Origin of the sequence: Arthrobacter rhizosphaerae, from assembly GCF_023062595.1 — a bacterium.
GTDB lineage: Bacteria > Actinomycetota > Actinomycetes > Actinomycetales > Micrococcaceae > Arthrobacter > Arthrobacter rhizosphaerae.
Genome location: NZ_JALLAN010000014.1, coordinates 1 through 55,243 on the forward strand (window position 1 = coordinate 1; position 55,243 = coordinate 55,243).

Here is a 55,243-nt window from a genome sequence, read left to right on the forward strand (position 1 = left end):
CGCTCTTCCGATCTACCCTGGATCCAGGGTGCGGCCGTCCTTTTTGGTTCAGATATCTGTGAAGCCAAGGCCCTTAGCGGCTGCGGCGTTCGTTGGATGCCGGAGCCGAGGCGCGACGGGGGCCGCTGCGCGCGGGTCGGCCTGAGCCGCCGTTGCCGCCGGACTTCGAGCCTCCATTGCCCCCACCCGAGTAGGATCCGCCCGAGGTGCCACCGGTGTTCGAGGACCAGACAGCAGCGTTTCCGCCCGACTTGGCGCCGGCCGCAGCACGCTGTCCCGTTGCAGGCCGTCCGCCACGCTGGCCACCGGAGGTAGCCGGGCGTCCGGTGCCGCCGCGGGGAGCATCGCTGCGGGTAACGCGTGAGTCCGCGCGTCCGTCCGAACCGCGGCCAGCCGATGCACGGCCACCTGCTGCGGGGACGTCGTTGCGGTGCGTGGAAGCTGCGGTGCCGCGGCCACGGGCGTTGCGGCGTGCGGCCGCTGCGGCGATGGCGCGGTCCTCGTTCTGCTCGATGACACGGTCTGCGGCATTGCGGGCAGCAGCCTGGCCTTCATAGGCCACGGCGCGGCGCTCTGCACGGGGCAGGTCGGTGCGGGGCGCCTCTGATGAAATGCGTCCGCGTCCGCCACGTCCACCACGGCCACCCGCAGTGGGTGCCGCCTGGCGGCGGGCGCGCTTGCGTTCGGCGTTTGCACCGGTGGAGGTGCCGCCACCCTGCTGCTGCGCCTTGGCAGCAAGGAGAGCTGCGCGGGTGCGGGGATCGATCTTGTCGGCCATTTCGCCCACCAGTTCAGCAACCAGGGGTGAGTTGGCGGTGACGCGCTCAAAGTTAACCTCGACGCCGGCAGCCTTCATCAGCTTCTTGACGTCCGACTGCTGCTCCGGCAGGGTCAGCGTGACCACAGTTCCGTCCGAACCCGCACGGGCCGTACGGCCTGAGCGGTGCAGGTATGCCTTGTGTTCGGTGGGCGGGTCAACGTGGATGACCAGTTCGACGTCGTCCACGTGGACACCGCGGGCGGCGACGTCGGTGGCCACTAGGACGCGGACGTCACCGTTGGAGAACTCGGCGAGGTTACGGTCACGGGCGTTCTGCGAAAGGTTGCCGTGAAGATCGACGGCGGGGATACCGGCGTCGGTCAGGGTCTTCGCAAGCTTGCGGGCGTGGTGCTTGGTGCGCATGAAGAGCACTCGACGGCCGGATCCCGAGGCGAGCTCAACGATCAGCTGCTTCTTGACGGTCTGGTCGTTGACCACCAGCACGTGGTGCTCCATGGTGGTCACGGCGGCCTGGGGGTCGTCAACGGAGTGCGTCAGCGGGTTGGACAGGTAACGCTGGACGATCTTGTCCACACCGTTGTCCAGCGTGGCCGAGAACAGCAGTCGCTGGCCCTGGCTCGGGGTCATGTCCATGAGCTTCTTGACCACGGGCAGGAAGCCGAGGTCGGCCATGTGGTCGGCCTCGTCCAGCACGGTGATCTCGACGGCTTCGAGGGTGAGGATGCGCTGGCGGATCAGGTCCTCGAGGCGTCCCGGGCAGGCGATGACGATGTCGACGCCGGCGCGGAGTGCCTTCTCCTGGCGCGCCTGGGAGATGCCGCCGTAGATCACGGTGGTGTTCAGCCCGGCAGCCTTGGCAAGCGGCTCGATGGTTGCGTTGATCTGGGTGGCCAGCTCACGGGTAGGTGCAAGGACCAGGCCCATCGGGCGTCCGGGCTTGCGGAAGTGCTTGGCTTCCCGCTCAGCGAGTCTTGCTACAAGCGGGATGGCGAAAGCAATGGTCTTGCCGGAGCCGGTGCGGCCGCGGCCCAGGACGTCGCGTCCGGCCAGCGTGTCCGGAAGGGTTTTGACCTGGATGGGGAACGGTTCGACGATCCCCTGGGCTGTCAGGGTGTCGGCAAGGGCTTTGGGCGTGCCGAGGGCAGCGAAAGTAGTCATGTGTTTCAAAGGTCTTTCAGGCGGTATCCATGCGGATATCGGCCCCCGACGCCGGTTGGCTCAGGGGTTCGCCGAAGAAAAGTCAGGTGATCAACCAGGCTGCTGCCCATATTTAGAGGCGGCAGTCGGGACCAAATAGAACGCGTTCATCGACGCAGGATGTGCCTCTCACATGAAAAAACCCACTCCCTGCCGGACAAATCCTTCGGGGAACCGGTTGATGAACCGGTTCAAAAGTGGGCATCACTGCACATCAAGTTCCACCAGCTTAGCATCCGGTTGGACCTGTCACGGACAGTGCGACGCTGCCGCCGCTCAACAGTGGCCCTGTGCCTGGCCCTTCAGAGCGGCTAGTATCCGAGCTGAATGTCGTGAGAGAAGGCACTGACCGAAGCGAATGGGGGCGCGATGGCAACGGAAAGACCGGACGGGAAAATCGCCATTATCGAACAGCTCTCGTGGCTGGCACGCGAAGACCAGCGGCTGCAGCCTGCAAGCCGGGGCAGCTGGATGGCGTCGACCGATGAGCAGAATCGGGAAATGCTGGAAACTTCCTTGGCTTTCCTTTCCGAGCTGCGCCTTCAGACATTGGAAATGCTCAGGCAGGAAGCTCTCCGTACTGACAGCCTCCTCACCGAGGATCCCCTTGCCGGCAGGCTGCAGGCTGATCGCCACGTAGCTGCATTCCTGATTCGCTTTTGTTCCCCTCGGAAACCTGCCCCCTACAGGCCTGCCCCTACAGTCGCGATGATTGAGTCGTTCCTGATCGATCTGATTTACTACCGGGACATCCTGGCGAGTCATGGTGGCCCGATGTTCACCAGCGTTTTGGCACGCGTCAAGAAGGTTTTCGGCCTTACAGCTGCTGACAGTTTGGCTGAGGCCGGGGCAGCAAAGTTCGGCATCGGGAAGGTCCTTGCGGTTCTGGATGTTGCCGCCTGCATCTTTGCCCTGCAGTTCGAAAAGACCTCGGCGCACATCAACTCCAGAATGGGCTACGCAGGCTTGGATGCCTATGCCGATGCGAAGGATGACTGCCATTTTATGACCCCGAGGTTTGCTCGCTTCATCATGGATGATTCGCCAACTGCGGAGCAACTGGCGGACCTCATGAAAACGGACGGTCTGGCGCAGTACGACGTGTCGCCGACCAACATCGACCATGCCAGGTTCGCTGCAGAGCTTTCCAAGCTTTACGAGGGCTACAGGGAGCAGGCCAGGAATGAACCTCCCGCAGCGAGTCCTCCTGACCTGCCCGACGAGTGCAGCGCTGAAAACGGAAAATCCTGCTACCTCGTCGAGGGAATCCAAGCGCCCGCCACCTTCGTCACCGACACAGCCGAATACCACCTGACCCGCCGGCAACTCGACCAGAAGCTGCAACGCCGGAAGATTCTGCTGGCCAAGATTGTGCCAGCTGCAACGGTGACGCTTTTCCTCCTGATGTCAGTCCCCGTGATGACTGGTCTGGTGGCCGAACCGTCCATAAGAGGCTGGCTCGGAGTTGCCTGCCTGATGTTCTTTGAAGCCGCCTTGGGAGTACTTCTCGGGAACGGGATCGGAACCATGATGAACACCGCGGCCACCGGATTCTTTCGCACCTCCCGTGAGCTCAACCAATATACGGTCCTCCAGGGGAGGCGAAGTAGAGACTTTCTGGCGGGGCTCCGCACACTCAGGCCTGAATTGTTCCGTCATTCGAACGTGGCTGGCCTGCCCAGGCTCTTTACGCTCTTTATGGACCGGGAAGGACTGCTCCTCCTGGGCAAGGGGCGGGAGCCCCGTGTTGTTGCCGGTTTTCATTGGCGGCACTTGACCGGATCTTCAGGGGACGTTCCAGGTCACAGCGTCATACTGACCGTCCGACAAGAGGGCCAGGAAGTCCCCCTCACGTTCCGCCTCGAGCGGGCCAAGGCCGTATGGACGACTCGCTCCTATGCCTTCGAACACCCCCTTTCCGCAGTTCTAGCGTCAATCGACGGGGCCCGCCTTCTCCGGCGGATGGAAGCTGGAGAACCTGGAGAACCCAAAAATCAAGGAAACCAGGAGGAGCTGGCCCAGGATTACGAGCGCACGCCCCGCCCGCCACTTCGACTCCCGAGCATCATCGAAACCCGCCGATTGCTGTGGCAGCAGGGCAAAGTTCTTGCAGGCACGGTGCTGGCCTGCGCGCTTGGCCCGCTGGTATTGCAGCTGCTCGTAGGTTAGGCCCTGGATGCGAAACGCGCATGGTGAGAAAGGTGTTAACCGGAAATTACACAGCCCGCAGAAGGCTGTAACACGGCGAGCGCAGGATGGCCCTATGCCGGGATAAGTGCACCACTTGCCGAAAGGGTCCGCCCATGATTCTGAAGAACCTCTTCCTCCAAGGCATCTTCCCCTTTGTGGGAGCCGGGCTGGATAAACCCGTCCCCATCCACAGCCAGCTTTCCCACTTCGTTCCCGACGGCGTCATCAACCAGATTCTCTACTTCCGCGGCGGAAACTCCTCCCCCGAGCTGATCACGGTGGCACTCATGAGGGACGGCATCCCTCTGCGGTACTTCCCGATCGGAGCAAAAGGGGACGTCCATGTACCCCTGCGGGTGGTAGAGGACATCGACGGCGGTTCGCTGATCGAGTTGAGGCTGCTGGCGGACACGGGGGTAACCGGTTCAGTGGTGGTGGACCTGGGCATGGTGGAGCACTGATGACCGCCACGGCCAGGTCCGCCCGGTCCGTAACCAAGGACTCCCGCCGCCGGTTAGTGGTGATCGGCAATGGAATGGCCGGAGCCCGGGCGGTGGAGGAGATCCTGGCGCGCGGCGGGGGCGCCCAGCACAGGATCACCATGTTCGGCGACGAACCCTACGGCAACTACAACCGCATCATGCTCAGCCACGTCCTTTCCGGCGACGAGGATGCGGGCGATATTTTCCTCAACTCCCTGGCCTGGTACCAGGAAAACAACATCACCCTCCATGCAGGAATCCGGGTGGAGAGAATCGACCGCTTCGCCAAGCTGGTATTTTCCGACGACGGCAGGGCAACTCCCTACGATGTCCTGATCATTGCCACGGGGAGCCGCTCGTTCATGCCCGCAGTTGACGGGCTGTACACGGCTGGCGGACTCCTGCGTCCGGGAATCTTCGCTTTCCGCACCATCGAAGACACACAGAACATGGTGGCGTACGCCCAACAGGATCATCATCACCGTGCGGTGGTGATCGGCGGTGGTCTGCTGGGCTTGGAAGCCGCGCGCGGTCTGCAAAGCCACGGTATCGACGTCGAAGTGGTCCACTCGGGCGGGCACCTGCTGAATACCCAAATGGGACCGGACGGCGGCGCCGTCCTGCGGCGCAGCGTGGAGGCCCTGGGAATCAAAGTGCACACCAGCAGCCGGACAACGGCAATCCTCGGAACGGACAAGGTGGAGGGAGTCCAGCTCCGGGATAAACCGGACATCGAGTGCGACATGGTGGTGCTTGCCGCGGGGATCCGGCCGAATGTCGACGTCGCAGTCACCAGCGGGTTGCCGGTCGAGCGAGCGATTGTTGTTGATGACCAGATGCGGGTACCAGACGAGGATGAGATCTATGCTGTGGGCGAGTGTGTCCAGCACCGCGGGGAAGTCTATGGGCTGGTGGCACCCGTCTGGGAGCAGGCTGCGGTCCTGGCTGACCATGTAACTGGGGCTGACCCGTCGTCGGCCTATCTTGGTTCCCGGACCGCCACCAAACTCAAGGTGGCCGGCGTCGACGTCGCCTCCATGGGGCTGCAGGCCCCGGAACGTGACACTGACGAGCACGTTGTTTTCTCCGAGCCCAGCCGCGGCGTTTTCAAGTCGATAGTGATCCGGGACAGCAAGATTGTGGGCGCAACGCTGCTGGGTGACAGCCGCAAAGTGGCTTACCTGACCCAGGCGTTCGACCGCGGCCTGCCGCTGCCGGAGGAACGTGTCTCCCTGCTCTTCGACATCGGCGGACCCGGCGAGGAAGCGGGTGTGGCTGAGCTGGATCCTGACGCGCAGGTCTGCAATTGCAACGGCGTCAGCAAAAAAGCGATCGTGGAAACTGTCAAGGGCGGCTGCAACACCGTGGCAGGCGTAATGGATGCCACGCGGGCCGGAAAAGGCTGCGGCTCGTGCAAGCTGCTGGTGCGGCAGGTTGTGGAGTGGGCCGCCGACGGCGCCGTGGCGGAGGATCCTGCTGCCGGCTACTATGTGTCGGGCGTGCCGCTCGAGAAGGCCGCGCTGATGAAGGCCATTCGGCAGCAGGGGCTCCGCTCCGTCTCCGCGGTCTTTGCAGCACTGGCCCCGGGCGGTGCGGAGGACGCGAAGTCGAAGATGGGCCTCGCCTCGCTGCTGAAGATGATGTGGGCGGACGAGTACATCGACGAGCGTGATGCCCGGTTTATCAACGACCGCGTCCACGCCAACATCCAGCGCGACGGCACCTTCTCGGTGGTGCCCCAGATGAAAGGCGGGGTGACGACGCCGGATCAGCTCCGCCGTATTGCCGACGTCGCGGACAAGTACAGCGTGCCGATGGTGAAGCTGACCGGCGGGCAGCGGATCGACCTCCTGGGGATCCGGAAAGAGGACCTCCCGAAAGTCTGGGCTGACCTGGACATGCCCTCCGGTTACGCGTACGGCAAGAGCTTCAGGACGGTGAAGACATGTGTGGGGCAGGATTTCTGCCGCTATGGCACCGGCGATTCAACCACGCTTGGCATCCAGATCGAATCCCGGTTTCAGGGGATCGAATCCCCTGCGAAGTTGAAATTGGCAGTCTCCGGCTGTCCCCGGAACTGTGCCGAGTCCCTGGTCAAGGACGTGGGGGTGGTGGCGGTCGACGGCGGCCGCTGGGAAATCTATATCGGCGGCGCTGCGGGCGCCCACATTCGCAAGGGAGATCTGCTGGCCACAGTGGACAGTCCCGAGACCGTGAAGCTTTTGACCGGGCGCTTTATGCAGTACTACCGCGAGCGCGCCAACTGGCTCGAACGGACGTACTCATTTGTTCCCCGCGTGGGCATCGACCACCTTCGCTCCGTGATTGTTGATGACTCTGAAGGGCTTAGTGCTCAACTGGACGCGGCCATGCAGGCGTCAGTCGACAACTACGTTGACCCTTGGACTGAACGCGGCGACCCGTTCACTCCAGGACAGTTCCGTACCTCGCTTCCGCTTGAGGTCCTCCCCCAGGTGCCGGTCCGATGAGTGCCGGTGCGGCAACTTCCGGTGCGGCGAGCGGTGGCGATGAGGTGAGCGGGGCGCTGCACAGGCTCGGGCCGCTTGACCAGGTGCCGGTTGGGGAAGGCCGGTCCTTCGGCGTCGACAGCCAGCAAATTGCGGTGTTCAGGCTCCGGGACGGTTCCCTGCGGGCTGTCTCTGCCGTCTGCCCGCACCGGGGCGGCCCGATCGCTGACGGCACCATCGACCAGCGGGAGGTCCTCTGTCCCCTCCACCAGCATGCGTTTGAACTGGACACGGGATGTTCCACCACCGGAGCCCCGGCGCTGCAGACCTACCCGGTTTTTGTAGACGCTGACCAGAACATCGTGCTTCAACTGGACACGGATCGCCCCGCGCGCAGTGGGCGCTCTGCACTTGCGCCGGGAAGCGGCACTGGGCCCTAGTGCGGATGCGACGACTTGGCCGCGGAGTGGTTGGCCTTGGATTTAGCTTTTCGCTTTGACTTTGGGGCGGTGGCTGGAGTCCAAGGCATCGAACTCCTCCTGCCAGTGCGTCAAATCATCGTCCATATACCGCCGGTGGGAGGCGCTCCACTTGGGCCAAATGTCGGACGTGGCCTGCGCCGGAACCGGAGTTGGAACATGAGGGCGAAGCTGCGCGGGGGCCAAGACCCGGGCAGCCCGCTGAGCACGGGCCCGGGTACTGTACCGGGTTTCTGCTCTGGCCTGGGCTTCGGCCTCGGCACAAGCTCTGGCCTCCGGTGGGTGGAGAGCTTCGGTCCGGGCGCTGTACTGGTACGGGGGCCGGGCCGGGATCTCGGGGCCAGGGCGCCAGGGGATGGCACGACGTCGGGGGTTTCGCTCAATAAGCCAGACCACGGCTCCAACCAGGACCCAGATGACCCATATAGCCCCCAGCACAACCAAGGCAACGATGTACAGGGCAACAAGGATCAGCGTCCCGGCCGCACCTAAAAGCACCACCATGCTCCATTTTAGTCATTCAGTCCGTGACGGGGTTGTCTGGCCGGCTCATGATTTGATCAAGGTTCTGTGGCAGGGTGGTGGCCATGAAAGACGCCAAGGATCCGCACCACAGCCACCCTGGTCACTCTGAGCAGCCCGAGCACCAGCACGAGCATTCACCGGATGCCGGGAGCAGGACCCACACGGCCGACAACGCCCAAGTATGGGACGCCATGTACAGCAGCCGGCCCAAAGTCTGGAGTGGCCAGCCCAATCCGCAGCTGATCGCTGAGGCTTCCGGGCTTGCGCCCGGCACCGCCCTCGACCTGGGCTGCGGCGAAGGAGCCGATGCGATCTGGCTCGCCCAGCAGGGCTGGACTGTTACGGGTGTGGACGTTTCCGCCGTCGCCCTGGAACGGGCGGCTGCGCATGCGGCCGACGCCGGCTGCCGGGTTGAGTGGATCAGGCAGGACCTCGTCGACTGGATCCCGGAGCAAGAATACGACCTGGTCAGCGCCCAGTTCTTGCATTCGGACGTTATGGCCTGGCAGGACGCCCTGCGCCCGGCAGTCTCAGCCGTACGGGCCGGCGGGACGCTGCTGATCGTGGGCCACCATCCGGACGGGCTGCCGCCCGGTGGAAGGCACCACTCCCCCGACAAGTTTTTCACCGCCGAGCAGGCCGCTTATGAACTCGGAATCGGATCTCCCGGCTGGAAGGTGGAGACAATGGATTCTCGCGAGCGCAGCACCAAAAGTCCGGACGGGAGCCAGATAACAGTGGCCGACGCCGTGCTCCGCGCTACGAGGCTCGGTCGCGGGTAGGAGTCTGCACCCCAGGTGCCTCTGCTGCCGCTGCGTGAACCGCTCGATCCTGTACCCGCGGTGCAATGAACACCGCGGCGACGGCGATGACCACGGTCAGGGCGAAGACGCCGGCGAAGGAGGCTCCCGCCGTCGTCAGGGCCGTGAAGATAATCCCGGTGGTGGCGAGGGCGAGGGCTCCGCCAAGGGAATCCGAGATGGACATGGCCGAGCTGTTGAAGCCCTGGTTATCCGGTGTCGAAAGTGCCAGGGTCATGACGCTCAGCCGCGGGTACATCAGGCCCATCCCGGCTCCGGCGAAAATCCAGCCGATAATCGCGACGGCGGCCGGCCAACTGAAGAGAGTTGTCACCAGCGTCGTGGCAACTGCCCCCAGCACCAGCAACGATCCGATCCGCACGGCCATCCGGTTCTCGAGCCGGCCGCCAAGCCGGCCCTGCACAGCCGAAGCGCCCGCCCAGGCCAGCGCCCCGCCCGTCAGTGTCAGCCCGGCAAACGTGGGAGAAAACTCATACCGCTCCACCAACAGATACGGCAAGTAAACCTCGGCACCGAAGAACGCCGCCGAGACCAGGCCACGGCTGAGGATGACACTCGGCAGGCCAGGACGTGCAGTGAGGGTTCCACGTGGAACCAGCGGGCGCACGGCAAGCAAGGCAATCACGACGGCGGCCACGGCCAGAACTCCCCCTACCGCGGGAACTCCGGATCCAAGGTTCATGCCGAGGACAGCGACGGCAGCGAGCCCGGCCCAGGCGAGGCGTCCATACGCCCAGGGCTTTTGCTTCCCTTCCTGGGTGTCCTCGGATGGCCCATGCAGGCCGCGGAGGGCCGGAATAATCATGAGCAGGGCAGGCACAACCAGTCCCACCACTCCCAGGAAGACCCAGTGCCAACTGGTTGCCTGAGCAACGATTCCTGCGGCAAACGGTCCGATGAGGGACGGGATCACCCAGGCTGCAGCGAAACCCGCGAAAATCTTGGCGTGCAGCACCGGCGGATAAACGCGGGCGACCACAACGTAAAGGGCCACCGTCATGGCGCCGCCACCCAGTCCTTGAACCAGTCTGCCCACGACAAGGATGCCCATGGTCCCGGCCGTCCCTGCTACCAGGAGCCCCAGGACAAACATCACTACTGAGGTGTACAGGGGACCCACAGGGCCGCGGCGGTCGGACCAGTTTCCTGCGGCCACCATGCCGATGACTCCGGTGGCCAGCGGACCCGCAAAGGCCAGCGCGTACAGAGAGGCCCCATCAAGTTCGCGGCTCACCAACGGCATGATCGTGGTCACTGCGAGCGATTCGAATGCGCCGAGGAAGACCAGAGCGCAGGCACCCACTGTGACCAGCAGGTAGGGGCGATGGAAGATTCCGGAGCTTGCGGTCAAGGTGGGAGGGGCGGAACTTTGCACGGGTACGGCCTGATCGGTAGTCATGGACGTTACCGTAGGACCTCAACTAAGGTTGAGGTCAAGGTTCGGTCCGGTGTCGGTTTTCGTGGTGCGTGTTTGTTTTTGTCGGTCCGGGACCAACGGAAGGCTAAAGGGGAAGCATGCCACAGGTACCGGGCGGAACGCACCATGTTCTATCGATAGGTGAGTTGGCCGAGCGAAGCGGAGTGGCGCCGTCGGCCCTTCATTTCTACGAACGCAACGGCCTCATTCACTCGGTCCGCACTTCGGGGAACCAGCGCAGATACCGCCGTGATGCTCTTCGCCGCGTCGCATTTATCCGGGTTTCCCAGCGCGTAGGGATTCCGCTGAAAGACATCGGAGCTGCACTGGACTCCCTGCCTGAGGCCCGAACGCCCACCAAGCGCGACTGGGCCCGGCTCTCCAGGCTGTGGCGCTCCGAACTCGATGGGCGGATTCAGGCACTGGAGCATCTGCGCCGTGACCTGGACGGGTGCATTGGCTGTGGCTGCCTGAGCCTGAAAGCGTGCAGGCTGCAGAATCCCCAGGACGAACTCGGCGGGACCGGCAGCGGAAACGGTCCCCGCCGCTGGGAATCCTGAAATCCCCAACTAGGTAGCAGCACATGCTGTTCTGACACCTCAAAACCGCACCTACTGCTACCTAGTTGGGCTAGGCCGTGCTGGAGGAGGTTCCCAACGGGATCACGTGAGGCCTGCCGGCCGTTGGCTCAGTGACAATGTGGGCGTTGAGCCCGAACACCTCCTGCAGAAGCCGGGCCGTGACAACCTCCTGGGGCGCGCCGCTGGCAACGATGCCGCCGTCCTTCATGACCACCATGTTGTCCGAATAGCGGGCAGCCAGGGAAATGTCATGGAGCACCATCACCACCGTGCGGCCGTTGCGCCGGTTCAGCCGCCTGACCAGCTCCAGAACGTCCACCTGGTGGGCCAGGTCCAGATAGGTGGTTGGCTCATCCAGCAGCAGGATGCCGCTGTCCTGCGCCAGGGTCATCGAAATCCAGGCCCGCTGCCGCTGCCCGCCGGACAGGTCCTCGAGGGGAGTGTCGGCCAAGTCGGCGAGGTCCGTTTCCACAAGGGCAGCCTCGACCGCTGCCTGGTCCCCTGCCGAAAACTGCTGGTACCACTTCTGCCGTGGATGCCGGCCGCGGGATACGAGATCGGCCACTGTCAGGCCCGACGGCGCGGTGGGCGTCTGCGGCAGGATGCTCAGACAGGTGGCGATGTGCTGGCTGGAGAGCTGCGGGAGGGCGACGCCGTCGAGGGTTACCTGACCGGATCGGGGCGTGATGAGCCGTCCCAATGCACGCAACAGGGTGGATTTCCCACAGCCGTTCGGGCCAATGATGGTGGTCACCTGCCCTGAAGGAACATCCAGGCTCAAGTCGCGGATGATGTCCGGCCCGTCGTAGCCAAGGGTGAGGTTTTCCGCCCGCAGCTGCGCAGGAGCCAGTTGTGCAGAATCGGTGGTGACAACGCTCATGTGAGCCTCCGCTGGTATTTGAGGATCAGGTAGATCAGGTACGGTGCGCCCACCACCGCGGTGGCCACTCCTACAGGCAACGGCGCGGAAAGTGCATTCGCCGAGACGGTGTCGGCGAGCAGCACAAACACAGCACCGACCAGGGCCGAGAGCGCTATGGGGGGCACCACCGACCGGGAAATCATCCTTGCCACCTGGGGGCTCGCAAGCGCCACGAAGGCCACAGGCCCGGCAACTACCGTTGCAACGGCTGCCAGCAGCACGGCAAGGGACAGTGCCGTCAACCGTATGCGTCCCACCCGGGCTCCGAGCCCGACGGCGGTATCCTCACCGAAGCTGGCAAGCAGCAGCCACCGTCCGCACAGCAGCGCCGCAGCCAGAAGGACGACGGCGGCCGCCGCCATTGGCTGCACTATGGCCCAGTCCTTGCCGTTGAGTGAACCCATCATCCAGGTCAGGGCCTGCGCAGCGCTGGTTACGTCCCCGAGTGTCAGAATCCACGTGGTGAGGCTCGCGGCGAGCCCGGAGATGCCAAGGCCTACGAGTACCAGCCGGTAGCTGTCGATGCCGCGCCGGTACGCCAGCGCATAAACTGCTGTGCCGCTGATGATGCCGGCAGCGAACGCAGCTGCCGGCATGCCGATCAAGGCCGCCGCCCCGCTGAGGCCCGCGTGCCCGCCGCCTCCAATCACCAGCACCGTCACGGCGCCGAAAGAGGCTCCTGCGGTCACGCCCAACACGTCAGGGCTGGCGAGGGGGTTGCGGGCCACTGTCTGGGTGATGGCTCCCGCCGCTGCCAGGCAGGCACCCACCAGAACTGCTGCCATGGTCCTTGGAGCCCGGAACTCGGTGACCGCGAGGTGGATTTTCTTCTTGGAGGTGTCCCCGAAGAGGGCCGCGATGACGTCCGGATAGGACAGCGGCGTGCCGCCGAAGGCCAGGTGCAGAGCCACGGCGGCCAACAACAACACCACCAGGATGCCGCTGACCGCGAGTGCCCTCGGGTAATACCGCAGCGACACCGGCCCGAACCTCAGGGCCCGAATAGACTTGAGGGTGGACTTAAGCGGGGATCCGAGGGAGTGTGTGCCTTCAAAGGCGACGGCGCCGCCGTCGGACTCCCCCGAAGCAGACTCCGCAAAAGCGGGTTCAGTGGAACTTTCCGTGGAACCCTCCGCCTGGCGCTCTAGAGGCCTGGACGTACTCATACGGCCACCAGTTTCCGCCGCCGGGCCAGATAAACAAAGAACGGTGCTCCGATGACGGCCAGCACCACGCCGACGGACAACTCTCCCGGCCGCGCAATCACCCGTCCCGCCGTATCGGCCAGGAGCAGGACGGTGGCTCCAGCCAGAGCCGCCGCCGGAACCAGCCAGCGGTAATCGGGACCCATCAGGGCCCTGGCAAGGTGCGGCACCACGAGGCCGGCAAAGGCGATGGGGCCGGCAAGGGTCACCGCGCAGCCCGCAAGGAGGGTGATGGCCGCAATCCCCACGCTCCGGGCCCGAAGAACGGAAACACCGAGGGACGTGGCCGTATCCTCCCCCAGGGCGAGGGCATTCAGCGGCGCGATGTTGGCCAGGGTCAGCAACAGTCCCGCCACCACGAAAGGCCAGATGACCTCTAAGGCGTCATTGCGGACCGCGAGGGATCCCACCTGCCAGAACCGCAGTGTGTCCAGGGCCTGGTCGTTGAGGAGCACGATGCCGGCCACGAGGCCTGAACATAGCGCCGTCACCGCAGCCCCCGCGAGGACGAGGGTAATCGGCGTGGCCCCGTACCGTGCGGCCGAGCCAATGAGGAAGACGAGCACGACGGCGGCGAGGGCACCGGCGAAGGCCAAAAGCGCCTGCGCCAGCGGGGCCACCTCTCCCGCAATTGCCGTCACCGCAACGATGGCGAGGGCAGCCCCCTGATAGACACCGAGCAGGCCGGGATCGGCAATGGGATTACGCGTGTGCCCCTGGACCAGCGTTCCGGCAAGCCCCAGACATAGGCCCACCACAACAACCAGAATGGTGCGCGGCCAGCGCAGTTCCTGGATGGTGACATCCATCACAGTGCCGCTGGGGGTGAAGATCGCATGCCAGGCCTCCGACACGGAGGATGGCTGGCTTCCCACACACAAACTGATCAGCAGAGAAACGAAAAGAAGGAGCAAAAGCGCCAGAAGGCCCCTGAGCCGTTGCCGCCGCGAACGCCCGGCAGCCGGGCGCGCGGCGGCACCGTCAACGCGTTGCGGTGACTTGGTTGCGGTCATGTGGCCATCCATTACGTCAAAGTTTTGGGACTTAATTCCAAACAAACTGCTACAGTCTACGACGGACAGCTAAGGCTGCCCTAACCGCACCCGTTGTTCGAATGTGTTCGACGCCACTTTGACTGGAAAGCTCCCCATGAACGCTCGCACCCTCACCCGGCAGCTCACGGCTGCCGCCGCCGGCCTGGCCCTGCTCGCCACCACGGGCTGTGCCGCCACCGCCGGAAACACCGCTCCGGCGCCATCGTCTGCAACAGCCGAGGCTGCCGACGTCACCTACCCGCTCACCCTGGATCACGCAATGGGTCCCACCACCATTGATTCCCAGCCCAAGCGTGTTGTCGCGTTGGATCCCAGCTACATCGACGCCACCCTGCTGCTCGGGGCCGAGCTGGTGGGCTTTGTCCAGTACCGGCAGGATCCTGACAACCCCTTCGCCCCGTACCTGGGCGACGTCAAGGACGCCACCAAGGACGCCGTCAACGTCGGAACCATGGCTGAACCGAACCTTGAGAAGATCCTCGAGCTCGAGCCGGACCTGATTGTTTCGGCAAAGGTTCGCCAGGAAGCTCTGTATCCACAGCTCGCCAAGATCGCCCCGACCATCTTCTCCGTCTCCACAGGCCCCACCTGGAAAGAGAACGTAGTGTTCCTGGGCGAGGCCCTGGGCAAGAAGGGGAAGGCGGAAAAGCTCGTTGCCGATTATGAAGCGCGGGCCAAGGCCGTTGGCGATGAGATCCTTGCCAAAAAGCCGGACGCGACGTACTCGCTGGTCCGTTTCACCGGCGGCGATACAGCCCGCCTGTACTCCTCCAAGTCCTTCATCGGTGAAATCATGTCCGACATGGGCGTTCCCCGTCCGCAGGGCCAGCCCGACTCCACGGAACAGATCTTCGTTCCGCTCTCACAGGAGCAGATCCTGGGTGCCGATGCTGACATCGTCCTGGTAAGCGCCTTCACCCCCGACGGCGCGGAAGGCGATGCAAGCCGTTCCCAGAAGGAAAAGTTCACCACCAATCCCCTGTGGAACCGCCTGAAGGGCAACATCCTTGAGGTCGATGATGGGACGTTCCTTGCCTCCGTGAGCATCCAGGGGGCGCACGCCGTGATCACTGATCTCGCCAAGCAGTATGGCGTGGATCCGCACCTCCCGTAATCAGGAAGTGTCCGCAATCGGGCCAGCCCGGCAACTTCAGCAGAGGGAGACATCACTAATGAACGACGGCGGCCGCGACGCCCACGTCGCTTGCTTTGATACTCCCGTCCTGCGGGTGCAGGACGTTGGTCCGCACGTCCGGCGGATAACCTTTGGTGGCCCCGAGCTGGAACGGTTCGGGGTCCCGGAGCCCGCCTTGGATCTCAGGGTTAAGTTGCTCCTGCCCACCTCCTCCTCCCCCGTTCCAGGAATCGGTGAAACGGGCGTTGCCCTTCCCCACGACTGGTACCAGCAGTGGCTGCTCCGGCCTGAACCGGGACGTGGGGCCATCCGCAGCTATACGGTCCGCGGGTTCCGGCGCGGGACGGATGGCTTCGAGTTGGACGTCGATTTTGTTGTTCGGGAAGCTGGCGGACCGGGTTCAACATGGGCAAGATCGGCTGTTCCCGGCTCTCGGGCCCTGATCATCGGTCCTACCTCGGAAGCTGCGGCCGGCGCCTTGGCCCACACCCGCTGCGGCATCACCTGGACTCCCGGGCCAGCCAACGATGTGCTCCTGGCCGGTGACGAAACAGCCGTGCCTGCCATCACCGCCATGCTGGAGACTCTTCCCGCCCGGTTCACCGGGAACGCGTTCCTTGAGGTCCCCGACGCCGGCGACGTCCAGCAGTTTCCGGGGCACCCCGGCATCCGCACCCACTGGCTCATCCGCAACTCCAGTGGTGTCGGGCACGGGCAACTCCTGCTTGCCGCAGTGAAGAACTCGGTGACGGAACAGGAACGCGGGCCGGAGTACGCGTGGATTGCCGGAGAGGCCAGCGTTGTCACAGGTATGCGCCGCTACCTCGTCCGCGATCGAGGAATGGACCGGAACAACGTCACTTTCCGTGGCTACTGGAGCGCAGGCAAGTCCGGTTCCGGCGTCAACGGAATCCCGGACAAGCCACGTCCCGGACTCAACTATTCTGGAAGTGATGAGTGAATCCCCAGAAAATCCCCAGCAGCCGCAGACTCCGCGGCCCGTCACACCAGGCACGCAGGCTTCGTTCGGCACCTATGGCGGCCGCCCCGTCAGCTTCGTGCGCCGCGGCACACGGCTCCAGGGCCGCCGCCAGCAGGCCTGGGAAGAGCATGCCGACCGTTGGGCGCTGGATGTCCCCCGCCATATAGCCAACACCTCGGTGCACCCTGATTACGTGTTCGACGCCGAGGAGGAGTTCGGGCGCAAGGCACCGCTGATCGTGGAGATCGGATCAGGCCTCGGCGATGCCGTGTGCCATGCGGCCGAGGAAAACCCGGGCACCGATTTCCTCGCAGTGGAGGTCTACACCCCTGGTCTGGCCAACACCATCATCAAGATCAACAGCCGCAAGCTCAGCAACGTCAGGGTTGTGGAAGCCAATGCTCCCGAGGTGTTGTCCACCATGCTGCCGCCAGGGTCGGTCACCGAGATCTGGGTCTTCTTCCCCGACCCCTGGCACAAGTCCCGCCACCACAAGCGCCGCCTTATCCAGCCTGAATTCGCCGAGCTCGCGGCAAAGTCCCTCAAACCGGGAGGGCTGTTGCGCATTGCCACCGACTGGTCCAACTACGCGGTGCACGTCCGTGATGTTATGGCCGGCTCCCCTCATTTCGAGAACCTGCACGACGGCGAGCGCCGCGGCCCGCAGAGCCCGCTCACCCAGGTGTGGCAATCCGGCGTCGAATCTCTGGTGGGCGGCGCACCGGTCAAAGAAGGCCGCGCCCCGGTGAGTACTGAACACACCGGCCCCAATGAAGGGATCGATGAAACCGGCGGCTGGGCACCCCGGTTCGAAGGCAGGATCCGGACCAGCTTCGAGAACAAAGCGCACGAGGCCGGCCGGCTGATTTTCGATCTCTGCTACCGGCGGATTGAGCAGTAGCCGGCTGACCTAGGTGAAGGCAGCTGGGTGGACGCGCTTGTCGTAGGACTCCCGCGCTGACATCACGTCTTCGATGTACTCCTCCGCCCAGATGCCCAGCGCAGTCAGCGGCTCGCGCAGCGTCTGGCCAAGGGCGGTCAACTCGTACTCAACACGGGGCGGCATCTCGTCATAGGCTGTCCGGTCCACGATCCCGTCCCGTTCCAGGTCCCGCAAGGTGTCGGCCAGGACCTTACCGCTGATGCCGTCCACAGCCTGCCGCAGCTCCCCAAACCTCAACGGACCCTCGCTCAGAGCGATGACGATCATGGCCGTCCACTTGTTTGCGATCTTCGCCAAGGAAGTCCGGGACGGGCATGTTGCCACCATTACGTTCCAAGCCGGCACAGTCACTGAATCAAGCTCCTTAGTTACGTTGATGTAACAGGTTACCGACTGTAACCATAGGCGGGTAAGCCCAAGCGAAGGAGAACCAGATGACTGACCAGACTCCGGCGGCCGTGACCGCCTCATACTTCGATGCCCTCGGCCGCGGTGACGTACCCGCGGCGATGGCGCTTCTCAGCCCTGACGTGGTGTGGCACCAGCCGGGTTCCAACCGTTTCTCAGGTGACCACTCGGGGATCGACGGAGTGGGTTCGTTGCTGGGCGGGATGATGGAGACGAGCCAGGGCACGTTCCAGCTCGCCGTCACCGGACCCGCGATGGTCAATGGCGGGTTCGTGGCGGTTCCGGTTCGGTTCTCCGGCAAGCGTGCAGATGTGTCGATGGACATGTCCGGCGTCGATCTCCTCACCGTCCGCAACGGAAAGATCGCCGAAGTGCGTCTGTTCTCAGAGGACGGCCAGGCAGAGGACGCATTCTGGGGACAGCCCTAAACCATCCATCAGGACAGGGGCCGGCGGCACCCGAGAGTGATGCCGGCCTCTTGTTCCGTCTCACCGTCACACGGTCTATGTTGTAGGGAGACATACAACATAGTGAGGATCCAGCGTGTTTGTGCATGATTACCTGGCGGCATTGGAAGCTGGCGATGTACAACGAATCCTCACGCTCTTTACGGCAGATGCCATCGTGCACTCGCCCCTCTATGGTGAGATGCCGGCGGGGGAGTTCTACCCCGCTCTCTTCGCCGACACTGCCGAATCCAAGCTGACACTCAAAACCGTCCTGCACGGAGACCATGAAGGTTCACCGACAGTGGCATTCTGGTTTGACTTCAACTGGACCTTGGCGAATGGCTCCCCCGCACCCTTTTCCGTGGTGGATATCGCGAAACTGAACTCCGATGGGCTCATCACCGAACTGCACATCATTTATGACACCTCGCCCATCAGAACGCTCTTCGAGCACAGCCAGCAACAAACGCACCATAAAGATTGATGCGGTAACAGAAATGCAATCAAGCCCCGTGACCGGCCTCTCACGGAATCAACATCACTGAGTCAAGTACGAGGGGCCGATCATCAAAAAGGAACTCAAAGAGGCGGCAGAAGCGGCCGAAGAAGCGAGCGATTCACGGCCGCTTGAACTGGTGGCGCGCGCCGGGTTCGCTGTCAGCGGCATCCTCCATTTTCTCGTCGGCGCCATCGCCATCCGTCTGGCAACCGGCGGTGAGGGACAGGCGGACGTGAGCGGAGCCGTCGCTGAGCTTTCAAGCCCACCCGCAGGCCCGATCCTGCTCTGGAGCTGCTTTGTAGCCTGCGTGGCACTTGCCCTCTGGCAGACGGGCGATGCCGTCTTCCATTTCAACCATCTCCCCGGCAGGCAGAAGCTCAAGAAGAAACTGAAGGCCGCCGGCCTGGCTGTGACTTTTGTTGCCTTTGCTGTCACCCTCGTCTCCTTCGCACTGGGAGCACGACAGGACAATGGGGAGTCCGCGAGCGATCTGACCATTGCTGTGATGAACGTTCCAGGGGGCGTGGTGCTGCTCATCCTGGTAGGTTCGGCAGTGGCCATTGCCGGCGTGGTCTACGCCATTCGGGGTTTCCGGCAGTCTTTCGCCAAACATCTCCGGTGGCCCGCTTCCGCCCCGGCCCGCCGCGCCGTGAAGGTTGTGGGAATCGCCGGCTACGCGGCCAAGGGAGTTGCCCTTGTGCTCGTTGGCCTGCTGATCGTCATCGCGACGGTCCAGGCGCACCCGGAGCAATCCACCGGGTTGGACGGCGGACTGCGGGCCCTCCGCGAGCAGCCCCTGGGCGTATATGCCCTGGCGGCTGTAGGAGTAGGGCTCGCCTGTTACGGACTGTTCCAGGCGGTGCGGGCCAGGTTCGGAAAGATGTAGCGCGCCACGTCTATGTCAAGGGCTACATGGACTGCTTGCCGTCAGCTCCGCATAGAGTTTCCTGACGCGGTGGTGGATCTCGTCACGGATAATCCTGACAGTCTCCAGCGGCTGGCCGGAGGGGTCTGTCAGGTTCCAATCCTCGTACCGTTTGCCGGGGTAGATTGGGCAGGAGTCACCGCACCCCATGGTGATGACCACATCGGATGCCCTCACCACGTCGTCGGTGAGGGGTTTGGGATAGATATTGCTGAGATTCAGGCCCATTTCAGCCATGGCTTCAATGACGTTGGGATCGAGTGCGCCTGCGGGCAGGGAACCGGCGGAGCGTACCCTGATCCTGCCCTTGGCCTCGACGTTCAGGAGAGCCGCGGCCAGCTGGGACCGGCCGGAGTTCTGGACGCACACGAACAAGACTTCCGGAACTTCTGATTCCACGGCGCCCTTGGATTTGGCCAGGGCGTTCAGGCGGTCGGTAGCGAAGTGCTCGGTAGTTGAGGGCAGATACGTGCTGATTTTCGCGGTCCGGGCAAGGGCTGTGTAGGACTCAAAGACGTAGCGCTCGACGGTTTCGGCGGCAAAGATCCCGGCGAACCTGTCGGCGAGACGGTCGCCTATCCGTTGCAGGACCTCGGTGTTGTCCTGTAGACCCAGAACCGTTTTTTTGAAGGATTCAGTCATCATTGCGCTCCAATACGTCCAGGTGAGGAGAGGTCAGGCGTGGGTTGGCTCTTCCACCAGCGCTGTGGCGATGCTGTCCGCATCGTCTAAGGCGGCGAGGTAACGTTCGGCGTCGAGGGCTGCGGCGCAACCGGTGCCGGCGGCAGTGATGGCCTGGCGGTAGCGGTGGTCCACGGCGTCGCCGCACGCGAACACGCCGGAAAGGTTCGTGACGGTGGTGGGCGAATCAACCTTGATGTACCCCTCTGCATCGAGCTCCACCTGCCCGGCCACCAGCTCGGTGCGCGGCAGGTGCCCGATTGCAACGAAGATGCCCGTCGCGGCCTGCTCACGGGTTTCCCCGGTGCGGGTGTCTCTCAGCGTCACGCCGCTGACCTTGCCGTCGCCATGAATGGCAGTGACGGCCGAGTTCCACGCGAAACTGATCTTGGGATTGTCCTTTGCCCGCTGGGCCATGATCCGGGACGCACGCAGCTGGTCTTTGCGGACGACGACGGTCACGGACTTTCCGAAGCGGGTCAGGAAGGTGGCTTCCTCCATGGCAGAGTCCCCACCGCCGACCACAATGATGTCCTGGTCACGGAAGAAGAAGCCGTCGCAGGTGGCGCACCAGGAGACGCCGTGCCCGCTGAACTTCTTCTCCTCCTCCAGGCCCAGCTCCTTGTAGGCGGAGCCGGTGGCGAGGATGACGGCGGGCGCCTCATGATTCTCGCCGGCGCCGGTGACCACGCGCTTAAGGTGGCCAGTCAGCGTTACTTCGGTGACGTCGTCGAACACCACCTGCGCGCCGAACCGTTCAGCCTGCTGTTGCAGCCCGTCCATGAGCTCCGGCCCCTGGATACCGCCGGGAAAGCCCGGGAAGTTCTCGACGTCGGTGGTGTTCATCAGGGCACCCCCGGCGGTGACGGACCCGGCCAGCACCAAGGGCTTCAGCCCGGCCCGTGCAGCGTAGATTGCGGCCGTGTAGCCGGCAGGGCCGGAGCCGATGATGATCAGCTGTTCGGTGCTCGTGATGTCACTCATGGAAAGACTCCTGCTCGAAACGGTTACTTGACGGCGGTTATTTCGCCGAAGGAACGAGCGACTCGATCAGGTTCTCGATACGGCCCTTGATCTCGTCGCGGATGGGACGGACGGAATCGACGCCCTTGCCGGCGGGGTCCTCCAGGACCCAGTCCTCGTAGCGCTTCCCCGGGAAGTAGGGGCATTCATCGCCGCAGCCCATGGTGATCACGACGTCGGATTCCTTGACGGCCTCGGTGGTGAGGACCTTGGGGGTCTCCTTTGACATGTCGATGCCGAGCTCGGCCATGGCCTCGACGGCGGCAGGATTGATCTTCTCGGCGGGCTGGGAACCCGCTGAGCGGACTTCGATGTCGCCCTTGCCCAAGGTAGTGAGGAAGGCAGCGGCCATCTGCGAGCGGCCGGCGTTGTGGACGCAGACGAACAGGACGGACGGCTTCTTGGTTGTTTCGGTGGTCATCGTGTTTCTCCTGGTTGATGGGAATTTACGGCCGGAAGTCAGGCGGCGTGAACGCGCGGAGCCAGATCGCCAATCCGGTGGGCGATCTCCTGGAAGGCAAGCTCAAACGCCTCAGACGTCCCTTGACGTACGGGATCCGGGACTGACCAGTGGACGCCCCCGAGTCCGCTCAGCTCTTCATGGGCGTTGTCGCAGACAGTGACGACAAAGTCACCATCGCCCGCCAGCGGGTCAAGGCGGCGCGGTGCCGTATCCGGAAGGCTGAGACCGTGGCGCCGGGCAACGTCAATGGCACCGCGTGCAATGTGATCGGCGGGATGTGTTCCCGCCGACGTTGACGGGATTTCACTCATCTGCTGCCAGAGTGCTGTGGCCAGTTGGGACCGGGCACTGTTTCGTGTGCAGACGAAGACCACGCGCCGGGCTCCGTGCTCGATCCCTGGAACCAGGCCCTCGAGAGCGCCGGGGGTGAGCCGGATATAGCTACGCCGTCTGTCCGCCTCTGAGCGGCGCCGGGTCACCAGCGAGGCTTCCTCGAGCGTTCTCAGATGATGGGACAGGAGGTTCGAAGGCATCCCCAACTCCGCCTGCAGCTCGGTAGGAGAAAGGTCCCCAAGGGTCAGGAGATCCACGATGCGCAGACGCGCCGCATCGGCGAGTGCTGCATGTTTAGCTACCCGCTGGCGAAACTCGGTCATTACGTCAATAGTCATTGCCTCAAGTTTGACTGAGATAATTCTTTCGGTCAAGCTGGTTCCATGAATTCTCCCCAGCCACCTCTATGGCGGCGTGCCATCGCTGAACTTCTCGGTACCGGCCTTCTTGTGACTGTCGTCGTCGGCTCCGGGATCGCTGCCGAACAGCTCTCGCCGGGCAATATCGGCCTGCAGTTGCTCGAGAACAGCACCGCCACCGTCTTCGGCCTGACAGTTCTGATCCTGATATTCGGGCCGGTCAGTGGAGCGCACTTCAACCCCGTGGTCTCCCTCGCGGACTGGGTTCTTGGACGGCGGAGCGGCTCGGGGCTGAGCCTGCCCGAGGTGGGCGCCTACGTGGTGGCCCAGACCGTGGGTGCAATCGGTGGAAGCGTTTTGGCCAACGCGATGTTCGACGTCGGGACCTCAATTTCCACGAAGGAACGTCTCACCTCTGGGCATCTCCTGAGTGAGGTCGTAGCGACCGCCGGACTGATCCTGCTGATCTTCGCCTTGGCCCGAACCTCGCGCGGCGTCCTCGCCGCCCCGGCCGTCGGCGCTTACATCGGGGCCGCCTACTGGTTCACCTCTTCGACAGCGTTTGCCAACCCGGCCGTGACGGTCGGACGCATGTTCAGTGACACGTTCGCGGGGATCGTACCCGGTTCCGTGCCCGGCTTCGTCCTGGCACAGTTGGTGGGCGCGGCAGCAGGGATGGGTCTTCTCCTGGTCCTCTTCCCCACTGCGGGCCGCTCCGCCGATGATGTTGTCATCCCCCACCGCGCGGAGGCCACGGGGTCCTGACGGGCGATCTCTGCATAGGCGGTCTCCTCCCGGGGTCCGGCACTCTTCACTACTACACTGGCGGGATGCCACAAGTACGCGCGGAGCGGTTCATCAACCTTGATCCGGAAACAGCCTTTGCTTTCTCACAGACCACGGGAGAATTCCGATTGAAGTGGGACCCGTTCATTTCCGCCCAGGGCTGGCTTGATGGGGCCAAAGCTGCTGGCAAGGGAGTGCGGACACGGACGGTTTCCCGGATGGGTCTGGTGATGGTGAGCGAATACGTCTCCTTCGTCCCGCCCCGGAACGTCGGCATGACCATGGTCTCCGGGCCGTGGTTCTTTGAGAACTTCGGCGGCGGTTGGCGTTTCACGGCCGACGACGGCGGCACGCGCGCCGTGTGGAAATACACCTTCTCCTGCCGCCCCCGCTGGCTGAAGCCCATCGCTGAGAAGATAGGCAACTGGCTCCTGGCCCGCGAGATCGAACAGCGTATTGACGCGTTTGCACGCGCCTGCGAAGACCCTGCGCTCGTTGCCGAGTTCCGCCGCACCCACCCGGAACCCGTGTAGGCCGGCTTAGCCACTGATGGCGTTGCACTAGCGCGTGATTGTGAGTGTCTCCACCGGTATCGCACACGAGGCGCGCATAAAGTTCGTAGTTCCTGCACGGTTGTTCCTGCCGGTGTCATCGCACCAGTCGATATTGTGCGGCATTGCGGTCACGGCCGCTTCCCCAACTGCCACTTCGGGAGGGACAGTAAAGGTATAGGTGAATTCCCCGGAATTAGTCATTGGAACGATTGTGTTGAAGACTTCAGCGCCGCTGTTATCCGTAATGCTCACTCTGATTTGGGCGTTCGCACCGTATCTGGGGTTACAGTCCGCCGGCGGTGCAGCGACTGTCACCATTTCGCCAGGTCTGGCGCTTGTCGGACTCACTGAATAGGCAGGCGGTAGACAAGGCGGCTCACCGCCCAAGGATGAGGAGCAGGCGACTGCGGACGCTCCCAAAGCAGCACCAAACATCACAGCGAAGAGCAATCGCGACGGGTTCACTTGCGCGGGAAAACTGCGAGGGAGCTTCATGTACCCATTGTTGTCCTGCTTGCGCTATCACCCTCGAAAGCCCCCTGCCGTCCCCGAATCGTTGTACTCCCGCCCGGCTGTTAGCCCTGACTCGTGTTCCGAGGAGGGTTCCTTGGGAAGTCAGACTCCTGGCGCTTCCGGCCTGTTCCTACTGACGGCGACCACGGGCAGCGCTAGAAATGCCAGGGCGCTGACGATATAGAGCATCACTCCCCAGGGAGCGTGATCCCCGCCTGATGTTGCAAAGGCATCGGCGATTCCCATCCCAGCAGGAAACGACGCCATCATATGTGACGGTGCTCCTAGCGCCAGCAGCAAAAGGTAAAGGACTGTGGTGACTTTTATTGAGATGGATTGCTTCAGCGTGGCTATCAGAACTGCTGCGGCCAGGAGGGTTCCAGTGGCTGCCCACACAAGGACCACTGGCGCGGAAAGGCTTTCGTTTGCCCGGTCCATAACTGCATGAATTTCATCCAGGGTTGCGCCTGGGACAGCAGCCAAAGGATTCCACACCAGAATCTGAAACACCCCGGCGACTGCATAGCCCACCACTGATAGGTATCCGGCTAGTCCTAGCAATGTAACGGGCCACTGCACACTTTCTTCCCCATGCCGCATACACGCAGCCTAGCCTCTGGCAGCCGACGCCGTTTAGGGACCGTGCAGTTGGTTAGCTGCCAGGGATGAGCACGTTGTCATGCACTCTTGTCCAGCCCTCCGATTCCCACTGTTTCGTGTCTAGACCATCCTCCACGAGAACTGCCGACTTGCCGGTTGCGTTGTTGACCGTGACGACCTCGCGGCCGCTGTTCATCAAACTTCCGCAACCTGACACCCACAGTGACGGGTTCGTCTGCGGAACGATGACTACACACGCCTCGTGTGTGGCATCGGCCTTAGCAGCGAAGTATTTGATCCCATCATTCTCGGCGAGTAAGCGGGCGTCTTCGCCTTTCACCTGGGTCCCTGCAAACCCGATGCCCTCCGGCATCCTGTCCTCGGCACTGGCCTGACGATCCAACGCCTTAATTCCTGGTGGAGCTGTGCAGCCGCCAAGCAGGACTCCTGCAGTAAGCACAGCCGTAATCAGTGGAAACAAGTATCGATTCATGCCCTCCCCCTCAGGCTCGTGTTCCGCCGAGACTACACCAGACCAAAGGGCATCTCCGGCAGCAGCAGAGGCCCGGCCGGCGAATGAACGATTTAGCCCAGCAACCTGCATATGAGTTCCATTCGAATACTCTGTCCGTATGACGTCTCTGGTGGCGCGCTATGAAGCAGGTGAGTGGTTTGAAGTCTGGGCTGAGCTCCGACACCTGAGGCCAGTTCCGCCCGAACGTCGGGCAGAAGTCGAAGAAGTTGCGTCCACAACGATGCTCAGAGCAGGCAGGCAGATAGAGCGGATCGTTGAACAGCTTCTGGCGATCGGGTTTAAGCCGGAGAACCACGAGACCGGGCTTACTACCCCGCCGCCACCTGATGTGGCCGTTCGCATTGCGGCCGTGGAAGCCTCGATGGGTCCGCTTCCTGAAGCGTTCAAGGCGAGCATGCAGCATATCGGGGCAGTTTCGCTACTCGGGGACTGTCCGCCTCTTGGCGTCTACTACCATCAATCCCATCCCTCTATGAGGACCTCAATGCCGCCGGGCCCAGGGTTTCCGGACCCGCTGTGCCTGCCCGGAGTCGAACTACTGGAATGGGAATGGGAAAACGAACCGCAGGAGCTGACGGCGGGCCTCTTTCCGTTCGCGCCGGATGAGCTGCACAAGGCAAACATCAGCGGGGGAACGCACGGCCTTCGGCTGTCCGAGGGTTGCGCCGATCCAGTTCTCCTCGGAGTTGCAGGACGGCCGGGCATCACCTTGATCGAATACCTGAGGGTGTCAGTAGCCTGGGGCGGATTTCCTGGGCACGCCATCGACCCTGCTGGATACCCACGGGCCTTGGAAGGACTCAGGTCACCGCCGCAGTTCTGAAGCGTTGACCGTTCGGTCATAAATCGTCGTCTCCAGTATTGAAGCGTCCGTGTATGCGGAGTCGAAGGGATCATTCTGCATGCAGCAACGAAATTATGACCATTGCTTGCCTTGCGGCGGACTGCCATTCTTGCTGGATCCGCACTATCCAGAGCGAAAAAAGGACGAGACGATGCCCCTCTACCTATCGAAGTTCAGCTACACACCAGAGACCTGGGCCAGATTGACCAGCAACCCTGAGGACCGCGGAAAGGCCGCCCAGGCATACATCGAATCGGTCGGCGGGAAACTCCATGGATTCTGGTATGCCTTCGGCACCCACGACGGCTATAACCTATGGGAGGCTCCCGACAACGTGTCCATGGCCGCGGTGGCCGTAGCGATCAGCGGAGGCGGCGCATTGAGCTCATTCGAAACCACGGTCCTCATGACCGTCGAGGAAACGCTCGAAGCTCTGCGGAAAGCCCAGCAGATTCAGTACCGGCCTCCGGGCACCTGAGACGCCAATCAGGGCGGACTATCAGGCACTGAAATAACGGCTACAGCCTGCTGCCGATCATCGCGCAACTCGACTTCGGAAATGCTGGTCAGCTGCACCGGCGTGGCCCCCGTGACGCGGATTCGGCCGCTGGGCGTCGCTGTCCACGCGCACGCCCTGTCCTCAACACCGGCACGGTCCTTCACCCACAAGGACAACGTTCCGTTCAGGGGCATGCTGCGGCCCTCGAGAGCCAGCTCGGTCCCCCAGTTTTTCTTGACCAGTCCAACGGTCACCTGCAGTCCGCTGCTTGCCTGAACCGAATAGCTGGCATCGGGCTTGGGCGGCTGGTTCAGCAACGGTGCGGCGACGAAGCCGATAGCCAGGCAGGCTGCAGCAACGGCGCCCACAAAAGCCGACCAGCGCCGTCGTGATTTCCGTCGACGTACCACAAGTCCATCCAGCAAGGCTGGCGGAACTGCACGGGCATCATTGTTTTCACCCTCCGGCGAGCGGTGCCAGGTCAGGGCTACTGCGTCCGGAACGGGAAGTGCCTCCAGCAGAGAAGGGAGGTTCTTAAGTTCTTCAAGCTCGTGGCGGCACTCCGCACATACATTCAAATGTTCCTGGAAACGGCCAGTGTCTGCGGCGTCAAGGCCGCCGAGGAGATAGGCGCCCAGCAAGTGGTGGAGTTGCTCCCCGCTCACTTCTGCACCCCCATTTCATCAAGGATGGTTCTCAGCGCCTTGACTGCGTAATAGGCCCGCGATTTGACCGTGCCGAGCGGAACGTTGAGCTGGACGGCGGCTTCGCTGACCGTGAAACGCCGGTAGTGCAGTGCGACGAGGACGTCGCGGTGCTCTGCGCTCAAACGCAACAGGGCTTCCTCCATGAGTACCCTGTTCAGCAATTCGTCGACGCGTTCCGCCGCCTCGGCGGGATCGGCCACGTCGCGTTCCGTCGCTTCAATGGGGCGCCGTTGGGCCTTGCGGTAGTTGTCAATCATGATGTTCCTGGCCGTACGGAAGAGGTAGCTGCGAAGGCTGCCTGTGATCTGCGGGGCATGCTGCCAAACCCTGAGCACCGTCTCCTGCACGATGTCATCCACACCGTGCGGATCAGGAGAGGCGTTCAGCACAAAACGGCGCAGCGCCTGCCCGTGTTCCCGATAGATGGCAGCCACTACCTCTTCATCAAGCGGCACGTGCCTTCCTCTTTTCTTTCCCGCCCCGTACGACGTTCCAGCGCCGTGATTGGTTCATTTGAACCATTCTCCGCCCCTTGGCGTCATACCTGTTATCCCCGGCTGAGTGCCATCGTTGGTGGTATCCCAACCAGACATCTGTGCATGCATGACCCCGTACTCACCTCAAGGAGCAGATATGAACAAGCAATGGGGCGTGGGCTTTTCCGCACTGGCATTGGCGTTGGCACTTGCCGGCTGCGGCGGGAGCCCCGGAACCACCAGCCCCACTACCGGCGCATCTCCCACAGTTACCTCAGCTCCGGCACCCGGTGCCACCACCACTGCGGCAGCCGACGTCGAACTAAAGACTGCGTCCTCGACGGCCGGTCAGATTGTGGTGGACGCTGAAGGGAAGAGTGTCTACTTCTTCACGAAGGATGTAAAGGATTCCGGAGCCAGTGCCTGCAAAGATGCGTGCGTCGCAGCCTGGCCTGCCGTCACCACCACATCTGATGCGCCCGAGGTCGAAGGCATCACTGGGGCGATCGGCACCATTAATACGGCGGACGGCTCCAAGCAGATCACCGTCAACGGCCTGCCGATCTACTACTTCGCCCAGGACAAGGAGCCTGGCGACATTTTGGGCCAGGGGGTCATGGACGTCTGGTATCTGGTCAGCCCCGCAGGAGACATGATCAAATCGGCGGCAGCAGGCGGATACTAGGCCTCCGGTTCAGACTAGGGCCATCAAGCCAGGACCAGCCATCAAGCTGGACTGGTCAGGGATGCTAACTGGCTCAGGGCTGGGGTGTGGAGCCGTCAGTACGTTCAGGAGTGGGAACCGCAGGCAGGGACGGCAGGCGCAGGTCCGGAGGCGTCAATCCCGGGGTGGGCACCCCAGCCGCTCCCGGCACGTCCTGAATCGCAGGCGGGGTCCCCTTCAGCCAGGGACTTCCGAATGACTTGCCGGATCCTTCGCCCGAATCGGCCGAACCTGGTGACCTGACGTCCTGACCGGCGTGGTTGCCATTAGCCGGGCTCCCGTCGGCTCCGGGTGTGGTTGGCGCAGCACCAGTGGGCGTCGGCAGGGTTCCCTGCAGCCCACCGCTTGTTTCCGCTGGTCCCGGCACCGTCTGGTTTTTGGGCTCCGGTTTGTGGCTCTCGCTCCCAAAAGTGGCGGCGATGGAGGTGAACGCCGAGTGCAGAGTGTCCCGGACGCCCTGGTCAGCTGCCGCTGCTGCACCGCCTCCAACGGCGAGCGCAGCAGCTACTCCAAAAACTGTCAGCGGCAGCCGCCGCTTGTTGCGACGCCGGGCGGCGAGGTCGACGACGACAGCAGTTCCGGTATCGGCAATCTCGGGGTCGGAGGTTCCGGCGTCGGGGGTTCCGGCGTTCAGCCCGGAGCCAGCGCCCGTGGTTCCCTCCATAAGAGCAAGAATCTGGGCGCTTGGCCCTGGCTGCTCGGCGCCCAAAGAACGCAGCTCAAGCAGGACGGGACGGAGATCGTCTGCGTCTTCAAGTCCGGCCTCAGCCAGGACTTGGTCGATGATCCGTTCGCTTCCGGATACGGGTGTGTAGCTCATGATGTGCCTTGTTTCGTAATTGACGCACGGTCCCTAAGTGCGCAAAGTGCCCGGCGCTGCAACTGCTTTACAGCTCCCGGAGTCTTGCCCATAATGTCTGCCACTTGTTCTACTGACAAGTCCGCTACGACGCGGAGCGCCAAAACTTCGCGGTAATCCTCGCTGAGGTCCTCCAGCAGCGCCGCGGCTCCCAGCCCGTTGGCCTGCGACATCGCCTGGTCTTCAGCAGATGCCGAGCTCCGGCCGTCCAGTTCTGCCTCGTAAGGGCTCAGGGCCGGCGTACGTTCGCTGCGGCGGTAGTGGTCGACCATCCGGGCATGTGCTATGGAGAAGATCAACGATTTTGCCCCCTGCAGCCCGCCCGTCAGGCTTTCCAGTTTGGGAAAGAAGGCCAGGAAGACGTCTTGGGTGACGGCCTCGGGGTCGTCGACTCCCTTGGCCCGGAGGTAGCCCAGTACTGCGCCGGAATATCTGCGGTAAGCGACCGTGAATAGCACCGACGGGTCTGCGCCGTCAGTGTGCACGTATTCATCAGTTGCAGAGTCCAGCAAACGGGCTCCTCCATCCGTGCGGCGAAGTCAGCGTTCCTGATGGTGGAACGGCCCTGACGTCGCGCGCTTTTGTGGGCCGCGGAGCTCTATGCGGAAAAGGCACGGAGCCCCGCGGCCACTAAAAATCCTGCGCTACGGGCGTACAGCCGATGAGGCAACGTCAGCGGCCTCCGTGGGAACCGCGACAGGCAGTTCCGGAGCTGCCGGAACGGCAGCCTGGGTCGGCAGCTCGGGGAGTGCCGGAGCCTCTACTTTAGCAGCGGCCGATCCGGAGACTTCAGCCTGGCCATCAACGTGACCTGCAGCCTTGCCTGCCTCGATGACATCGGCGCAGTAGCTTTCAATGCCGGTTTCGCCACCAGCAGCAATGCTCAGTGAAGCGAATCCTTCGGAGGAAGCTGCGAGGCCGCCCTTGGTGAAGGCGGTGCAGAGACCGTAAGCGGCGGGACCGGCTGCATCAACAGCACCGGTTGCACCGGCAGCGGCTGAAGCGCTTGCTCCGGCTTCTGCTCCGGCTTCAACCTTGGTGTCTGCAGCGGCTTTGGGAGCAGCGTCAGCGGCAGCCTTGGCTGCGTCGGAAACGCCGTCAACGTGGGGGGCCGGGGCTCCGAGCAGCTCGTGGGCGCTCTGCTGGACCTCGGTGGGAAGTGCGCCGGCGTATGCTGCGGCACCGGTGCCACCAACTGCCAGGGCGCCTGCGGCCAATGCGCTCGCGGCGACTTTACTGGTGGCAATAACAGTGAACAAGGACATGGAACCCTCCGAAGAAATTGGGATTGGTGCAAAACCGGCTCTTGTACATGCCGGTAGGTCAGATGGTGTGGGCAACGCCCGCACTCCCTATACATCGACCTGCACCTTGGTTCGGTTACGCGATATCCAAAAGTTTTTTGGGAAACTTTCACGCGGACGCTGTGTGCAGCTTTTCCGTCCGCCGCAGCCTGAAAAAGATCACCAGTGCGATACCCGCCACGGCAAGCAGAACGATCCCCCACCACACCGATGCAGCGTTCCCCTTGTCCTGGTTGACCAACGAGGCCGTCGCAAGGTTCCGGGAGGACGTGGCGGCGTTGTCTTTTGCGCCGGAGGCAGGAGCAACGCCTTGGCCCGCGGATCCCAGTCCGCCGGCTGCCTGGGCTTGTTGCGTGTGCGGGCCAGGACCGTGGGCAACCGCAGGAGAGCCGGTGGCCGAAGATCCGGGATCACCGTCCGCTGTGCTGCCCGGTGAGGCAGAAGGATTTGAACTGGGTCCGCTTGAAGGAGCGACGGTCTCCTCCGTCGGTCCAGGGTCGGAAGGTACAGCGGGCGCTGGGGCGGGTGCGGGCGGATTTGAGGGCGTTCCTGGAGGAGCCGGAGCCTCAGAGGGATCTGCCGGATCCGGAGGAGGCTGGGTGGGTGTGGGTTCCGCTGTCTTGGGCGGGGACGGGGAGCAGAACACAAGGAAGCACGAGTCCTGTGGCCTTGGACCTGCAGCGTTGGCCGCAGGAATTCCTGCGGAAAGAACCAGCATCACTCCGACTGCGCCGGCTGCAGCACCGCGTCGAAGCCCCCCATGGAAACCAGTCATCGTCTGAAAAACGGTGAACATTGGAGTGACCATAGTGACTCACACTAATCAATCGCCACGGCGATGGAAACCTGGGACAGGGCCATCGCTTCGCAAAAACAGCAGCAGGTCAGGCCCCATCGCCCGGTATTGCAGAGGCAATTGCCACCCGGTTCCGCCCTTCTGCTTTGGCTGCATAAAGTGCGGTATCTGCCTCCTCAAGGAGCTGTTCACTGCCGGGCCGATGACCCTCCATATAGGCTGAGATACCCGCGCTGAGCGTCAAAACGCCTGTAGGGTCACCGCTGTGAACGATCCCCAGGGCTTGCACCGCGGCCCGGGCCCGCTCCACCAGGATCCTCGCGCTGCGCCAGGACTGATTGGGCAGCACCAGCAGGAACTCCTCGCCGCCGAACCGGTAAATTCCGTCGCTCTTCCGGCCCTGGCCGGACAGGATTGCCGCCACTTCCTGCAGGGCGATATCACCGGCCGGATGTCCGTAGATGTCGTTATAGCTCTTGAAATTGTCCACATCGCACATGGCGAGGCAATAGTCCTGGCCGTACCTCTCACTGAGGCCATGCAACAACTCCAGGTCCTCATCTAGCTTGAGGCGATTGGATAGCTTTGTCAGGGGGTCCGTCCGCGCCTGTTCGGCGAGGGCGGAACGGTAGCGGGCGAGGTCCGCATGAAGGGAAGTGATCCGGAGCGCCACGAGCAGACGTGTGTGCACAGTGAAGGGATCCAGGGGTTTGGTGACGTAATCGTCCGCCCCCGCTTCAAGCCCTGCAAGGACATCTTCCCGTGACCCTTGCGATGTGACCAGAACGATGTACGTGTATGAGTCTGTCCCGGCGGCACGGATCGCCCGGCACAGGGCGAGCCCGTCGAGCCCGGGCATCACGAGGTCGGTGACCACTGCCTGGGGCCGGTACTGCTGGTATAACTCCCAAGCGGAATCGCCGTCGGCGGCGGCGATGCATTCATGACCGGATTGTTCGACGGCGGCTTTAGCCACGAGCAGGGAGCCCGGGTCATCATCTGCCACCAGCACCCTCATGGCGCCATGGCCAACGCGTCGTGGAGTGCCTTGTCCACCAGGGAGAGCTCCGCTTCGAGCCGTTTCAGGAGTTCGGCATCGCCATTTTGGTGGGTACGTCCCTGTTCTTCAAGCTGTTGGCAGAGGGCGACGGCGCCTCGGGCACCGATGTTGGCTGCCGCGCCTTTCAGCTTGTGCGCAGCCCGTTCAAGTGTTCCGTCCGGCCCATTGTTCAAAGCCTTACGCAGTGCCTCCAGACTCGGGGCGATGTCCTGGCGGAACGCCTCAGCTGCCGCCGGCAGCAGACCCAGTCCGTCGTCCGGGCCCAGTTCACGCAGCACGGCTAAGCGTGCAGGATCAACGGCCATCGTGTCCGGAGCGGGCTCTGGGGTGAGCTGCGGAGCCTCCGCCCGCGTCGGCGGTGGCGGCGCCCAATGGGCAAGGGCCTGCTCGAGTTCCGCCATGTCCACTGGTTTGGTGAGGTAGTCATCCATACCGGCCGCGCGGCAGGCTTCGCGGTCTTCGGCCATGGCTCCCGCAGTCATGGCAATGACAGGAAGGCTTGCCCCCCTCCCGCCTCTTGCCCTGATGGCCCTCGTAGCTGCAAAGCCGTCCATCACAGGCATGTGGCAGTCCATGAGAACGGCCACGTAGTCAACGGCCGCAGTCGAGGCCAGAGCCTGGGAGCCGTCCGATACAACATCCACCTCGTAACCCAGTTTCACCACCATGCTGCGAGCGACCAGCTGGTTCACTTCGTTGTCCTCCACCACAAGAATCCTGCCCTTGGACGGAACATCAGGTTTGATCGTTGGTGAGGGAACCGGGTTCTGGTTGGAGTCCTCGACGGGCGAGGGCGTCACCGCCATCAGACGCATCAGTCTGTCAAAGAATTCCGAACTGCGAACAGGTTTGGTCAGCCATTCACGCACCCCGGCGGCCGCCAGCTCTTTTCTGTCCACCTGCATGGTGGACGTCAGCATGATGATCCGGGTGGATTGAAGAGCGGAGTCACTGCTCAGTGCGCGTGCAAGGTCCAGTCCATCCATGTCCGGCATGCACATGTCCAGGACAGCGATATCGTAGGGCCGGCCCTCAGCGGCGGCCTCACGGCATCCCGCCAAGGCTGATGGTGCATCAGAGTATGCCTCCGGCTTCATGCTCCAGCCACTCAATTGCGACTCCAGGACGAGACGGTTGGTCGCGTTGTCATCCACCACCAATACCCGCAGTCCAGTGAGGGCGCCCTGCGGCGGAGCGGCCGCAGGGCCACCCTCCAACGCAGGCAAGCGCACTACGAACCAGAAAGTGCTGCCCTGGCCCAAGGCGCTCGTCAGTCCGATCTGGCCGCCCATTGCCTCGGTGAGGCGCCGGGAAATGGCCAGGCCCAGGCCGGTCCCTCCGTAGCGGCGGGTTGTGGAGGCGTCTGCCTGCGAGAAGGACTCAAACAACCGCTGATGGTCATGCGGTGCTATCCCTATGCCGGTGTCACTCACTTCGAAACGAAGGACTACCTCGGAATCATCCTGGTCCGTCACAGTGACGCGGATGGCCACCTCGCCTGAAGGCGTGAACTTCACGGCATTGGACGCCAGGTTCAGGAGGACCTGCCGGATCCGGCCGGAATCTCCGAGCAGCCGGGCGGGAACTTCAGGGTGGCAATAGGCAATCAGTTCCAGCTGCTTCCCCTGCGCCGCTTCGGCCAGCAGTCCGGCGACTTCCTCCACCACCAACCGGGGTTCAAACGGAGAAGCATCCAGGTCAACCTTGCCCGCCTCCAGTTTAGAGAAGTCGAGAATGTCGTTGATCAGAGCCAACAGGGCTTCTCCGGCGCCTTTGACTCCTTCGGCATATTGCCGCTGGGTCACATCCAGAGGCGTCTCGAGGAGGAGGGCAGTGAGCCCCACTACCCCGTTCATGGGGGTCCGGATTTCGTGGCTCATGGTTGCCAGGAACTCGGACTTGAGCCGGCTTGATTCGAGCGCTGCCTCCCTTGCAGCCCTGAGCTCCGCCTCGTTGTGCCGGCGCTCGGTAATGTCCTGGGCGATGGTGGCTATCCCATGGGTTCCTGTTTCTCCCCTGATCGGGGACATGGTCAGGGCGACGGGAATAATAGTGGATCCATCGCTGTGGACCCGTTCGGTTTCGTAGCTGCGGGTTTCGCCCTCCTCCGTTACATCAGAGGTGAACGATTCCTCGATCCCGCGAAGATGGTCCGGAATAAGGAAGGAGATATTCCTGCCGATCACCTCCCCCATGCGGTAACCGTAGATCCGCTCCGCCCCCGGATTCCAGCTGGTGATTTCTCCGTCAGGAGTGGTACCAATGATGGCGTCAGCGGAGGAGTTTACGATTGCTGCCAGGCCCTCCAGCTCTGCCGTCCGCTGAGTTACCTTCGATTCCAGTTCCCTTGTGAGCGTGACGTTTTCAAAGACAATCAGGACCTGCCGCACCATCACCAGCAGTAGCAATACCGCTCCATTGATCAGGAGGAATCCATCAGAATCGTTGACCGAGTGCAGGGCTGAAGCCACCACCGCACCCACCACCGGCACATAAGGCAGCAACTCCAGCATGAGGACATATTCCCGCCGGTCACCGACTGATTTTGATTTCCCCGGGACAAGGGGCGCCAGCGCCAGCAGGAGGAAGGCGGACACCCAGCCCATCGCCAGTGGCGTTCCGGTGGAGCCGGTGTAGCCTTCGAAAACCAGTCTCACGTAGATGCTGTCTGTGATCGCCAGGACCAGGAGTCCCCCGCCGAGGCAGAGCCAAGGAAGCCGGTCTCCGGGAAGGCTGCGCATGCCGAGCGAAAGTACCAGCGAGGCCATCACCACATCCACCACGGGATAAGCGAGGCCCGTGATCTGGCTGAGGGAATGGGTAATCCCTGCCTGGTGAAGTGGTCCGAGTACGCTTACCCAGCTGACGAACAGGATGGAGCTCGCGATGACCAGGGCGTCCAGGACAACCCGCAGCCGCGCAACAAGGGGTGACGGCGTCCTCGGAAACAGGAAAAGTCCTATGGCCGCGGGTATGGCGTAGCCGAGGAAGCCGAGGTCAGCTGGTGATGGAAACGGATACTGATAGTCAAGAGTGATGCCGTAGTAAGTCCACATGGACATGCCGGTGGCGTAAACCAGGGCCGCAACAGCAAGGAAGCGCCATGCCCGGGATTGATGCGGCTTTTTGAGTGCGCCCCGAGCACAGCTGGCAGCGGCGATGAGTGCCGCCAGCAGAATGCAGATATTGCCGATGTTGTGCGAGGACGGGGCCCCGGGATTGGAGCCGAGGACAGCCCCCAGAGCAGCGACGAACGCGGCTGAGGAGAGGGCGAACACCCAGGGAAGCCGCGCCCTTCGTTTTGCCAACCCTCGCCCTTGCACGGCAGGTGTGCGTTCAAGCGTAAGCATGTGAAGCCCCCGTTCCCCCGACCAATCCCCTAGAGCGTCCCAAGACCGATCCCCGGACCCGGCAAGCTGCGCGCAGCGCCTGGGGACCTAGCAGCAACTTTGCCATAAGCGGCGCGAGTATACTATGGCCGCCAGCCGCTAGCATTTAGAGCATGGCCAAGCCGAGCGATCTGAAAAATGCTGCGAAAACATGGCAGACCATGGTGGATGGCAACCAGGCCCTTCTGTTGCGTAAATCAGGGCACGATGTGGGTTGGTGGGCAGAACGCGCCCGGGCAGCAGGTTTGAAAAACGACGCCGAACTCCGGGATTGGATGCTGGAGGAGCACGGCATCACCGGCTATGCCCAATATGCCGTGTCGTGGGAGATGTTCGGCTACCCGGAATTCATGCTGCGCGATGCCGATGAACTGCTGGATGCCCAGTATGCGGACCATCCGGAGCTGCGGCCGATCGCCGATGCCTTGCTGGCCTGGGCGGCGGGGACTGACGGTGTGGAGATCCAGCTGCGGAAAGGCTACGTTTCCCTGCACAGCCCGCGGCGGAAGTTTGCACAGGTGGCACGGACTACCAACACAAGCGTGGACGTAACCCTTCGTTTGGATGCGCCCGCTCAGGGAAGACTGGAAGCCGTGAAGGCCCGTGCAGACGATCCCTTCACCCGCCGGCTCCGGCTCAAGGCTGCATCGGAAGTGGATGAGGAGGCCCTGGCTATCCTGCGGAGCGCCCTGGAGCAGAACCGCTAGCAGGAACCAGCTGCAGAACGTCAGCAGGCGCGACGGCGGGACGCTCCGATGCTCTGGAGCGTCCCGCCGTCGGACGTGGACTTTCGTTTTTACTGGCCTTCGCCCGGCACTGCCGGGCCAACCGGCCAGCGCAGGAGCGCTGCCACGATGGCGCCGCCTGGAATTGCTGCCTTGGGCAGAATCTCGACGTCGGCGTCCGTCAGTACAGCAGCCCTGATCAGCGCAGGGGCCGCGGCCGCCTTACCCAGAATCTGCGCTCCGAGGGTTTCCTCTTCCACGGTGGCAATCCACGGACTGGAGCCCAGGACCAGCATCTCCTTCGCCGGATGGCTGTCAGGATCAGTGGCCGTGTTTCCGGCGCCAGGATCTGCGGTAAGTTCAGTGCTCAAAACCAGCGTTTGCACTTGCGCCTGCTGGAGGGCGTGAACCACGGCCCCGATCCCGGTCGCCGCCTTTCCGTTGTTGTGCCCCTTCTCCTCCTCGAGCTGTTCGAGCAGCCGCCGCTGTGAGTACGCCTGGTTTTCTGCCAGCAGCTTCTGGACGGCAGCATCCATGACTTCCGGATGGGCGCCACCGGCCCTGGTATGCGAATCCACGGTAGTGGCAATAGCCCGGGCATTCTCCGACAACTGATGCAGGACGAGGTCCCGGGCCCGGATATCCCCGCCGATGGCGACAATCGCCGGGCGTTCGGTCTGAACGAGACGGTCTATTTCGGCCGCCACGTCTTCTGCATTTTTCCGCCAGATCTCCTCGGTCCGGTGCTGGAACCGGCCTTGGGACCAACCCCCACCGGGCACCTTTTTAAGGTTCTCGGTGCTGCCCTGCACTGAGTGGCTGGATTCAGGTCCACCCGTGATGGCACGGCGCGCGTAGGCGAGCTTGACGTCTGCACCTGTGCGGTCAACGCTGGCCGTCACCACTGGTATGTCCGAATCGGCATGCCGCAGAAGCGGCAGGAGATCGGGCACTACGCCGACCTTTACATAGGGACTGTCGACGCGCTCGCCGGCGAGCACCTCATCCACTTCCACCCGGCCGTCGTGGACCAGCACGAAGCGGGCCACCGGATTCGGGACTCCCTCCATCGGCTGGATGGCTTTTTCGACAGCCTTCGCATCCGCATTGGCGGCTCCTGCTGCAAGGAGAGCGTCCCGGATCTGTCCGGGTCGGACATCTGCCGCCTCCAGGGAGTCGCCTGTCCCCGTTCCGGCGTCGGCCAGCACTGTGCACCAAGTACCGTCCTTCTCGAGGAGCTTTGAAAACCTATCAAGCGTTGAATTCATCCCGTTCACCCGCTTCCCGGGGTTTCGGTGCTGTTGTTGTCGTTGCCGGCCTCGGTGGATGCAGACTCACCTGCGGGCAGATTTTCCCGGACGGATTCCCTGATTTCCGGGCTGTCAGTGTCGTCCGGAAGAGGCTCGGTTTCCCGCCATTCCTCGACGTGACCTGACTGGTTTCCATGGCGAAGCGCTTGGGTTTCCTGCTTCATCTTGTCATCCAAGGCTGGGCCGTGGGTGGTATTTCCCCGCTCAACCATCTCGATCTCCTTTCCCTTTTGAACCAAAGGCCAAACGTTCTGCAGATCACTTTCAACGCTAGCATCGGGCCGTTTCGAGGGGAACCGTCAGGGGCTACGTTCGGGCGCTCGTTTCGCTGACTAAGATGGATCAGATAACCTGCAGCATTTTGACCTGCCGAAAGTAGTGCACACCATTCCATCCCAACCGGACCAGAGTTCGGCGCTGGCAATTCAGACCCCCGCTATCAACGACCGCTCACTTGCGGCCGGCTTGGCTTATGCCATGGGCAGCCGGGTCTCGGGCATCACCTTCGATGCCGCAACCGGGCTCATGCTCGGCAAGGTCCGGGGCGGCGCCGAGGTCCCTTATTCAACCACCGCCAAGCTCGTCCGAAAGGCCGGCGGCTGGAGTTGCACCGTGGGCGTGTGCAGTTGCCCGGTGCGCAAGGACTGCAAACACGTCGCTGCCCTGCTGTTCGCGGCGGAGGACAATCCCGCCACGCGCGTTCAGCTGCTGGCTCCCGCCGAGATCTCGCGCCTGTCCCGGGATCAGCACACTCTGGAGCAGGCTGACTGGGAGCAGGCCCTTAGTCCGCTCATCGCCAAGCCCGGGATCACCCCGTCCACCAACGGCATCCCCCTGGCGCTGCAGTTTGAGATCGAAGAGCCGGCCCCCCACTTCTCCTACACGGGACGCCGTGACCCGCTCCGAAGCGTCCGGCAGCTGAAGGCTCGGCCGGTGATCATGGGCGCGAAAGGGAAATGGATCCGCGGCGACGTCTCGTGGAACACCCTCAGCTATCTGAGCTTCAAACGGGAATGCAACCAGGAGCATGTGGAGTGGATGCAGGAGTTCCTGGCCTCGCATACTGTCCAGGCCAACCGGCAACATGTCGCTTCGGCCCCGTGGCTTGGCCTGAACACCTACGCGGGCAAGAACCTGTGGAGCCTGCTGGCTGAAGCACGGAAGATCGGGGTCGCCCTGGTCCACGGCCGCGGACAGGAACCTGTGCGCTTCGCGGAGTCTCCCGCCGTCGTCGGGCTTAACCTGACCCGTTCGGGGCCAGCCGCCGGGAACCCATCTGGTGGGACAGACGCTGCAGCGGACGCTCATGCGGCCGACGGCGCTGTTGGAGCCGACAGCGGCGGGCTTGTTTTATCGCCCACCGTCACCATTGAAGGCGAAGTGGTGGACCCCGCTTCTGTGGGCACCATCGGCCGGCCGGCGCATGGGATCTTCCTGACCTCGGGCCACGCCACTCTTCCGGGAGTGGACGGGGCCTCGTCCGGTCCCGCTACCTCTCCCGCTGAACCAGTGATCACGCTCGCGGCGCTGGAGAACGGGCTCAGCGAAGAGCTCCTGAACTTCGTGACCGCTGCAAACACCCTTCATATCCCGGCCAAGGATGAGAGCCGGTTCCTCACCGGTTTCTATCCGAAGCTCAAGCAGGCTGCCCGCGTGACTGCCTCTGATGATTCGGTGAAACTCCCCACCCTTGCGGTCCCCACGCTTTCCCTGCTGGCAAATTATGGCGCAGACCACCGGGTCCGGCTGCATTGGGAATGGCACTACAAGTCCGGGAACCTGGTAACGGCGCAGCCGTTGTGGCGCCATTCGGACGACCATGGCTACCGCGATGATCCCGGGGAAGCCCGCATTTTGGAGGCAGTGGGCCAGCCGTGGGACGTTGTGCCTGCCCTCGGCGAATCCGCAGCCGGAGGTTGGGGGACGCCTCGGCTCGCGGCTTCCGTTGAGCTCAAAGGCCTTGACACGCTGGCGTTCACCGAGGAAGTGCTCCCGCGGCTTCGCGAAACTGCCGGCGTCGAGGTGGATACAGCAGGTGTGATCGCCGATTATCGCGAGGCAGAGGAAGCCCCGATCGTTGCTATCTCCACCAAGGCCACCGAGCAGCGGGATTGGTTCGACCTCGGAATCGTCATCACCCTCGAAGGCCAGCCCGTCTCCTTCGCTGCGCTGTTCTCCGCGCTTGCCGCCGGGCAAACACGAATGCTGCTGCCAAGCGGTGCCTACTTCTCCCTGGATCTCCCGGAGCTGCACCAGCTCCGGGCACTGATCGACGAAGCCCGGTCGCTTCAGGACAACAAGGACGCACCGCTGCAGATCAGCCGGTTCCAGGCCGGACTGTGGGACGAACTGGCGCATCTGGGAATTGTGGATGAGCAGGCGTCCGCGTGGCGGGAGGCGGTAGGCGGGCTGCTCGACGGCGGCACCGACGGGCTTCCGCTGCCGGCTTCGCTGAACGCTGAGCTGCGCCCTTACCAGCTCGAGGGATTCAACTGGCTTACCTTCCTGTACAAGCACGGCCTGGGCGGAGTGCTGGCGGATGACATGGGGCTCGGCAAGACAGTCCAGGCGCTGGCATTGATCTGCGCGGCTAAAGAGGCCGCCGGAAGTGATCCTGGCTCAGCCGTGTCCGGGAAGGCACCGTTCCTCGTGGTCGCACCCACCAGCGTGGTGGGCAACTGGGAAGCCGAGGCTGCGCGCTTCGCGCCCGGGCTGACGGTCCGGGCTGTCGGCGAGACCTTCGCCAAAAGCGGCGCCGATCCGGGAGAAGCGATGGCCGGAGCCGACGTCGTGATTACCTCGTACGCCCTCTTCAGGATTGACTACGACGCCTACGCATCCCACCCCTGGGCGGGCCTGATGCTGGATGAAGCGCAGTTCGTGAAGAACCACCAGTCCAAGGCCTACCAGTGCGCGCGGAAACTGCAGGCGGGTTTCAAACTGGTCATCACCGGAACGCCGTTGGAAAACAACCTGATGGAGTTCTGGGCGTTGACGTCCATTGTGGCCCCGGGGCTCTTCGCCAGCCCCGGCCGCTTTGCGGAGAACTACCAAAAGCCGGTGGAAAAGAACGGGGACAAGGCGCAGCTGGACAAGCTCCGGCGTCGGATCCGGCCGCTGATGATGCGCCGCACCAAAGAGCAAGTCATCCGGGACCTGCCGCCCAAACAGGAGCAGATCCTGGAAGTGGTCCTGAACCCGCGCCATCAAAAGGTCTACCAGACCCATCTGCAGCGTGAGCGCCAAAAGATCCTGGGCCTGATCGACGACGTCAAAAAGAACCGCTTCACCATCTTCCAGTCCCTCACCCTGCTGCGCCAGCTGGCCCTGGACGCCTCCCTGGTTGATCCCGCCATGACCTCCGTGCGGTCCAGCAAGCTGGACGTGCTGTTTGAACAACTGGAGGACCTTGTGGCCGAGGGTCACCGGGCCCTCATCTTCAGCCAGTTCACCGGCTTTTTGGGCAAGGTCCGTGAGCGGCTCATCGAGGAAAAGATCGAATTCTGCTACCTCGACGGCAGCACCCGCAACCGCTCCGATGTGGTCAACGAATTCAAAAACGGAACGGCACCCGTGTTCCTTATCAGCCTCAAGGCCGGCGGTTTTGGCCTGAACCTCACGGAGGCCGACTACGTTTTCCTGCTGGACCCCTGGTGGAACCCAGCCTCGGAAGCCCAGGCCGTGGACAGGACCCACAGGATCGGGCAGGCACGGAACGTTATGGTCTACCGGCTGGTAGCCAAGGACACCATCGAGGAGAAGGTCATGGCGCTGAAGGCCAGGAAGTCCCAACTCTTCTCGGACGTGATGGAAGGCGATACCCTCGCGGGCGGATCACTGACAGCCGAGGATCTGGCCGGGCTGTTCAACGACTGACCTGGCAGCCTACCCGCTATGTAGTTTCTGCTGGCCCAAGATAGCCATGTGTAAGCAAAACTGACAGGTTCCTGTTGAGAAACTACGCTTTTTTCTAAGTTTCGATCCTTGTACTGTTGCTTCAGCCCGGTAGGCCGCGGTGCTTGTGGACCCTGCCGTTGGGGCCCTTCAAACGCTGGCGATCGCCTACCTGCCCCACACATCAAGTCTTGCTAGACCTGCGAGCCACTGATTCATAAAGCGAAGGAGCTTGGTCATGACTGGCGAATACGACGCTGAAACGACCTATCCACCCAACAAACACCAGGACCAGCCCCAAGAAGCACCCCAGGGCAAGAAGCTTCGGACGCGTCACGTCACCATGATCACCCTCGGGGGGATCATCGGGGCAAGCCTCTTCGTCGGCTCGGCGAATATCATCCGCAACACCGGGCCGGCCGCCATGCTTTCCTACGCTGCCGGTGGCCTGCTTGTCTTCCTGGCGATGCGCATGCTTGGAGAGATGGCCGCAGCCCGGCCAGCCGTAGGCTCCTTCATGGAGTATGCGAGAGTTGGGCTCGGCAAATGGGCAGCCTACGTCGTTGGCTGGCTGTACTGGTACTTCTGGGTCGGTGTCATTGCCTATGAGGCTGTTGTCGGCGGTGGCATGCTAAATGGCTGGTTCCCGGCCCTTCCGGCCTGGGCAGGTTCACTTGCGCTGCTGGCAATCTTCGTCTGCACGAACCTGATCTCACTTCGGTCATTCGGTGAAACAGAGTTTTGGCTCGCAAGCATCAAGGTGATCGCGATCGTGGTATTCCTCGGTGCCGGCACTCTGTTTGCGCTGGGACTCTGGCCCAACACCACCTTCTCTGTATCCAACCTTTGGGATCACGGCGGATTTATGCCCAACGGCATCGGTGTGGTCCTCTCAAGCATCGCGCTGGTCCTCTTCTCGTACTTCGGCACGGAGATTGCTGTCATGGCGGCAGCAGAGTCGGAGAACCCTGACAAGGGAATCCGCCAAGCTGCAAAGACAGTTATCTGGCGAGTCATGCTGTTCTATGTCGGAGCGATTTTCGTCATCGTCACGATCGTGCCGTGGAACCAACTTCCCGCTCCTTCGGTCATCGCTCCATTTACCTATGTGTTTTCCCTGTTCGGAGTGCCGGGTGCCGAACTCATCATGGGTCTTGTCATCTTCACGGCGGTGATTTCGGTGCTCAATTCCGGAACCTACTCGGCAGCCCGTATGTTCGCCGCGCTGGCCGAGCAGGGACTTGCACCAAAAGCCATGGCTAAGCGGACCAAGGCAGGTGTCCCGGCTTTTGCCGTGATCGCCTCGACCATTGGCGGGCTTATCGCAACACTGGTCAACTTCATCGCCCCCAGCTCTGGCATCTACGACTTCATCATGAATTCAACGGGCCTGGTTGCCCTGTTCGTCTACGTGTTCATCGCAGTTACCCAGTGGCGCCTCAGAGTCAAAATGACCCCCGAGGAGCGGTCGAACCTCAAGCTGAAAGTGTGGCTGTTTCCTTGGCTCAACATCATCCTGATCCTCGGTGCAATCGGCATCATCACGATCATGATGTTCAGCGAGAGCGGGCGCACCCAGGTGTGGACCAGCCTCATCGCCGCCGGCGCCCTGGCACTGTTCTGGCCTCTCGTGCGCAGGAAGGCCGCACTCAAGAAGGAGAAAGAAGACCTCGTTCTGCCTCCCTCGCTTGACGAGGTCCGCCAGTAGGAATGAAGCCGCCACAGTAGGCTGATCCAGGGCAAACACCCCATGACGCGCAGCGGCCAGTGGATGCGCTTTAGCGGGTGACAGCCACAACGTAGATCCCCAACACGCCAAGGACCAGCACCGCCGAGGCCGTCCCCAGCACTGACCGGACATTGGGGCCCATCAGACCCCGGCTGATCCCCTCGCCGTGCAGGGTGTAGCGCGTGCGTTGTGTAACAAAAATGGCGGCGGCGGTGAGGCAGGAGATGCCCCACAGGGTCAGGACGAAGAGACCGTGCTGTTCGATCCACCGCAGGAAGATGGTGCTGACGGTGGCCAGCGCCAGCATGGTCCTGCCCCAGGCGAGCGATGTCCGCTCCGGCTGAAGACCTGGATCACTGTGAAGCCGGACCGGAGGCTGTCCGTCGCCGCTGCCCATGATCAGGAAAGAAGTACCAGAAACACGACGACGGCGGCCACTACTGCGCCGCCGATGCCAAGAATCGGCGCAATGAGCGGCAGCGGCAGGGGCAGTCCGTGCCGCAGGCTGCGCTCAACGTTGATCCAGCGCACTGCCGATCCCCCACTGATGAACATGCCAAGGAGCAGCAGAATGATGGAGAGCGCCTTGCGGACAGGCTCCTGGAAAAGATCACCGGTAAAGGCCTCGACGGCGACGCCCCCGGCAAGGAAGGCAAGCGACGTCCGGATCCAGGCCAGGAAGGTCCGTTCGTTGGCCAACGTGAACCGGGGATCCGGTTCGGTTCCCCCGGCCAATAGCCTTTCGGCAATCCGGCTCCGCTTAGTACTCACGCCTACTCAGCCCGGGGCTTCCATACGACCAGCGCCTGGGACCGGGCCCGCGGCCGCTGGCCCCTGGCCAGGGTGACGACGTCGCCGGCTGTGCCCGCGGCGAAAATCCTCGCATCCAATGGACGACGGCGCTGGCTGAGTTCGTCGGTCAGCTCACTGACGCGCCGCTGCAGGGCGGCCACCTGGTTTTCCAGCTGCAGGATCCGCTTGATGCCTTCCAGCGAGACACCCTCATGCGAGAGCCTTTGCACTTCCCGGAGCATGTTGACGTCTCGCTGCGAATACCGCCGAGACTTCCCGGGTGCGCGGCGCGGCGAAACAATGCCCAGGCGGTCATACTGCCGCAGGGTCTGAGGGTGCATGTCAGCGAGCTCCGCCGCCACCGAGATGACGAAGATGGGCTGGTCGAACTCGATGTCCATGGCGAATCCCTTCCCTACAGACGGGCCTTGTCAGCCAGACCGGCACGCACATCAGCGTCCGCCGTCGCGGCAGCGAAGGCCTTGACGGCTTCTTCGGCGTCTTTGGTCAGCTTTTTGGGAATGGCAACATCGATGGTCACCAGGAGATCCCCGGCACCCTTGGAGGTTTTGACGCCCCGACCCTTTACCCGCAGGGTGCGTCCGGAGGGCGTGCCCGCCGGGACACGGACCTTGACCTTGTCGCCGTCGATCGTGGGGACCTCGATGTCAGCACCCAGCGCAGCCTCGGGGAAGGAGACCGGCACGTGGATCCGCAGGTTGTCGCCGTCGCGGGTATAGAACTCATGCGGCTTCACATTAACTGCGACCATGAGGTCTCCGTTACCGGCGGGGCCGTACTGACCCTTCCCGCGGACCCGGACCTTCTGGCCGTCCTTGATGCCTGCCGGAACTCGGACATCAATGACCTCGCCGTCGGGCTCACGCAGGCCAATGGTGGTGCCGCGGATGGAGCCGGCGAAAGAAATAGTGGTGGTCGCCGTACGATCGGCGCCCTTCTGGGGTGCGCGCTGGTACCCGGCAGGTGCGCCGCCACCGAAGCCGCCGCCACCGAAAAGGTCCGCGAATTCGGGCGGGATGCCTCCCGCAGTGCTGAAGCCACCAGAGTGCCGGCCGCTGCCGCCGGTGAACAGGCCCCCGAAGAGGTCCTCGAACCCCGCGTTTCCGCCGCCTGCGCCACCAGGGGCGAAGCGGGCGCCGCCGCCCATGGCCCTGATGGCGTCATACTGCTGGCGCTCATCGGGGTCCGAGAGCACGGAATAGGCCTCGGAGATGTCCTTGAACTTCTTCTCCGAAGCGGTGTTTCCTGAGTTGGTGTCAGGGTGGTGCTGACGGGCCAGCTTGCGGTAGGCCTTTTTGATGTCAGCATCGGAAGCGTCCTTGGCGATTCCAAGGATCGCGTAAAAGTCCTTGTCCACCCAGTCCTGGCTAGCCAATGGCGTTTCCTTTCAAATCTGTGTGCCGAGATGACAGTTCGCGCCAATGTTCTTTCGAATCACTGCCGCGAACTGTCATCTCGATGGGGTAATGCTAGGCCGGAACCGCGACAATAACCTGTGCCGCGCGGAGGACCCGTTCGCCGGACTTGTAACCGGAGCGCAGAACCTGGCTCACGGTGTCGAGTTCGACGTCGCCTGGTTGCTGGATGAGGGCCTCATGGATCGTGGGATCGAACTCCACTCCGGTCTCATCGATGCGCACCAGCCCGTAGGTCTTCAGCGCGTTCTCCAGCTTGGCGGCGATCGCAGCGAACGGACCGTCGGCCAGGTCACCGTGCTGGCGGGCAGCATCGACGTCGTCCAGTACCGGGAGCAGGGAGTTCAGGACGCCGATGACGGCCATCTCCCCTGCCACGGCGCGGTCGCGCTCCACCCGCTTGCGGTAGTTGACGTACTCGGCCTGCAGCCTGCGGAGATCATTCTTGAGCTCCTCAGCTTCGGCTGAGCCGATCCCCTGGGCCACCGATTCCTCAGCCGGCACCTCTACGCTGTTGAGGATGTCCTCCACCTGGGACAACGCGTCGCCATCCAGCTCTTCGGAACCAGCCTGTGCATCGGCCTGCTGACCGGCAGCACCGGACTGGTGGCTGGCGCCACCGGACTGCTCGCTGTCCGGCCTGCGTGCCTGCCCGGTCGCCGGGTCAACCTTGCGGTTGTCCCGGATGACCGGCTTCTGGTTCTCGCTTTCCCGCTGCTGGCTCTCCCGCTGCTGGGCCCGGTCTCCGGAAGAGACGTGCTCTTCTTCGTTACCGTGATGGGGCATGGCTACTTCTTCTCTTCTTCGTCGACGATTTCGGCGTCAACAATGTCTTCGTCAGAAGTGGAACCAGCTGTACCTGCGCCTGCAGGACCACCCTCAGCGCCGGCTGCGCCCGTTTCACCGTTCGGTGATCCGGCCTGCGCGTAGATGGCCTCGCCGAGTTTGGTCTGGGAAGCCTGCAGCTTCTCAAACGCTGTCTTCACAGCGGCGTCGTCGGTGCCTTCGAGTGCCTTCTTGAGTTCGTCGACGTCGGCCTTCACCGAGGTCTTGACCTCCTCCGGCAGCTTGTCGTCGTTGTCGGCGATCAGCTTGTCAACGGAGTATGCGAGCTGCTCGGCAGTGTTGCGGGTATCCGTTGCCTCGCGGCGTGCCTTGTCCTCGGCGGCGTGCTCCTCGGCGTCACGGACCATGCGGTCGATGTCTTCCTTGGAGAGCGCGGTGCCACCGGTGATGGTCATGGACTGTTCCTTGCCGGTGCCCTTGTCCTTCGCGGAAACGTGAACAATGCCGTTGGCGTCGATGTCGAAGGTGACCTCGACCTGCGGCACACCACGGGGAGCCGGGGCGATGCCGGTCAGCTCGAACGTGCCCAGCGGCTTGTTGTCGCGGGTGAACTCGCGCTCGCCCTGGAAGACCTGGATGGCCACCGAAGGCTGGTTGTCATCCGCCGTGGTGAAAGTCTCGGACCGCTTGGTGGGAATAGCTGTGTTGCGCTCGATGAGGTGGGTCATCACGCCACCCTTGGTTTCGATGCCGAGGGACAGCGGGGTGACGTCGATCAGCAGAACGTCCTTGCGCTCGCCCTTCAGGACACCGGCCTGCAGTGCTGCGCCAACGGCCACAACCTCATCCGGGTTGACGCCCTTGTTGGGCTCCTTACCGCCGGCAAGTTCCTTCACGAGCTCGTACACGGCGGGCATACGGGTGGAGCCACCCACGAGCACGATGTGGTCGATGTCGGAGAGCTTGATGCCAGCTTCCGTGATGACATCGTGGAACGGCTTCTTGGTGCGGTCCAGGAGGTCCTTGGTCAGGTCCTGGAACTTGGCACGGGTGAGCTGCTCGTCCAGGTGGACCGGGCCGTCGGGCGTGACGGAGAGGTACTGCAGAGAGACGTTGGTGCTGGTGGAGGAGGAGAGTTCCTTCTTGGCCTGCTCGGCTGCTTCGCGGAGGCGCTGCAGGGCGATCTTGTCCTTGGAGAGGTCGATGCCCTTAATCTTGAGCTGCTTGAGCAGGTACTCCACAACGCGGTTGTCCCAGTCGTCGCCGCCGAGGCGGTTGTCACCGGCAGTGGCGCGCACCTGGATGGTGGAGAAGTCGTCTTCGTCCTTACCTACCTCAAGGAGGGAAACGTCGAACGTTCCGCCACCGAGGTCGAAGACAAGGATGAGTTCATCTTCCTTGCCCTTGTCCAGGCCGTAAGCCAGAGCAGCCGCGGTGGGCTCGTTGACGATGCGCAGGACGTTCAGGCCCGCGATCTCGCCGGCCTCCTTGGTGGCCTGGCGCTCAGCGTCATTGAAGTATGCCGGAACGGTAATCACTGCGTCGGTGACCTTTTCGCCGAGGTAGGACTCGGCGTCGTTCTTCAGCTTCATGAGCACGCGTGCGGAGATTTCCTGCGCCGTGTACTTCTTGTCGTCGATCGCGATGCTCCAGTCGGTGCCCATGTGGCGCTTGACGGAGGAGATGGTGCGGTCGATGTTGTTGACGGCCTGGCGCTTGGCGATTTCACCAACCAGGACTTCGCCGGACTTGGAGAACGCAACGACCGACGGCGTGGTGCGGCCACCCTCGGCGTTGGCAATAACGGTGGGCTCGCCACCTTCGAGAACGGAGACGACGGAGTTGGTGGTTCCGAGGTCGATACCTACTGCACGTGACATGTGTTGCTTCCTTCTTTCCTTGGAAACTAGCTGGCCCCGGTGTTCGAACCCGTTGGAAATGCTTGTCGCAATCGGGGTCGAAATCGAAGCACGCCCGGTTGTTGAGCGATCTACACTCAACTTTACTCAGGAGCAGCACGCTGTCAACTCAAGTTGAGCGCACTCCACTCAACTTTGAATTTCACCGCTTGAAACGGTCCGGGAAGCCTCCGGTTCAGGCAGTCGAACCGCTAGTCCCGTTGGACGCGGCCTTCTGTATCGTCGTCGGCGCGGCCGGGAACGACGTCGTCGCCGGTAGCATTCCGCTGGCGCTGCGTCAGGCCTGAGGGGTCAACCTTTCCGGCATCGCCGTAGTCGCCCTCAGGATATTCGCCTTCACCAGGGCCAGTAGTGGACTCATCCACAACACCCGCATCCCCATAGTCACCGTCGACGTACTGGCCACGCTCTCCCTCCAGGGCCGGGTTTGGCGTGCTGGTGTGGCGCTTTTGTTCGCGTGAGGTTTCGAATTCTTCATTCTCGGACATGAGTGGTTTCCTCCTCAGTCAGTGGCGCCCAGGCGGGCATAGTGGCAGTCTATCGACGCCGCCGTTCGGGTGACAGAGCCATCAGCCTCCAACCCCGACACCCCAACGGGGCTATTCAACCAGCCCCGCCACCCCCGCCAGCACCTCAAGATGATGGTCAAAAAGCTCCTCGCGTGCGGCAAAGGTGCCGGCCCCATACTGCCCAAACACCTCAAAGCTGACAGCCCCGAAAAGGGAGGTCCACGCCAGTGCGCAATTGGCCAGGAACACGTCCGGGATATCCAGGCCAAATTCTGCGCGGATCCGCTTCAGGTCAGCAGCCAACTGAGGAGGAACGACGACGGCGGGTCCGCCTTGCTCCTTCAGGACACCTGCCCGCGAGGCGGCGTCGAAGATTCCCATCAGCCTTCTGATCACTCTTGTGCCCGGCTCCATTGTCCGCTCGGCGGGGGCCTGATACCCGGGGACAGGACTTCCAAAAAGCAGGGCATAGCGGGCTGGTTCGCTGATTGCCCATTCCCGGACAGCCCTGCCCAAATAACGGAATTGCCCGCCGTGGTTCCGCTCATCCGCCGTCGCGACGGCTGCGTCTACCGCATCCCCCAGGTCGCCATAGGCTTCGATCAACAGCAGGGTCAGCAGTTCATCGCGGCTTTCCACATACCTGTAGACGGCCGACGACACCACGCCGAGTTCGCGGGCGACAGCCCGAAGCGACAATCCGGCCGCCCCATGCAGGGCCAGATGTTTCCGGCCCAGGCGGACAATATCGGCGATCGTCTGGGCCCTGGCCCGTTCCCGCGGCGTCTGGACCTTTGCCGGGGTGGGGGCCGCAGCTTTGTTTGGTTCGTCGCGTGACATAGCTTCAGGATGGCACAAGTAGAGCGGCGCAAACAAAAGAGAGCGGTGCTCTTGACTTTTGGAGAGCGGCTCACTCATGCTGAGTTACGAGAGCAGTGCTCTCGTAACCATCGCAAGCTGAAAGAGAGTTCTCCCATGACTGATTTGTATGTAGTGACAGGTGCCGGACCCGTTGGATGGACTGTTGCTGAACAGCTGGCCGAGCAGGGCCATTCGGTGCGGGTACTCACACGCTCCGGCAGCGGTCCGGACCACCCCCTCGTGGAACGTCGCACCGTGGATGTTTCAGATCCGGCTCAGCTCGGAGAAGCCTTCGAAGGCGCCAAAGGCATCTTCCACTGCATTCACGGATCCGCATACGCAGCCTCAACCTGGGCAAAGGAACTTCCAAAGGCGGAGCGTATAGTCCTCGAAGCGGCGGGCGAGGCTGGCGCCGTCGTCGTATTTCCCGAAAGCCTCTACTCGTACAGCGAACCCGACAAAACAATGGCCGAGCACAGTCCCCGTGATGCCCGGGACGGCAAGCGCGGCATCCGGACAGCCCTCCTGAACATGAGATCTGCGTCCGCCACTGACACGGTCAGTGTTGTGGCTGGTGACTTCTTCGGGCCGCGGGTCCGGGCGGCGCACGCCGGCGAGCGCATGGTGCCCACCCTGCTGGCCGGGAAAGGGGTTCAGGTGATCGGGAGTGCAGAGAAGCCTCACTCGTTTACCTATGTTCCGGACCTCGCGGCCGCCATGATCAAAGCTGCGCAGACGCCGTCACTGTGGAACCGGGTATGGCATGCCCCCACCGGACCGGCGCTCACTCAGCGGAGCATCGCAACCTCGTTCGCTGTTGCCGCGGGCGTGGAAACTCCGAAGGTAAGCGCTGTGCCCGGGTGGATTCTCCGTGCGGCGGGGGTCTTCTCGACGGGTATGCGCGAGCTGGCCGAGATCCTGTACCAGTTCGAACGGCCCTTCGTTATGGATTCCCGCGTGAGCCAGGAGGCGCTTGCGCTGAAACCCACTCCCCACCACGAGGCCGCCCGTGCCACCGTGACCTGGTGGCGGGAACAATAACGGCTATTCGAAGCGGGTAGTGGTCACTCCAGTGCTGGACCGGATGAGCCCGAAGGTTGCCGTCACGGCCGCGAGCGCAAGCAGCAGGCTGAACCCCAGGGCCACGAAGTAGTCGGGAGCCGGCCACGTGACCTTATAGGTGTCGTTGATGCCTGTGACCATCAGCCAGGCGACAAGAAACCCGAGTCCGATCGACAACAGCAGCACGGCCAGCAGGGGGACGGCAGCTTCCCGAGCGATGATCCTGCGTATGACTGACACGGGCATTCCCATCAACCGCATCAGACCGAGGACTCTCGCACGGTCCAGGACCGCGGAGGCTGTGGCGACGGCCAGGGAGATTCCGGCAATGGCGATCGCCACGAACATGCCCAGATAGGCGAGTACTGCCAGGCCCTGGACGAGGCGCGTGCCGGTCTGCAGTTTATTGTCGGCCGCTGAAGCGGCCGGCATGGCTGTGATGCCGGAACTGTTCAAAATTGTCCGCGCCCGGTCCATAGCTTCGGGCGAGCCGTCGGTGCTGATCACCACCACCGCCGGCAGCAGTCCCTCCACCTCATTGACAGCAGCGGCTTTCAGCGGCACGGGCTGTGTGGTCCAGAAGTAGAGGAAGGAGAAATCGAAGGCAACTACTCCTGTTTCCGGGATGTTCTGAAATCCCAATTTGGGAGCATCACCAGCTGGGATGTTGATGTCAGGGATAGAAGCCGCCCCGAAGATCGGTGCTTGGGAGTAGCCAATGACGGCGCTTGTGATCCCCGGGAGCTCCTCGGCCCGCCGAGCGAGTTCCAGCACCTCAGCAGTGGAGCTTTGCTCGGCTACGGTCACGTGCAGGGCCGTGTGCTGAAGCAGGCCTGGGCGGGCAGGTGGATCCGCTTCGGCCTGGATGATGCTGGATCCTCCGGCGAAGACCGACACCACGAACACCCCGACCACCAGCCCCGACACGGAACGGAAGGTGGCCACCGGTGTCTTTCCGATCCGGCTCGCAGCAATGACTGCAGACACATTGCGCGCACGCCATAGCCCCATCCGGCTCACTACCAACGTGAGCCAGGGTCCGATCACCACTATTCCCACAAGGATGAGCGCAAAACCGCCGATCAGCAACGGAGACTCAAGCCACGGCAAACGCACCTTGAGCATCCGGATGAAGATGACGGCCATGATCATGGAGGCCAACCCGGCCAGCAGTGGCACAATCCGCCATGCCCGGGGTGTCTTTTCAAGAACCGCACGGGTTACCCCCAGCGGCCCGATCCCGGCGCGAGCTGTCCGGTAGCCCGCCACCAGCGCGGAAGCGGTGACCACAACAATGACGACGGCGGCTGCCGCTGCCCAGCCGGTAGCCAGATCGTTCACAAACATCCGGGTGCCGCTGACCGGTATCTGGGCAACGGCCGGCCTCAGCAAGTAGGCCAGGAGGACGCCCAGAGCTGCCCCGAAGAGGCTGGGAACAGCCGTTTCTATCGCAGCAACCTGCCCGACAACCCGAGGCGATGCGCCAATCAGGCGGAGGGTGGCGAAGCGTTCCCTGCGCTGGGCAGCGCCCAAGCCCGTGACGATGCCGATCAGCAGAAGCACAGGAAAGAACACCGCAATAGCGCCGATGATGATCACTGTGATGTACGAGACTGCGCTGCCTCCATATGGATTCGTCGTGAACCCTGACACCATGGCTGCGCGTCCGCCCAGCCGGACTTCTTCTTCCGTCACGCCAGTAATGACCACGAGGGAATCCGGCCCAGGGAGGGCAGAATCCTCAATCGTGCCCGCGAACTGCCCGAACCTGTTCCCCAACTGGTCCGCAGGCGTGGATTCGATCAGGCGCTGGAGCGACGGCGATGCGTAGTACTGTCCGGGCGCGGGAGGTTCCGGGATCCCGGGAATCTTGACGGTCGTCGTCGTGAGTGCGGCAAAGTCCCGGCGGTTGATCAGTTGGTCGCGGAAAACTTCCACTGCGTTTGCTCTCATGAGCACTTCATTGGAAGTCAAAGGAATCGGCGTGGCTGGCCCCGAAGCCGTGAGCCCGTCTGCCTGAAGGGCAACAGCGGCGGCCGGGTTCCCGGTTTCGCGCAACCAGGCACCACGCTCATCGCGATGGCTCAATCCATTTGCCCCGCCCCACAGCAACAGCAGCAAGCAAACGCCGGTGGCCACCCCGCCTGTGACTCCCAGGAGCCTGCCATAAGAGGCCCTGCTGCCCACCACTGCGAGTTTCAGCAACCCCGGATTCATGAGGACACCCTGTAGCCGGCGCCAATCACGCCGTCGCGCACCATCACTTCCCTGTCCGCGTAGGCCGCGGTCCGCGCGTCGTGGGTAATCATCACCACCGTGGTGCCGACTTCCCTGACCAGCTCGAGCATCAGCGTCAGCACATTCTCGGAGGCAAGTGAGTCCAGGGAACCTGTAGGTTCATCGGCGAACAGCACAGCAGGGTTGGTGACAAGTGCGCGGGCAACGGCAACCCGTTGGGCTTGCCCGCCTGACAGCTCGCCTGGGAGTTTTGCCCCCATTCCATCCAGTCCCAGCCGGTCAAGCAATTCCCCCGACCGGTGCAATGCCTCCGCGCGCTTAGTCCGGCCCAAGAGCAAGGGGATGCTGACGTTATCCAAGGCCGTCAGCTCCGGCAGCAATTGGCCGAACTGGAACACGAAGCCAAATTCGGACAGCCGCAGCCTGGACCGCTTCGGTTCGTTGAGGGCACTGATCTCCAGGGCGTCCCCTCCGCTTGGTGTGTACGTCACTGTGCCCTGATCTGGTGCGATCACCCCCGCCAGGCAGTGGAGCAGAGTGGATTTCCCGGATCCCGAAGGGCCCATAACGGCGAGCACCTCACCGCGGTGGACGTCGACGTCGATACCGCGGAGCGCCTGTGTCTGCCCGTACGACTGATGCAGCGCACGTGCTCTCAGGATCGGTGAAGTGGTGTCCGATGCGGTCATGCGCTCTGGAGCTCCTTTTTGAGTTGGGTCAGGCGTGCGCTGGTGAGTTCGATCCAGCGCAGATCGGCTTCAATGTGGAAGAGTCCGTGGTCGCATATCAGGACCTGCAGGAGGTCGGCATCCTTTTTGAGCCTGGTCAGCTCACGCATCCGGGTCATGTGCTCGGCACGCTGCAAATCCAGCAGCCGGTCGGCGTCGTCGTCAATCAGCAACGCGATGACCGTCTTGGCAAAGAGGTTGCTTTGCAGGGTTTCCGACGGAACATCCGGAGTGAACAACCACTCACGCACCCTCTCGTGGCCGGCGCCCGTGATCTCGTATTTCTTGCGGTCCGGCCCGGCGCCAGTCTCCTCGCCCAGTGCTCGAATCAACTCGTCCCGGATCATCCTGGCCAGGGTGGAGTAGACCTGCCCGAAGGCCAGGGGCTTCCCCATGCCGAAATAGCGGTCATAGGAATGCTTGAGGTCATAGCCGTAGCTGGGCTGGCGGCTGAGGAGGCCCAGCAGGGTCAGGGAATTGTTCACAGATCTATCTATACACTGAGTGTATAGATAAAGCGAGCATGACACTGGTTGCCCAAAATGCCACGGGACGCCCGGATCGGGGGCTCTTCGTCAATAGAGTTGAACCGGGAGCAGTTCGACTGCGGGCGTCGGATCCGTTCGAAGCCTGGCATGGGTTTCGACGTCGAATCTTTCGTCCCCGTACTGGAGTTTGGACCTTTCAACGCCTTCAGCCAGAAACCCGGATCCCAGTGCCACCTTGCAAGATGCTGGGTTGTTGATCCTATGCCCTAGTTCCAGCCGGAAAATCCCCAGGTCTTCCATGGCCCAACTGGACAACGTGGCAGCCGCTCGTGTGGCCAGCCCTTGGCCACGAGCGTCAGATGAAAGCCAGTAGTACACCCAGGCCGAGAGATGTCTCCGATTGATGTTGCTGATCCCCACGTTGCCGACGGCCATGCCATTCAGCTCTATGGCGAAATTGCACGCGACGTCGGGGTCGAAGGTCAGGCTGGTCTGGATGAACCGCTCAGCTGAATTTTGATCAGGCAGAGCTTGGTTGAACTGAGTGCCGAGGTCTGGCGATGACTGATAAAGCAGGCAGAGGTCTGCAGCATCACCGGGATGCCACGGGCGAAGCAGCAGGGAACTCACGTTCAGCCCTCCAGCACTGTGTCGTTCAGGTGTTCCCCGTAGTACGACGACTGGTTTTGCATCAGCTCGCTCATTGATGTCCCGCGCGGCACGCCGTATACAGTGCCGGGGAAGTCGAGGGTCCGCTGGATTTCCCAGATCTCCTCATGTCGCTCGGGAGAAAGGAT

Annotated in this window: 58 protein-coding genes (1 of these 58 cut by a window edge); 21 read left to right on the forward strand and 37 right to left on the reverse strand. The window is 62.9% G+C overall.

All coding sequences use genetic code 11. The annotated features are described in order from the left end of the window. Positions 1 to 73 precede the first annotated feature (73 nt). Positions 74 to 1,939 (reverse strand): DEAD/DEAH box helicase, encoded by a 1,866-nt coding sequence (locus tag MU551_RS17195; RefSeq protein ID WP_247046548.1) that lies wholly within the window; start codon positions 1,937 to 1,939, stop codon positions 74 to 76. A 408-nt stretch (positions 1,940 to 2,347) separates the two neighbouring features. On the opposite strand from MU551_RS17195, the gene MU551_RS17200 reads away from it, so the two are divergent. From MU551_RS17200 to MU551_RS17215, 4 genes are all read left to right on the forward strand, one after another. After that, positions 2,348 to 4,147, forward strand: a complete 1,800-nt coding sequence (locus MU551_RS17200; RefSeq protein ID WP_247046549.1) for a hypothetical protein — start codon at positions 2,348 to 2,350, stop codon at positions 4,145 to 4,147. A gap of 134 nt (positions 4,148 to 4,281) precedes the next feature. After that, positions 4,282 to 4,629, forward strand: a complete 348-nt coding sequence (locus MU551_RS17205) for a molybdopterin oxidoreductase (RefSeq protein WP_247046550.1) — start codon at positions 4,282 to 4,284, stop codon at positions 4,627 to 4,629. Next, complete coding sequence (gene nirB, locus MU551_RS17210) at positions 4,629 to 7,139, forward strand: nitrite reductase large subunit NirB (protein WP_247046551.1); 2,511 nt, start codon at positions 4,629 to 4,631, stop codon at positions 7,137 to 7,139. The genes MU551_RS17205 and nirB overlap by 1 nt, the downstream gene beginning before the upstream one ends. After that, positions 7,136 to 7,558 (forward strand): Rieske (2Fe-2S) protein, encoded by a 423-nt coding sequence (locus MU551_RS17215; protein ID WP_247046552.1) that lies wholly within the window; start codon positions 7,136 to 7,138, stop codon positions 7,556 to 7,558. The genes nirB and MU551_RS17215 overlap by 4 nt, the downstream gene beginning before the upstream one ends. 42 nt (positions 7,559 to 7,600) lie before the next feature. Here the strand turns inward: MU551_RS17215 and MU551_RS17220 are convergent, their stop codons facing one another. Then, a complete protein-coding gene (locus tag MU551_RS17220) occupies positions 7,601 to 8,101 on the reverse strand; it encodes a hypothetical protein (protein WP_247046553.1) in 501 nt (166 codons plus the stop codon). Between the two features lie 83 nt (positions 8,102 to 8,184). Between MU551_RS17220 and MU551_RS17225 the strand changes: the two genes are divergently transcribed. After that, positions 8,185 to 8,904 (forward strand): SAM-dependent methyltransferase, encoded by a 720-nt coding sequence (locus tag MU551_RS17225; protein WP_308198322.1) that lies wholly within the window; start codon positions 8,185 to 8,187, stop codon positions 8,902 to 8,904. On the opposite strand, the gene MU551_RS17230 is transcribed toward MU551_RS17225, so the two are convergent. Then, positions 8,882 to 10,342 (reverse strand): MFS transporter, encoded by a 1,461-nt coding sequence (locus MU551_RS17230; RefSeq protein ID WP_247046554.1) that lies wholly within the window; start codon positions 10,340 to 10,342, stop codon positions 8,882 to 8,884. The two genes, MU551_RS17225 and MU551_RS17230, sit on opposite strands and share 23 nt — an antisense overlap. Positions 10,343 to 10,458: 116 nt before the next feature. Between MU551_RS17230 and soxR the strand changes: the two genes are divergently transcribed. Further along, on the forward strand, positions 10,459 to 10,920 hold the full coding sequence (soxR, locus tag MU551_RS17235; protein ID WP_247046555.1) for a redox-sensitive transcriptional activator SoxR: 462 nt from the start codon (positions 10,459 to 10,461) through the stop codon (positions 10,918 to 10,920). A 70-nt stretch (positions 10,921 to 10,990) separates the two neighbouring features. On the opposite strand, the gene MU551_RS17240 is transcribed toward soxR, so the two are convergent. The 3 genes from MU551_RS17240 to MU551_RS17250 are packed head-to-tail and all read right to left on the reverse strand — an operon-like array spanning position 10,991 to position 14,081. After that, on the reverse strand, positions 10,991 to 11,821 hold the full coding sequence (locus MU551_RS17240; RefSeq protein ID WP_247046556.1) for an ABC transporter ATP-binding protein: 831 nt from the start codon (positions 11,819 to 11,821) through the stop codon (positions 10,991 to 10,993). Next, the gene (locus tag MU551_RS17245; RefSeq protein WP_247046557.1) at positions 11,818 to 13,029 is read right to left on the reverse strand and encodes a FecCD family ABC transporter permease; all 1,212 of its coding nucleotides are present in this window, start codon (positions 13,027 to 13,029) and stop codon (positions 11,818 to 11,820) included. Before MU551_RS17245 ends, MU551_RS17240 begins: the two co-directional genes overlap by 4 nt. Further along, positions 13,026 to 14,081, reverse strand: a complete 1,056-nt coding sequence (locus MU551_RS17250) for a FecCD family ABC transporter permease (protein ID WP_247046558.1) — start codon at positions 14,079 to 14,081, stop codon at positions 13,026 to 13,028. Before MU551_RS17250 ends, MU551_RS17245 begins: the two co-directional genes overlap by 4 nt. Before the next feature lie 136 nt (positions 14,082 to 14,217). Between MU551_RS17250 and MU551_RS17255 the strand changes: the two genes are divergently transcribed. The 3 genes from MU551_RS17255 to trmB are packed head-to-tail and all read left to right on the forward strand — an operon-like array spanning position 14,218 to position 17,141. Continuing rightward, positions 14,218 to 15,237: an ABC transporter substrate-binding protein gene (locus MU551_RS17255; RefSeq protein ID WP_247046559.1), complete on the forward strand. Its 1,020-nt coding sequence runs from the start codon at positions 14,218 to 14,220 to the stop codon at positions 15,235 to 15,237. A gap of 58 nt (positions 15,238 to 15,295) precedes the next feature. Further along, positions 15,296 to 16,219, forward strand: a complete 924-nt coding sequence (locus tag MU551_RS17260; protein WP_247046560.1) for a siderophore-interacting protein — start codon at positions 15,296 to 15,298, stop codon at positions 16,217 to 16,219. Beyond that, complete coding sequence (gene trmB / locus MU551_RS17265) at positions 16,212 to 17,141, forward strand: tRNA (guanosine(46)-N7)-methyltransferase TrmB (protein ID WP_247046561.1); 930 nt, start codon at positions 16,212 to 16,214, stop codon at positions 17,139 to 17,141. The genes MU551_RS17260 and trmB overlap by 8 nt, the downstream gene beginning before the upstream one ends. Before the next feature lie 9 nt (positions 17,142 to 17,150). On the opposite strand, the gene MU551_RS17270 is transcribed toward trmB, so the two are convergent. Beyond that, positions 17,151 to 17,534: a winged helix-turn-helix transcriptional regulator gene (locus tag MU551_RS17270; protein ID WP_247046562.1), complete on the reverse strand. Its 384-nt coding sequence runs from the start codon at positions 17,532 to 17,534 to the stop codon at positions 17,151 to 17,153. A gap of 83 nt (positions 17,535 to 17,617) precedes the next feature. Between MU551_RS17270 and MU551_RS17275 the strand changes: the two genes are divergently transcribed. The 3 genes from MU551_RS17275 to MU551_RS17285 all read left to right on the forward strand — a co-directional run bounded on the left by MU551_RS17275 (position 17,618) and on the right by MU551_RS17285 (position 19,425). Beyond that, positions 17,618 to 18,019 (forward strand): nuclear transport factor 2 family protein, encoded by a 402-nt coding sequence (locus tag MU551_RS17275; protein ID WP_247046563.1) that lies wholly within the window; start codon positions 17,618 to 17,620, stop codon positions 18,017 to 18,019. Positions 18,020 to 18,134: 115 nt separating this feature from the next. Then, entirely contained in the window at positions 18,135 to 18,524 is a 390-nt protein-coding gene (locus MU551_RS17280; protein ID WP_247046564.1) for a nuclear transport factor 2 family protein, read from the forward strand. Between the two features lie 79 nt (positions 18,525 to 18,603). Beyond that, positions 18,604 to 19,425, forward strand: a complete 822-nt coding sequence (locus tag MU551_RS17285; protein WP_247046856.1) for a DUF1206 domain-containing protein — start codon at positions 18,604 to 18,606, stop codon at positions 19,423 to 19,425. 15 nt (positions 19,426 to 19,440) lie between these two features. Here MU551_RS17285 and MU551_RS17290 read toward each other — a convergent pair whose 3' ends face one another. From MU551_RS17290 to MU551_RS17305, 4 genes are read right to left on the reverse strand one after another with little or no spacing between them, the layout of a single operon-like run. Beyond that, positions 19,441 to 20,109 carry an arsenate reductase ArsC gene (locus tag MU551_RS17290; RefSeq protein WP_372489883.1) on the reverse strand — a complete coding sequence of 223 codons (669 nt, stop codon included), beginning with the start codon at positions 20,107 to 20,109 and terminating at the stop codon, positions 19,441 to 19,443. Positions 20,110 to 20,139: 30 nt separating this feature from the next. Next, positions 20,140 to 21,129 (reverse strand): thioredoxin-disulfide reductase, encoded by a 990-nt coding sequence (trxB, locus tag MU551_RS17295; RefSeq protein WP_247046565.1) that lies wholly within the window; start codon positions 21,127 to 21,129, stop codon positions 20,140 to 20,142. A 37-nt stretch (positions 21,130 to 21,166) separates the two neighbouring features. After that, positions 21,167 to 21,589, reverse strand: a complete 423-nt coding sequence (locus tag MU551_RS17300) for an arsenate reductase ArsC (protein ID WP_247046566.1) — start codon at positions 21,587 to 21,589, stop codon at positions 21,167 to 21,169. A gap of 38 nt (positions 21,590 to 21,627) precedes the next feature. Further along, complete coding sequence (locus MU551_RS17305; protein WP_247046567.1) at positions 21,628 to 22,302, reverse strand: arsenate reductase/protein-tyrosine-phosphatase family protein; 675 nt, start codon at positions 22,300 to 22,302, stop codon at positions 21,628 to 21,630. 45 nt (positions 22,303 to 22,347) lie between these two features. Here MU551_RS17305 and MU551_RS17310 point away from each other — a divergent pair, with 45 nt between their 5' ends. Beyond that, positions 22,348 to 23,088 (forward strand): aquaporin, encoded by a 741-nt coding sequence (locus tag MU551_RS17310; protein ID WP_247046568.1) that lies wholly within the window; start codon positions 22,348 to 22,350, stop codon positions 23,086 to 23,088. Positions 23,089 to 23,153: 65 nt separating this feature from the next. Then, entirely contained in the window at positions 23,154 to 23,642 is a 489-nt protein-coding gene (locus tag MU551_RS17315; RefSeq protein WP_247046569.1) for a type II toxin-antitoxin system RatA family toxin, read from the forward strand. A gap of 27 nt (positions 23,643 to 23,669) precedes the next feature. On the opposite strand, the gene MU551_RS17320 is transcribed toward MU551_RS17315, so the two are convergent. The 3 genes from MU551_RS17320 to MU551_RS17330 all read right to left on the reverse strand — a co-directional run bounded on the left by MU551_RS17320 (position 23,670) and on the right by MU551_RS17330 (position 25,269). Next, positions 23,670 to 23,864: a hypothetical protein gene (locus tag MU551_RS17320; protein ID WP_247046570.1), complete on the reverse strand. Its 195-nt coding sequence runs from the start codon at positions 23,862 to 23,864 to the stop codon at positions 23,670 to 23,672. A gap of 414 nt (positions 23,865 to 24,278) precedes the next feature. Then, complete coding sequence (locus MU551_RS17325) at positions 24,279 to 24,755, reverse strand: hypothetical protein (protein WP_247046571.1); 477 nt, start codon at positions 24,753 to 24,755, stop codon at positions 24,279 to 24,281. A 73-nt stretch (positions 24,756 to 24,828) separates the two neighbouring features. Further along, on the reverse strand, positions 24,829 to 25,269 hold the full coding sequence (locus tag MU551_RS17330) for a hypothetical protein (RefSeq protein ID WP_247046572.1): 441 nt from the start codon (positions 25,267 to 25,269) through the stop codon (positions 24,829 to 24,831). Positions 25,270 to 25,408: 139 nt separating this feature from the next. Between MU551_RS17330 and MU551_RS17335 the strand changes: the two genes are divergently transcribed. Continuing rightward, complete coding sequence (locus MU551_RS17335; protein ID WP_247046573.1) at positions 25,409 to 26,134, forward strand: hypothetical protein; 726 nt, start codon at positions 25,409 to 25,411, stop codon at positions 26,132 to 26,134. A 172-nt stretch (positions 26,135 to 26,306) separates the two neighbouring features. Next, positions 26,307 to 26,633 (forward strand): GYD domain-containing protein, encoded by a 327-nt coding sequence (locus MU551_RS17340; protein ID WP_247046574.1) that lies wholly within the window; start codon positions 26,307 to 26,309, stop codon positions 26,631 to 26,633. 8 nt (positions 26,634 to 26,641) lie between these two features. On the opposite strand, the gene MU551_RS17345 is transcribed toward MU551_RS17340, so the two are convergent. After that, entirely contained in the window at positions 26,642 to 27,319 is a 678-nt protein-coding gene (locus MU551_RS17345) for an anti-sigma factor family protein (protein ID WP_247046575.1), read from the reverse strand. Further along, positions 27,316 to 27,816, reverse strand: a complete 501-nt coding sequence (locus MU551_RS17350; protein WP_247046576.1) for a sigma-70 family RNA polymerase sigma factor — start codon at positions 27,814 to 27,816, stop codon at positions 27,316 to 27,318. The genes MU551_RS17345 and MU551_RS17350 overlap by 4 nt, the downstream gene beginning before the upstream one ends. A gap of 178 nt (positions 27,817 to 27,994) precedes the next feature. Between MU551_RS17350 and MU551_RS17355 the strand changes: the two genes are divergently transcribed. Further along, a complete protein-coding gene (locus tag MU551_RS17355; protein ID WP_247046577.1) occupies positions 27,995 to 28,522 on the forward strand; it encodes a COG4315 family predicted lipoprotein in 528 nt (175 codons plus the stop codon). Positions 28,523 to 28,595: 73 nt separating this feature from the next. On the opposite strand, the gene MU551_RS17360 is transcribed toward MU551_RS17355, so the two are convergent. From MU551_RS17360 to MU551_RS17385, 6 genes are all read right to left on the reverse strand, one after another. Beyond that, positions 28,596 to 29,381 carry a hypothetical protein gene (locus tag MU551_RS17360; protein WP_247046578.1) on the reverse strand — a complete coding sequence of 262 codons (786 nt, stop codon included), beginning with the start codon at positions 29,379 to 29,381 and terminating at the stop codon, positions 28,596 to 28,598. Beyond that, complete coding sequence (locus tag MU551_RS17365) at positions 29,378 to 29,932, reverse strand: RNA polymerase sigma factor (RefSeq protein WP_247046579.1); 555 nt, start codon at positions 29,930 to 29,932, stop codon at positions 29,378 to 29,380. The genes MU551_RS17360 and MU551_RS17365 overlap by 4 nt, the downstream gene beginning before the upstream one ends. Before the next feature lie 132 nt (positions 29,933 to 30,064). Continuing rightward, positions 30,065 to 30,685 carry a protein tyrosine phosphatase gene (locus MU551_RS17370; RefSeq protein WP_247046580.1) on the reverse strand — a complete coding sequence of 207 codons (621 nt, stop codon included), beginning with the start codon at positions 30,683 to 30,685 and terminating at the stop codon, positions 30,065 to 30,067. A gap of 148 nt (positions 30,686 to 30,833) precedes the next feature. Further along, a complete protein-coding gene (locus tag MU551_RS17375) occupies positions 30,834 to 31,520 on the reverse strand; it encodes a hypothetical protein (RefSeq protein ID WP_247046581.1) in 687 nt (228 codons plus the stop codon). Positions 31,521 to 31,608: 88 nt separating this feature from the next. Continuing rightward, positions 31,609 to 32,538 carry a GGDEF domain-containing response regulator gene (locus MU551_RS17380; RefSeq protein WP_247046582.1) on the reverse strand — a complete coding sequence of 310 codons (930 nt, stop codon included), beginning with the start codon at positions 32,536 to 32,538 and terminating at the stop codon, positions 31,609 to 31,611. After that, positions 32,535 to 35,930, reverse strand: a complete 3,396-nt coding sequence (locus tag MU551_RS17385) for a PAS domain-containing hybrid sensor histidine kinase/response regulator (protein ID WP_247046583.1) — start codon at positions 35,928 to 35,930, stop codon at positions 32,535 to 32,537. The genes MU551_RS17380 and MU551_RS17385 overlap by 4 nt, the downstream gene beginning before the upstream one ends. 152 nt (positions 35,931 to 36,082) lie before the next feature. Between MU551_RS17385 and MU551_RS17390 the strand changes: the two genes are divergently transcribed. Beyond that, positions 36,083 to 36,676 carry a DUF5655 domain-containing protein gene (locus MU551_RS17390; protein ID WP_247046584.1) on the forward strand — a complete coding sequence of 198 codons (594 nt, stop codon included), beginning with the start codon at positions 36,083 to 36,085 and terminating at the stop codon, positions 36,674 to 36,676. Positions 36,677 to 36,765: 89 nt separating this feature from the next. Here MU551_RS17390 and MU551_RS17395 read toward each other — a convergent pair whose 3' ends face one another. Both MU551_RS17395 and MU551_RS17400 read right to left on the reverse strand, forming a co-directional pair. Beyond that, on the reverse strand, positions 36,766 to 37,962 hold the full coding sequence (locus tag MU551_RS17395; protein WP_247046585.1) for a baeRF2 domain-containing protein: 1,197 nt from the start codon (positions 37,960 to 37,962) through the stop codon (positions 36,766 to 36,768). Positions 37,963 to 37,967: 5 nt separating this feature from the next. After that, positions 37,968 to 38,216: a hypothetical protein gene (locus MU551_RS17400; RefSeq protein WP_247046586.1), complete on the reverse strand. Its 249-nt coding sequence runs from the start codon at positions 38,214 to 38,216 to the stop codon at positions 37,968 to 37,970. A 175-nt stretch (positions 38,217 to 38,391) separates the two neighbouring features. Between MU551_RS17400 and MU551_RS17405 the strand changes: the two genes are divergently transcribed. After that, on the forward strand, positions 38,392 to 41,880 hold the full coding sequence (locus MU551_RS17405) for a DEAD/DEAH box helicase (RefSeq protein WP_247046867.1): 3,489 nt from the start codon (positions 38,392 to 38,394) through the stop codon (positions 41,878 to 41,880). 256 nt (positions 41,881 to 42,136) lie between these two features. Continuing rightward, complete coding sequence (locus MU551_RS17410; protein WP_247046587.1) at positions 42,137 to 43,606, forward strand: amino acid permease; 1,470 nt, start codon at positions 42,137 to 42,139, stop codon at positions 43,604 to 43,606. Positions 43,607 to 43,676: 70 nt separating this feature from the next. Here MU551_RS17410 and MU551_RS17415 read toward each other — a convergent pair whose 3' ends face one another. The 8 genes from MU551_RS17415 to MU551_RS17450 all read right to left on the reverse strand — a co-directional run bounded on the left by MU551_RS17415 (position 43,677) and on the right by MU551_RS17450 (position 49,909). Further along, positions 43,677 to 44,024, reverse strand: coding sequence for a DUF202 domain-containing protein (locus MU551_RS17415; RefSeq protein ID WP_247046588.1), 348 nt, complete (start codon positions 44,022 to 44,024; stop codon positions 43,677 to 43,679). A gap of 2 nt (positions 44,025 to 44,026) precedes the next feature. Beyond that, positions 44,027 to 44,398, reverse strand: a complete 372-nt coding sequence (locus tag MU551_RS17420; protein ID WP_247046589.1) for a YidH family protein — start codon at positions 44,396 to 44,398, stop codon at positions 44,027 to 44,029. A gap of 2 nt (positions 44,399 to 44,400) precedes the next feature. Next, the gene (locus MU551_RS17425; RefSeq protein WP_247046590.1) at positions 44,401 to 44,820 is read right to left on the reverse strand and encodes a heat shock protein transcriptional repressor HspR; all 420 of its coding nucleotides are present in this window, start codon (positions 44,818 to 44,820) and stop codon (positions 44,401 to 44,403) included. 14 nt (positions 44,821 to 44,834) lie between these two features. Next, positions 44,835 to 45,815, reverse strand: coding sequence for a DnaJ C-terminal domain-containing protein (locus tag MU551_RS17430; protein ID WP_247046591.1), 981 nt, complete (start codon positions 45,813 to 45,815; stop codon positions 44,835 to 44,837). A gap of 94 nt (positions 45,816 to 45,909) precedes the next feature. Further along, positions 45,910 to 46,641 carry a nucleotide exchange factor GrpE gene (locus MU551_RS17435; RefSeq protein WP_247046592.1) on the reverse strand — a complete coding sequence of 244 codons (732 nt, stop codon included), beginning with the start codon at positions 46,639 to 46,641 and terminating at the stop codon, positions 45,910 to 45,912. Between the two features lie 2 nt (positions 46,642 to 46,643). Continuing rightward, on the reverse strand, positions 46,644 to 48,521 hold the full coding sequence (dnaK, locus tag MU551_RS17440) for a molecular chaperone DnaK (RefSeq protein ID WP_247046593.1): 1,878 nt from the start codon (positions 48,519 to 48,521) through the stop codon (positions 46,644 to 46,646). A 230-nt stretch (positions 48,522 to 48,751) separates the two neighbouring features. After that, on the reverse strand, positions 48,752 to 49,048 hold the full coding sequence (locus tag MU551_RS17445; protein WP_247046594.1) for a hypothetical protein: 297 nt from the start codon (positions 49,046 to 49,048) through the stop codon (positions 48,752 to 48,754). Between the two features lie 111 nt (positions 49,049 to 49,159). Then, positions 49,160 to 49,909, reverse strand: a complete 750-nt coding sequence (locus MU551_RS17450; protein WP_247046595.1) for a TetR/AcrR family transcriptional regulator — start codon at positions 49,907 to 49,909, stop codon at positions 49,160 to 49,162. Between the two features lie 135 nt (positions 49,910 to 50,044). On the opposite strand from MU551_RS17450, the gene MU551_RS17455 reads away from it, so the two are divergent. Further along, on the forward strand, positions 50,045 to 50,971 hold the full coding sequence (locus MU551_RS17455; RefSeq protein ID WP_247046596.1) for an NAD-dependent epimerase/dehydratase family protein: 927 nt from the start codon (positions 50,045 to 50,047) through the stop codon (positions 50,969 to 50,971). Positions 50,972 to 50,974: 3 nt separating this feature from the next. Here MU551_RS17455 and MU551_RS17460 read toward each other — a convergent pair whose 3' ends face one another. From MU551_RS17460 to MU551_RS17480, 5 genes are all read right to left on the reverse strand, one after another. Further along, positions 50,975 to 53,209: an FtsX-like permease family protein gene (locus MU551_RS17460; protein WP_247046597.1), complete on the reverse strand. Its 2,235-nt coding sequence runs from the start codon at positions 53,207 to 53,209 to the stop codon at positions 50,975 to 50,977. Then, positions 53,206 to 53,919: an ABC transporter ATP-binding protein gene (locus MU551_RS17465; protein ID WP_247046598.1), complete on the reverse strand. Its 714-nt coding sequence runs from the start codon at positions 53,917 to 53,919 to the stop codon at positions 53,206 to 53,208. The genes MU551_RS17460 and MU551_RS17465 overlap by 4 nt, the downstream gene beginning before the upstream one ends. After that, a complete protein-coding gene (locus tag MU551_RS17470; RefSeq protein ID WP_247046599.1) occupies positions 53,916 to 54,443 on the reverse strand; it encodes a PadR family transcriptional regulator in 528 nt (175 codons plus the stop codon). The genes MU551_RS17465 and MU551_RS17470 overlap by 4 nt, the downstream gene beginning before the upstream one ends. Positions 54,444 to 54,533: 90 nt before the next feature. Beyond that, the gene (locus MU551_RS17475; RefSeq protein ID WP_247046600.1) at positions 54,534 to 55,076 is read right to left on the reverse strand and encodes a GNAT family N-acetyltransferase; all 543 of its coding nucleotides are present in this window, start codon (positions 55,074 to 55,076) and stop codon (positions 54,534 to 54,536) included. 2 nt (positions 55,077 to 55,078) lie between these two features. After that, on the reverse strand, positions 55,079 to 55,243 hold the final stretch of the coding sequence (locus MU551_RS17480) for a gamma carbonic anhydrase family protein (protein ID WP_247046601.1). 432 nt of this gene lie beyond the right edge of the window; the window shows 165 of its 597 coding nt (coding positions 433–597); its start codon lies off the right edge, out of view; the stop codon is at positions 55,079 to 55,081.

Bases quoted from the DNA above. Each gene is read 5' to 3' on its own strand.
- MU551_RS17290 (WP_372489883.1), bottom strand. From the start codon at position 20,109: ATGATGACTGAATCCTTCAAAAAAACGGTTCTGGGTCTACAGGACAAC.
- MU551_RS17335 (WP_247046573.1), top strand. From the start codon at position 25,409: ATGACGTCTCTGGTGGCGCGCTATGAAGCAGGTGAGTGGTTTGAAGTC.
- MU551_RS17410 (WP_247046587.1), top strand. From the start codon at position 42,137: ATGACTGGCGAATACGACGCTGAAACGACCTATCCACCCAACAAACAC.
- MU551_RS17260 (WP_247046560.1), top strand. From the start codon at position 15,296: ATGAACGACGGCGGCCGCGACGCCCACGTCGCTTGCTTTGATACTCCC.
- MU551_RS17360 (WP_247046578.1), bottom strand. From the start codon at position 29,381: ATGAGCTACACACCCGTATCCGGAAGCGAACGGATCATCGACCAAGTC.
- trxB (WP_247046565.1), bottom strand. From the start codon at position 21,129: ATGAGTGACATCACGAGCACCGAACAGCTGATCATCATCGGCTCCGGC.
- MU551_RS17465 (WP_247046598.1), bottom strand. From the start codon at position 53,919: ATGACCGCATCGGACACCACTTCACCGATCCTGAGAGCACGTGCGCTG.
- MU551_RS17315 (WP_247046569.1), top strand. From the start codon at position 23,154: ATGCCACAAGTACGCGCGGAGCGGTTCATCAACCTTGATCCGGAAACA.
- MU551_RS17400 (WP_247046586.1), bottom strand. From the start codon at position 38,216: ATGGTTGAGCGGGGAAATACCACCCACGGCCCAGCCTTGGATGACAAG.
- MU551_RS17380 (WP_247046582.1), bottom strand. From the start codon at position 32,538: ATGAGGGTGCTGGTGGCAGATGATGACCCGGGCTCCCTGCTCGTGGCT.
- MU551_RS17230 (WP_247046554.1), bottom strand. From the start codon at position 10,342: ATGACTACCGATCAGGCCGTACCCGTGCAAAGTTCCGCCCCTCCCACC.
- MU551_RS17240 (WP_247046556.1), bottom strand. From the start codon at position 11,821: ATGAGCGTTGTCACCACCGATTCTGCACAACTGGCTCCTGCGCAGCTG.
- MU551_RS17370 (WP_247046580.1), bottom strand. From the start codon at position 30,685: ATGTCCTTGTTCACTGTTATTGCCACCAGTAAAGTCGCCGCGAGCGCA.
- MU551_RS17310 (WP_247046568.1), top strand. From the start codon at position 22,348: ATGAATTCTCCCCAGCCACCTCTATGGCGGCGTGCCATCGCTGAACTT.
- MU551_RS17390 (WP_247046584.1), top strand. From the start codon at position 36,083: ATGGCCAAGCCGAGCGATCTGAAAAATGCTGCGAAAACATGGCAGACC.
- MU551_RS17245 (WP_247046557.1), bottom strand. From the start codon at position 13,029: ATGAGTACGTCCAGGCCTCTAGAGCGCCAGGCGGAGGGTTCCACGGAA.
- MU551_RS17215 (WP_247046552.1), top strand. From the start codon at position 7,136: ATGAGTGCCGGTGCGGCAACTTCCGGTGCGGCGAGCGGTGGCGATGAG.
- MU551_RS17320 (WP_247046570.1), bottom strand. From the start codon at position 23,864: ATGACTAATTCCGGGGAATTCACCTATACCTTTACTGTCCCTCCCGAA.
- MU551_RS17355 (WP_247046577.1), top strand. From the start codon at position 27,995: ATGAACAAGCAATGGGGCGTGGGCTTTTCCGCACTGGCATTGGCGTTG.
- soxR (WP_247046555.1), top strand. From the start codon at position 10,459: ATGCCACAGGTACCGGGCGGAACGCACCATGTTCTATCGATAGGTGAG.
- MU551_RS17385 (WP_247046583.1), bottom strand. From the start codon at position 35,930: ATGCTTACGCTTGAACGCACACCTGCCGTGCAAGGGCGAGGGTTGGCA.
- MU551_RS17395 (WP_247046585.1), bottom strand. From the start codon at position 37,962: ATGAATTCAACGCTTGATAGGTTTTCAAAGCTCCTCGAGAAGGACGGT.
- MU551_RS17415 (WP_247046588.1), bottom strand. From the start codon at position 44,024: ATGGGCAGCGGCGACGGACAGCCTCCGGTCCGGCTTCACAGTGATCCA.
- MU551_RS17250 (WP_247046558.1), bottom strand. From the start codon at position 14,081: ATGACCGCAACCAAGTCACCGCAACGCGTTGACGGTGCCGCCGCGCGC.
- MU551_RS17445 (WP_247046594.1), bottom strand. From the start codon at position 49,048: ATGTCCGAGAATGAAGAATTCGAAACCTCACGCGAACAAAAGCGCCAC.
- MU551_RS17435 (WP_247046592.1), bottom strand. From the start codon at position 46,641: ATGCCCCATCACGGTAACGAAGAAGAGCACGTCTCTTCCGGAGACCGG.
- nirB (WP_247046551.1), top strand. From the start codon at position 4,629: ATGACCGCCACGGCCAGGTCCGCCCGGTCCGTAACCAAGGACTCCCGC.
- dnaK (WP_247046593.1), bottom strand. From the start codon at position 48,521: ATGTCACGTGCAGTAGGTATCGACCTCGGAACCACCAACTCCGTCGTC.
- MU551_RS17255 (WP_247046559.1), top strand. From the start codon at position 14,218: ATGAACGCTCGCACCCTCACCCGGCAGCTCACGGCTGCCGCCGCCGGC.
- MU551_RS17200 (WP_247046549.1), top strand. From the start codon at position 2,348: ATGGCAACGGAAAGACCGGACGGGAAAATCGCCATTATCGAACAGCTC.
- trmB (WP_247046561.1), top strand. From the start codon at position 16,212: ATGAGTGAATCCCCAGAAAATCCCCAGCAGCCGCAGACTCCGCGGCCC.
- MU551_RS17220 (WP_247046553.1), bottom strand. From the start codon at position 8,101: ATGGTGGTGCTTTTAGGTGCGGCCGGGACGCTGATCCTTGTTGCCCTG.
- MU551_RS17425 (WP_247046590.1), bottom strand. From the start codon at position 44,820: ATGGACATCGAGTTCGACCAGCCCATCTTCGTCATCTCGGTGGCGGCG.
- MU551_RS17340 (WP_247046574.1), top strand. From the start codon at position 26,307: ATGCCCCTCTACCTATCGAAGTTCAGCTACACACCAGAGACCTGGGCC.
- MU551_RS17205 (WP_247046550.1), top strand. From the start codon at position 4,282: ATGATTCTGAAGAACCTCTTCCTCCAAGGCATCTTCCCCTTTGTGGGA.
- MU551_RS17450 (WP_247046595.1), bottom strand. From the start codon at position 49,909: ATGTCACGCGACGAACCAAACAAAGCTGCGGCCCCCACCCCGGCAAAG.
- MU551_RS17375 (WP_247046581.1), bottom strand. From the start codon at position 31,520: ATGTTCACCGTTTTTCAGACGATGACTGGTTTCCATGGGGGGCTTCGA.
- MU551_RS17460 (WP_247046597.1), bottom strand. From the start codon at position 53,209: ATGAATCCGGGGTTGCTGAAACTCGCAGTGGTGGGCAGCAGGGCCTCT.
- MU551_RS17195 (WP_247046548.1), bottom strand. From the start codon at position 1,939: ATGACTACTTTCGCTGCCCTCGGCACGCCCAAAGCCCTTGCCGACACC.
- MU551_RS17275 (WP_247046563.1), top strand. From the start codon at position 17,618: ATGACTGACCAGACTCCGGCGGCCGTGACCGCCTCATACTTCGATGCC.
- MU551_RS17330 (WP_247046572.1), bottom strand. From the start codon at position 25,269: ATGAATCGATACTTGTTTCCACTGATTACGGCTGTGCTTACTGCAGGA.
- MU551_RS17300 (WP_247046566.1), bottom strand. From the start codon at position 21,589: ATGACCACCGAAACAACCAAGAAGCCGTCCGTCCTGTTCGTCTGCGTC.
- MU551_RS17455 (WP_247046596.1), top strand. From the start codon at position 50,045: ATGACTGATTTGTATGTAGTGACAGGTGCCGGACCCGTTGGATGGACT.
- MU551_RS17225 (WP_308198322.1), top strand. From the start codon at position 8,185: ATGAAAGACGCCAAGGATCCGCACCACAGCCACCCTGGTCACTCTGAG.
- MU551_RS17305 (WP_247046567.1), bottom strand. From the start codon at position 22,302: ATGACTATTGACGTAATGACCGAGTTTCGCCAGCGGGTAGCTAAACAT.